The 56475-nt window shown below is 70.6% G+C and carries 50 protein-coding genes and 1 pseudogene (1 of these 51 cut by a window edge); 25 read left to right on the top strand and 26 right to left on the bottom strand.

Going from position 1 to position 56475, the window contains the following annotated elements; all coding sequences use genetic code 11:
• Positions 1-126 precede the first annotated feature (126 nt).
• Positions 127-216: pseudogene (locus ACIBK4_RS12960) on the top strand (universal stress protein); the annotation flags it as partial.
• Between the two features lie 3 nt (positions 217-219).
• Here ACIBK4_RS12960 and ACIBK4_RS12955 read toward each other — a convergent pair.
• Positions 220-1005, bottom strand: coding sequence for a TIM barrel protein (locus ACIBK4_RS12955; RefSeq protein ID WP_398994696.1), 786 nt, complete (start codon positions 1003-1005; stop codon positions 220-222).
• A gap of 172 nt (positions 1006-1177) precedes the next feature.
• Between ACIBK4_RS12955 and ACIBK4_RS12950 the strand changes: the two genes are divergently transcribed.
• Entirely contained in the window at positions 1178-2215 is a 1038-nt protein-coding gene (locus tag ACIBK4_RS12950; RefSeq protein ID WP_398994695.1) for a LacI family DNA-binding transcriptional regulator, read from the top strand.
• Between the two features lie 6 nt (positions 2216-2221).
• Here the strand turns inward: ACIBK4_RS12950 and ACIBK4_RS12945 are convergent, their stop codons facing one another.
• The 3 genes from ACIBK4_RS12945 to ACIBK4_RS12935 form a co-directional block, all read right to left on the bottom strand.
• Entirely contained in the window at positions 2222-3457 is a 1236-nt protein-coding gene (locus tag ACIBK4_RS12945; protein ID WP_398994694.1) for a DUF4032 domain-containing protein, read from the bottom strand.
• A 9-nt stretch (positions 3458-3466) separates the two neighbouring features.
• A complete protein-coding gene (locus ACIBK4_RS12940) occupies positions 3467-4216 on the bottom strand; it encodes an MBL fold metallo-hydrolase (RefSeq protein ID WP_398994693.1) in 750 nt (249 codons plus the stop codon).
• A 141-nt stretch (positions 4217-4357) separates the two neighbouring features.
• Entirely contained in the window at positions 4358-4987 is a 630-nt protein-coding gene (locus ACIBK4_RS12935; RefSeq protein ID WP_398994692.1) for an alpha-ketoglutarate-dependent dioxygenase AlkB, read from the bottom strand.
• 129 nt (positions 4988-5116) lie between these two features.
• On the opposite strand from ACIBK4_RS12935, the gene ACIBK4_RS12930 reads away from it, so the two are divergent.
• The gene (locus tag ACIBK4_RS12930; protein WP_398994691.1) at positions 5117-5743 is read left to right on the top strand and encodes a TetR/AcrR family transcriptional regulator; all 627 of its coding nucleotides are present in this window, start codon (positions 5117-5119) and stop codon (positions 5741-5743) included.
• Between the two features lie 46 nt (positions 5744-5789).
• The gene (locus ACIBK4_RS12925; RefSeq protein ID WP_398995047.1) at positions 5790-7463 is read left to right on the top strand and encodes an FAD-binding dehydrogenase; all 1674 of its coding nucleotides are present in this window, start codon (positions 5790-5792) and stop codon (positions 7461-7463) included.
• Positions 7464-7494: 31 nt separating this feature from the next.
• On the opposite strand, the gene ACIBK4_RS12920 is transcribed toward ACIBK4_RS12925, so the two are convergent.
• The 5 genes from ACIBK4_RS12920 to ACIBK4_RS12900 all read right to left on the bottom strand — a co-directional run bounded on the left by ACIBK4_RS12920 (position 7495) and on the right by ACIBK4_RS12900 (position 11821).
• Positions 7495-7845, bottom strand: coding sequence for a DUF488 domain-containing protein (locus ACIBK4_RS12920; protein ID WP_398994690.1), 351 nt, complete (start codon positions 7843-7845; stop codon positions 7495-7497).
• Positions 7846-8017: 172 nt separating this feature from the next.
• Positions 8018-8701, bottom strand: a complete 684-nt coding sequence (locus ACIBK4_RS12915; protein WP_398994689.1) for a hypothetical protein — start codon at positions 8699-8701, stop codon at positions 8018-8020.
• A 37-nt stretch (positions 8702-8738) separates the two neighbouring features.
• Positions 8739-10676 carry an SMI1/KNR4 family protein gene (locus tag ACIBK4_RS12910; RefSeq protein ID WP_398994688.1) on the bottom strand — a complete coding sequence of 646 codons (1938 nt, stop codon included), beginning with the start codon at positions 10674-10676 and terminating at the stop codon, positions 8739-8741.
• A gap of 189 nt (positions 10677-10865) precedes the next feature.
• Entirely contained in the window at positions 10866-11264 is a 399-nt protein-coding gene (locus ACIBK4_RS12905; RefSeq protein WP_398994687.1) for a VOC family protein, read from the bottom strand.
• Positions 11261-11821, bottom strand: coding sequence for a TetR/AcrR family transcriptional regulator (locus ACIBK4_RS12900; protein WP_398994686.1), 561 nt, complete (start codon positions 11819-11821; stop codon positions 11261-11263). Before ACIBK4_RS12900 ends, ACIBK4_RS12905 begins: the two co-directional genes overlap by 4 nt.
• A gap of 148 nt (positions 11822-11969) precedes the next feature.
• On the opposite strand from ACIBK4_RS12900, the gene ACIBK4_RS12895 reads away from it, so the two are divergent.
• The 3 genes from ACIBK4_RS12895 to ACIBK4_RS12885 are packed head-to-tail and all read left to right on the top strand — an operon-like array spanning position 11970 to position 15453.
• Positions 11970-13511 carry an FAD-dependent monooxygenase gene (locus ACIBK4_RS12895; protein WP_398994685.1) on the top strand — a complete coding sequence of 514 codons (1542 nt, stop codon included), beginning with the start codon at positions 11970-11972 and terminating at the stop codon, positions 13509-13511.
• Positions 13512-13544: 33 nt separating this feature from the next.
• On the top strand, positions 13545-14198 hold the full coding sequence (locus tag ACIBK4_RS12890) for a CatB-related O-acetyltransferase (RefSeq protein ID WP_398994684.1): 654 nt from the start codon (positions 13545-13547) through the stop codon (positions 14196-14198).
• A 16-nt stretch (positions 14199-14214) separates the two neighbouring features.
• A complete protein-coding gene (locus ACIBK4_RS12885; protein WP_398994683.1) occupies positions 14215-15453 on the top strand; it encodes an erythromycin esterase family protein in 1239 nt (412 codons plus the stop codon).
• A 50-nt stretch (positions 15454-15503) separates the two neighbouring features.
• Here the strand turns inward: ACIBK4_RS12885 and ACIBK4_RS12880 are convergent, their stop codons facing one another.
• On the bottom strand, positions 15504-16196 hold the full coding sequence (locus ACIBK4_RS12880; RefSeq protein ID WP_398994682.1) for a TetR/AcrR family transcriptional regulator: 693 nt from the start codon (positions 16194-16196) through the stop codon (positions 15504-15506).
• A gap of 53 nt (positions 16197-16249) precedes the next feature.
• On the opposite strand from ACIBK4_RS12880, the gene ACIBK4_RS12875 reads away from it, so the two are divergent.
• Positions 16250-17383, top strand: a complete 1134-nt coding sequence (locus tag ACIBK4_RS12875; RefSeq protein ID WP_398994681.1) for an FAD-dependent oxidoreductase — start codon at positions 16250-16252, stop codon at positions 17381-17383.
• Positions 17384-17395: 12 nt separating this feature from the next.
• Here the strand turns inward: ACIBK4_RS12875 and ACIBK4_RS12870 are convergent, their stop codons facing one another.
• A complete protein-coding gene (locus ACIBK4_RS12870) occupies positions 17396-18259 on the bottom strand; it encodes a LysR family transcriptional regulator (protein ID WP_398994680.1) in 864 nt (287 codons plus the stop codon).
• 93 nt (positions 18260-18352) lie between these two features.
• On the opposite strand from ACIBK4_RS12870, the gene ACIBK4_RS12865 reads away from it, so the two are divergent.
• Together ACIBK4_RS12865 and ACIBK4_RS12860 are read left to right on the top strand one after the other, a co-directional pair.
• The gene (locus tag ACIBK4_RS12865; RefSeq protein WP_398994679.1) at positions 18353-19090 is read left to right on the top strand and encodes an SDR family oxidoreductase; all 738 of its coding nucleotides are present in this window, start codon (positions 18353-18355) and stop codon (positions 19088-19090) included.
• 33 nt (positions 19091-19123) lie between these two features.
• Positions 19124-19432, top strand: coding sequence for a thioredoxin family protein (locus ACIBK4_RS12860; RefSeq protein ID WP_398994678.1), 309 nt, complete (start codon positions 19124-19126; stop codon positions 19430-19432).
• A gap of 164 nt (positions 19433-19596) precedes the next feature.
• Here ACIBK4_RS12860 and ACIBK4_RS12855 read toward each other — a convergent pair whose 3' ends face one another.
• A complete protein-coding gene (locus ACIBK4_RS12855; protein ID WP_398994677.1) occupies positions 19597-19842 on the bottom strand; it encodes a hypothetical protein in 246 nt (81 codons plus the stop codon).
• Between the two features lie 429 nt (positions 19843-20271).
• Between ACIBK4_RS12855 and ACIBK4_RS12850 the strand changes: the two genes are divergently transcribed.
• From ACIBK4_RS12850 to ACIBK4_RS12835, 4 genes are read left to right on the top strand one after another with little or no spacing between them, the layout of a single operon-like run.
• A complete protein-coding gene (locus ACIBK4_RS12850) occupies positions 20272-21696 on the top strand; it encodes a M1 family metallopeptidase (RefSeq protein ID WP_398994676.1) in 1425 nt (474 codons plus the stop codon).
• A 41-nt stretch (positions 21697-21737) separates the two neighbouring features.
• Complete coding sequence (locus ACIBK4_RS12845) at positions 21738-22484, top strand: L,D-transpeptidase family protein (protein ID WP_398994675.1); 747 nt, start codon at positions 21738-21740, stop codon at positions 22482-22484.
• A gap of 18 nt (positions 22485-22502) precedes the next feature.
• Positions 22503-23198 carry a response regulator gene (locus ACIBK4_RS12840; protein WP_398994674.1) on the top strand — a complete coding sequence of 232 codons (696 nt, stop codon included), beginning with the start codon at positions 22503-22505 and terminating at the stop codon, positions 23196-23198.
• Entirely contained in the window at positions 23195-25021 is a 1827-nt protein-coding gene (locus tag ACIBK4_RS12835) for a sensor histidine kinase (protein WP_398994673.1), read from the top strand. Before ACIBK4_RS12840 ends, ACIBK4_RS12835 begins: the two co-directional genes overlap by 4 nt.
• A 364-nt stretch (positions 25022-25385) precedes the next feature.
• Here ACIBK4_RS12835 and ACIBK4_RS12830 read toward each other — a convergent pair whose 3' ends face one another.
• On the bottom strand, positions 25386-26606 hold the full coding sequence (locus ACIBK4_RS12830; RefSeq protein WP_398994672.1) for a saccharopine dehydrogenase family protein: 1221 nt from the start codon (positions 26604-26606) through the stop codon (positions 25386-25388).
• 136 nt (positions 26607-26742) lie between these two features.
• Between ACIBK4_RS12830 and ACIBK4_RS12825 the strand changes: the two genes are divergently transcribed.
• Positions 26743-27450: a TetR/AcrR family transcriptional regulator gene (locus ACIBK4_RS12825; RefSeq protein ID WP_398994671.1), complete on the top strand. Its 708-nt coding sequence runs from the start codon at positions 26743-26745 to the stop codon at positions 27448-27450.
• Positions 27451-27558: 108 nt separating this feature from the next.
• Here ACIBK4_RS12825 and ACIBK4_RS12820 read toward each other — a convergent pair whose 3' ends face one another.
• Positions 27559-28470 (bottom strand): LysR family transcriptional regulator ArgP, encoded by a 912-nt coding sequence (locus ACIBK4_RS12820; protein ID WP_398995046.1) that lies wholly within the window; start codon positions 28468-28470, stop codon positions 27559-27561.
• Between the two features lie 69 nt (positions 28471-28539).
• Here ACIBK4_RS12820 and ACIBK4_RS12815 point away from each other — a divergent pair, with 69 nt between their 5' ends.
• Positions 28540-29151 carry a LysE/ArgO family amino acid transporter gene (locus ACIBK4_RS12815; protein WP_398994670.1) on the top strand — a complete coding sequence of 204 codons (612 nt, stop codon included), beginning with the start codon at positions 28540-28542 and terminating at the stop codon, positions 29149-29151.
• 80 nt (positions 29152-29231) lie between these two features.
• Entirely contained in the window at positions 29232-30542 is a 1311-nt protein-coding gene (locus tag ACIBK4_RS12810; protein WP_398994669.1) for an MFS transporter, read from the top strand.
• Between the two features lie 6 nt (positions 30543-30548).
• Here ACIBK4_RS12810 and ACIBK4_RS12805 read toward each other — a convergent pair whose 3' ends face one another.
• The 4 genes from ACIBK4_RS12805 to ACIBK4_RS12790 all read right to left on the bottom strand — a co-directional run bounded on the left by ACIBK4_RS12805 (position 30549) and on the right by ACIBK4_RS12790 (position 35134).
• Positions 30549-30998, bottom strand: coding sequence for a cyclic nucleotide-binding domain-containing protein (locus ACIBK4_RS12805; RefSeq protein ID WP_366430684.1), 450 nt, complete (start codon positions 30996-30998; stop codon positions 30549-30551).
• A 248-nt stretch (positions 30999-31246) separates the two neighbouring features.
• Entirely contained in the window at positions 31247-31426 is a 180-nt protein-coding gene (locus ACIBK4_RS12800; RefSeq protein ID WP_398994668.1) for a hypothetical protein, read from the bottom strand.
• 28 nt (positions 31427-31454) lie between these two features.
• Positions 31455-33710, bottom strand: a complete 2256-nt coding sequence (locus tag ACIBK4_RS12795) for an FUSC family protein (protein WP_398994667.1) — start codon at positions 33708-33710, stop codon at positions 31455-31457.
• A gap of 47 nt (positions 33711-33757) precedes the next feature.
• Positions 33758-35134, bottom strand: a complete 1377-nt coding sequence (locus ACIBK4_RS12790) for an NAD(P)/FAD-dependent oxidoreductase (protein ID WP_398994666.1) — start codon at positions 35132-35134, stop codon at positions 33758-33760.
• A gap of 249 nt (positions 35135-35383) precedes the next feature.
• Here ACIBK4_RS12790 and ACIBK4_RS12785 point away from each other — a divergent pair, with 249 nt between their 5' ends.
• The gene (locus ACIBK4_RS12785; protein ID WP_398994665.1) at positions 35384-36208 is read left to right on the top strand and encodes a methyltransferase domain-containing protein; all 825 of its coding nucleotides are present in this window, start codon (positions 35384-35386) and stop codon (positions 36206-36208) included.
• A 16-nt stretch (positions 36209-36224) separates the two neighbouring features.
• Here the strand turns inward: ACIBK4_RS12785 and ACIBK4_RS12780 are convergent, their stop codons facing one another.
• On the bottom strand, positions 36225-38129 hold the full coding sequence (locus ACIBK4_RS12780; protein ID WP_398994664.1) for an AMP-dependent synthetase/ligase: 1905 nt from the start codon (positions 38127-38129) through the stop codon (positions 36225-36227).
• 167 nt (positions 38130-38296) lie between these two features.
• On the opposite strand from ACIBK4_RS12780, the gene ACIBK4_RS12775 reads away from it, so the two are divergent.
• Positions 38297-39682, top strand: a complete 1386-nt coding sequence (locus ACIBK4_RS12775; protein ID WP_398994663.1) for an aminotransferase class V-fold PLP-dependent enzyme — start codon at positions 38297-38299, stop codon at positions 39680-39682.
• A gap of 16 nt (positions 39683-39698) precedes the next feature.
• Here ACIBK4_RS12775 and ACIBK4_RS12770 read toward each other — a convergent pair whose 3' ends face one another.
• The 6 genes from ACIBK4_RS12770 to ACIBK4_RS12745 all read right to left on the bottom strand — a co-directional run bounded on the left by ACIBK4_RS12770 (position 39699) and on the right by ACIBK4_RS12745 (position 49757).
• Positions 39699-41372, bottom strand: a complete 1674-nt coding sequence (locus ACIBK4_RS12770; RefSeq protein WP_398994662.1) for an ATP-binding cassette domain-containing protein — start codon at positions 41370-41372, stop codon at positions 39699-39701.
• Positions 41373-41384: 12 nt separating this feature from the next.
• Entirely contained in the window at positions 41385-44273 is a 2889-nt protein-coding gene (gene glgB, locus ACIBK4_RS12765) for a 1,4-alpha-glucan branching enzyme (RefSeq protein WP_398994661.1), read from the bottom strand.
• A gap of 5 nt (positions 44274-44278) precedes the next feature.
• Positions 44279-45646 (bottom strand): maltokinase, encoded by a 1368-nt coding sequence (locus tag ACIBK4_RS12760; RefSeq protein WP_398994660.1) that lies wholly within the window; start codon positions 45644-45646, stop codon positions 44279-44281.
• Positions 45647-45674: 28 nt separating this feature from the next.
• A complete protein-coding gene (gene treS, locus ACIBK4_RS12755) occupies positions 45675-47393 on the bottom strand; it encodes a maltose alpha-D-glucosyltransferase (RefSeq protein ID WP_398994659.1) in 1719 nt (572 codons plus the stop codon).
• On the bottom strand, positions 47390-49381 hold the full coding sequence (locus ACIBK4_RS12750) for an alpha-1,4-glucan--maltose-1-phosphate maltosyltransferase (RefSeq protein WP_398994658.1): 1992 nt from the start codon (positions 49379-49381) through the stop codon (positions 47390-47392). The genes treS and ACIBK4_RS12750 overlap by 4 nt, the downstream gene beginning before the upstream one ends.
• 73 nt (positions 49382-49454) lie before the next feature.
• A complete protein-coding gene (locus tag ACIBK4_RS12745; RefSeq protein ID WP_398994657.1) occupies positions 49455-49757 on the bottom strand; it encodes a DUF5133 domain-containing protein in 303 nt (100 codons plus the stop codon).
• A 300-nt stretch (positions 49758-50057) separates the two neighbouring features.
• Here ACIBK4_RS12745 and ACIBK4_RS12740 point away from each other — a divergent pair, with 300 nt between their 5' ends.
• Both ACIBK4_RS12740 and glgX read left to right on the top strand, forming a co-directional pair.
• Positions 50058-50561, top strand: coding sequence for a pep a2 (locus ACIBK4_RS12740; RefSeq protein ID WP_398994656.1), 504 nt, complete (start codon positions 50058-50060; stop codon positions 50559-50561).
• On the top strand, positions 50558-52723 hold the full coding sequence (gene glgX, locus ACIBK4_RS12735; protein WP_398994655.1) for a glycogen debranching protein GlgX: 2166 nt from the start codon (positions 50558-50560) through the stop codon (positions 52721-52723). The genes ACIBK4_RS12740 and glgX overlap by 4 nt, the downstream gene beginning before the upstream one ends.
• On the opposite strand, the gene ACIBK4_RS12730 is transcribed toward glgX, so the two are convergent.
• Positions 52701-53504 (bottom strand): VOC family protein, encoded by an 804-nt coding sequence (locus ACIBK4_RS12730; RefSeq protein WP_366430698.1) that lies wholly within the window; start codon positions 53502-53504, stop codon positions 52701-52703. The genes glgX and ACIBK4_RS12730 overlap by 23 nt on opposite strands.
• 143 nt (positions 53505-53647) lie before the next feature.
• Here ACIBK4_RS12730 and ACIBK4_RS12725 point away from each other — a divergent pair, with 143 nt between their 5' ends.
• The 4 genes from ACIBK4_RS12725 to ACIBK4_RS12710 form a co-directional block, all read left to right on the top strand.
• On the top strand, positions 53648-54103 hold the full coding sequence (locus ACIBK4_RS12725) for a MarR family winged helix-turn-helix transcriptional regulator (protein ID WP_398994654.1): 456 nt from the start codon (positions 53648-53650) through the stop codon (positions 54101-54103).
• Positions 54100-54960, top strand: coding sequence for an ABC transporter ATP-binding protein (locus tag ACIBK4_RS12720; RefSeq protein WP_398994653.1), 861 nt, complete (start codon positions 54100-54102; stop codon positions 54958-54960). The genes ACIBK4_RS12725 and ACIBK4_RS12720 overlap by 4 nt, the downstream gene beginning before the upstream one ends.
• Complete coding sequence (locus ACIBK4_RS12715; RefSeq protein WP_398994652.1) at positions 54920-55780, top strand: ABC transporter permease; 861 nt, start codon at positions 54920-54922, stop codon at positions 55778-55780. The genes ACIBK4_RS12720 and ACIBK4_RS12715 overlap by 41 nt, the downstream gene beginning before the upstream one ends.
• A 189-nt stretch (positions 55781-55969) precedes the next feature.
• A protein-coding gene (locus ACIBK4_RS12710; protein WP_398994651.1) for a hypothetical protein crosses the window boundary here: on the top strand, positions 55970-56475 show its 5' portion. 13 nt of this gene lie beyond the right edge of the window; the window shows 506 of its 519 coding nt (coding positions 1-506); it begins with the start codon at positions 55970-55972; its stop codon lies beyond the right edge, outside the window.

Raw genomic sequence — 56475 nt, 5'->3', positions numbered from 1 at the left:
GGGCCGCGCGCCCCGTTTGGGCCGGGGGGGGCCCCGGGGGGGGGGGGCCGGGGGGGGCGGGGGGGGCGGGCGCGGGGGGGGGGGGCCGGGTGGGGGGGGGGGGGGGGGCGCCCCCCCGGTCGGGGGGGGGGCCCGCGGATCGGCTCGGTCGCGCACGGGGTGCTGCACCACGCGGAGTGCCCGGTGGCCGTGGTGCCCTCGCCGGAGACCTCCTGAGGGTCAGACCGTGAACGCGGTACGGAAGCGGTCCAGGGCGCGCTCGCTGTCGCCGTCCGAGGCCCAGGCCTCCATCGCGACCGTGCCGTCGTAGCCGATGTCGGCCAACGCACGGGCGATCGCCGGGTAGTTGATCTCGCCGGTGCCCGGCTCCTGGCGGCCGGGGACGTCCGCCACCTGGATCTCGCCGATCAAGTCCAACTCGTGGGCTCGGCGGACGAGTTCGATGAGGTTCCCCTCGCCGATCTGCGCGTGGTAGAGGTCCAGGTTCATGCGCAGGCCGGGGCGGTTCACCGCCTTGACCAGGGCCAGGGTGTCGGCCGCCGTCGCGAACGGCACGCCCGGGTGGTCGACCGCCGCGTTGAGGTTCTCCAGCGTGAAGGTGACCCCGGCGCTGTCGCCCAACTCGGCGAGGCGGGTGAGGGTGCGGTGGGCGGCGATCCACATCGGGCCCGTGGGCTCGCCGGTCACCGGGACCACCGGCAGACCCTCGGAGTCCAGGCCGGTGCCGTGCAAGTTCAGCCGGGGGCAGCCCAGTTGATCGGCGGCCTTCACCGACTCCTCGGCGGTGCGCAGAAGTTCGGCGGCGCCCGACTCGTCCGTGAGGCTGCCCCGGATGTAGCCCGTCATCGACGAGAACTCGGCCGGGGTCCGCGTCAGCGCGTCCAGATCGTGCCGGGTCCAGTCCCAGATCTCGACCTGGAAACCGGCTTCGTGGATACGCCGGGCCCGCTCGTGGATCGGCAGATCCCGGAAGACCATCTCGGCACAGACCGCCAACGTGTACATCACTGCTCGCCCTCTTCTAGAACGTTCTAGATGGCAGTAGTACGCCACTACCGGATTCCCGTGTCAAGGCTTCACCGGGCATGTTTCTAGAACGTTGCAGTACCTTCGGACCAGCACCTTTGGAGCGACTACCATCCCGGAACGGAACGACCCCTCGACCGGAAGGACAACCGTGCCGACCACCCCCGCGGTCCCCGACGGAAAGCGGCCCACCCTGGCCCATGTCGCGGCCCGGGCGGGCGTCTCCGTCGCGCTGGTCTCCATCGTGATGCGCGGGGCGTACGGCGCGAGCGCGACCACCCGCGAGCGGGTGCTCAAGGCCGCCGAGGAGATCGGCTACCGGCCCGACACCCGGGCCCGGGTCCTGCGCAGCAACCGCTCACGCCTCCTCGGTGTGCAGTTCGGGCTGCGCCACCCCTTCCACACCGACCTTGTGGAGCGCATCTACGCCGCCGCCGAGCCCGTCGGCTACCAGGTCGCCCTGAGCGCGGTCGCCCCCTCGCGCGGTGAGCGGCAGGCCGTGGAGGCGCTGCTCGCCGACCGGTGCGAGGCCCTCGTCCTGCTCGGCCCCGAGGTCCCGGCCGCCCGCCTCGCGCAGCTCGCGACCCAGGTCCCGGTCGTCTCGGTGGCTCGGCGACTGCGGCCCGCCCCGCCCGCCGTGGACGTCGTCCGCACCGCCGACGACGAGGGCGCCCGGCAGGCCGTGGACCACCTGGTCGCGCTCGGCCACCGGACCATCGCCCACATCGACGGCGGCAAGGCGCCCGGCGCCGCCGACCGCCGCCGCGGCTACCGCACCGCGATGCACCGCCACGGCCTCGACGACCAGGTCCACGTGCTGCCCGGCGGTCCCACCGAGGAGGACGGCGCGCGGGGCGCCCGCACTCTGCTCGGCGAACCCCCAACTGCCCGGCCCAGTGCGGTACTTGCCTTCAACGACCGGTGCGCGACAGGCGTCCTCGACACCCTCCTGCGCGCCGGTGTGTCCGTCCCCGGCGAGATCTCCGTGGTCGGCTTCGACGACACCAGCCTGGCCCGGCTCGCCCACATCGACCTCACCACCGTCGCCCAGGACGTCCCGCGCCTCGCGGAACTCGCCGTCGGCCGCGCCATCGCCCGCCTGGACGGGGAGGCCGTAGCGGAGGGAGAGAGCGTGGTTCCGCCGCACCTTGTCGTCCGGGGCACGACGGCCCCGCCTGCCGCGGGCTGACCTGGGTCACTCCGGGGTGGTCGGTGCCAGCGTCTCGCGTACCTTCGGCAGGATGTTCTTGAGGTAGTCGTCGACCGCTGTGTCCAGGCCGATGTCGTGCTGGGCGTGCTCGGACATGTACCAACGGTGTTCGAGCAGCTCGTGGTAGATCTCGGCCGGGTCCATGGCGCCCCGCAGTTCGAGCGGTACGGCCCGCACGGTCGGCCTGAACGCGTCCCGCACCCACCGGTGCGCGAGCACCTCGGGACGGGCGGCGAGGGGATCGCCCGGGGCGTAGTCGTCCTGGGTGGCCATCCAGGACTCCAGGTCGTTGAGCAGCCGCCGGGCCTGGTTCTCCTCGGCGTCCAGGCCGGTCAGGCGCAGGAGTTGACGCTGATGGTGGCCCGCGTCGACGACCTTGGGCACGAACGTGACCGTATCGCCGTTCGAGGAGTGCTCGATCTGCATCTCGGCGACGTCGAAGCCGAGTTCGTTCAGCCGCCGGATCCGGCGTTCGATGAAGTGGTGCTTGCCCGCCGGGTACACCGAGACGCGTGTCAGCTCCTCCCACAGGCTCTGGTAGCGGGCGCAGATCTCCATGCCGAACTCGATCGGGTCGACGGACGGGTGCAGCGCCCCGGACGCCTCCAGGTCGAGCAGCTCCCCGCTGATGTTCACGCGGGCGAGGTCGAGGTCGTACTCCCGCTGCCCGTTGCTGAGTTGGGGGTGCAGGTCGCCGGTCTCCGCGTCCACCAGATACGCGGCGTAGGCGCCCGCGTCCCGCCGGAACAGCGTGTTCGAGAGCGAGCAGTCGCCCCACGCGAACCCGGCCAGGTGCAGCCGTACCAGCAGCACGGCCAGCGCGTCCATCAGGCGGTGCATGGTGGCCGGGCGCAGGGTCGTCTCGAACATCGAGCGGTACGGCATCGAGCCGCCCAAGTGCCGGGTGATCAGCACCGGTTCGAGGGGCTCGCCGTCGGCGTCGGCGCGTCCGGTGACCACGGCGAGGGGGTCGACCGCGGGGATGCCGAGCCGGTCCAGGTCGCGCAGCAGCTCGTACTCGCGCAGCGCGGGGCGTTCCGCCAGCTCCTTGACGGCTATGACCTCGCTGCCGGCGCGGGCGTAGCGCACGACGTGGCGGGAGATGCCGCGGGGCAGCGGGACCAGGTACTCGTCGGGCCACTCCTCCAGCGGAACGTCCCAGGGCAGTTCCAGCAGGAGGACCGGATGCTCCGGGTTCGTCGCGTTGATCTGCAGTGCCATGGGGTGACTTTAGATCGCGTGCTCGCGGGCGCGCCCGGCCGCCTCACGGACCGGACCGGTGTGCACGGGTCCGTGGCCGGGCAGCAGGGTGTCGGCGTCGAGCGCTTCGAGGATGTCCAGCGAGGCCACGGCACGGTCGCGCTCGTGGTGGAACATGTCGGGGAGCAGCTGCGGACCCTTGATGCGTGAGGTGGGGTGGCCGCTCACCAGGGCGTCCCCGGAGATCACGATCCCGCGCTCCGGGAGATGGAAGACACAGTGCCCGCTCGTGTGGCCCGGGGTGTGCACGGGGACGGGTCGGCCGGGCAGGTCGAGGGGGCCGTCCGAGTTCGGGAACGCCTCGGCCCCGGCGACCGGATGCTGCTCGGTGCCTCCGACGCGGATCGTGTGCACCATCCACGGCAGCACTCCGGGACGCCAGACGTTCTTCAGCACATCGCCGACGGTCACCTGTTGCAGGAACTCCCGGCGGGCGTGCGGGACTTCGGCCTCGTGCAGCAGGACGGGCGTGCCGTACGTGCTGTGCAGGTACTCCGCCGAACCGAGGTGGTCGTTGTGCGCGTGGGTGATCAGCACCGCCGTGACCGACTTCGGCGAACTCCCCACCTGCTCAAGCGAGTCGAGCACCAGCTCGCGGTCCCCGGGGTAACCGGTGTCCACCAGCGTGACCGCGTCGCCGTCCGTGAGGATCACCCAGTTGGTGTTGCTGCCGTGCACCAGGTAGGTGCCGTCCGCGACTTGGCGTACTTCTGCCCGCATGATCGTCCCTCGTGAGGTGGTGCCCCGTACGAGGACAGCCAACCAGACGCGCATGACCTCGGCGTGCGCGGGGGAAGCCGCCTCCGGCGCCGTCCGCCGGGGGCGGCCCCCGCGCGCATCCGAAGCGGCCGCCTCTCCGCCTCAGTGCACGCCGTGCGGGCGGAACTGCACGCTGATGCGCGGTCCCGCGGCGCGAGTGGTCTTGGGGACGCAGTGCTCCCAGGTCCGCTGACAGGAGCCGCCCATCACGATCAGATCGCCGTGCCCGAGCGGCCGCCGTACCGACTCACCGCCGCGTACGGGCCGCAGCAGCAGGTCGCGGGGCGCGCCCACGGAGAGGATCGCCACCATCGTGTCCTCACGGGCACCCCGCCCGATCCGGTCGCCGTGCCAGGCGACGCTGTCCCGGCCGTCGCGGTAGTAGCAGAGCCCGGACGTGGCGAAGGGTTCGCCCAACTCCCTTGTGTAGTACGCCGACAGGGCATCCCTCGCCTCGGCCAGTACCGGGTGGGGGAGTGCGTCCTCCGCGCCGTAATAGGCGAGCAGTCGCGGTACGGCCACGACCTGGTCGTACATCTGACGGCGCTCCGCGCGCCACGGCACCTCGGTGGCCAGCTCCTCGAACAGGGCGTCGGCGCCGGTGAGCCACCCCGGCAGCACGTCGATCCAGGCGCCGAGCCCCAGTGGCGTACGGCGGATCCCGTGGAGGGGGCCGAGGCGGAGCTGGTCGGTCTGGTCGAAGAGGGAGCCCTGGAGGTGGTGCGCGGTCATGGAACCAGCGTACTCCTTATTCGAATGTCTGTTCCCATGCGGGAGTCGGCCTCTTGAGGTCTGCCCCTTTGGATACATCGATGTATCGGATACATTCACGTATCGAACGAAGGATGCGGAGGTCCGGACATGGCGGTGGAGGCGACGGCCAAGCGTGTGACCAGGCGCCGGGTCCGCACGCGCGCCAATCTGCTGGACGCCGCGTTCGCCGTGTTCGCGGCGAAGGGGTTCGGGCGGGTCTCCATCGAGGAGGTCTGCGAGGCGGCCGGTTACAGCCGGGGCGCGTTCTATTCGAACTTCGGCAGCCTGGACGAGCTGTTCTTCGCGCTCTACCGGGACCGGGCCGAGCTGATCGCCGACCAGGTGGCCGGCGCGTTCGCGCTCGACGGGGCCGACCTCGACGTGCCGGCCGCCGTGGACCGCGTCACCGACGTGCTGCTCCTCGACCAGGACTGGCTGCTGGTCAAGACCGACTTCCTGGTGCACGCGGCCCGGGACCCGGCCGTCGCCCAGACCCTGCTGGACCACCGGGCACGGCTGCGCGACGCGATCGCCGACCGGCTCACCCGGGCCCGCGGACACACCCAACTCCCCGCCGTACTGGGCGACATCGACGGCGCCGCCCACGCGGTGATCGCCGCGTACGACGGAGTCACCACCCAACTGCTGCTCGACAAGGACGCCGAGCGGGCGCGCTCCTGGCTCAAGCAGCTGCTCACCGCGCTGCTGACCGACGGCAGCAACTCCCCTGAATGACAACCCACTTGTGAATGACCACCCACTTGAGAAGGGCAACGTCGCCATGGATGCGGACGTCATCGTCGTCGGAGCCGGTCTGGCCGGTCTGGTCGCGGCCCACGAGCTGACCAGCCGGGGACGCCGGGTCGCGCTCGTCGACCAGGAGAACGCCAACAACCTTGGCGGGCAGGCCTTTTGGTCCTTCGGCGGACTGTTCCTCGTCGACTCGCCGGAACAGCGCCGCCTCGGCATCAAGGACTCCTTCGACCTGGCCTGGAACGACTGGCAGGGCAGCGCCGGCTTCGACCGTGTCGACGACGAGGACTCCTGGGCGGTGCGCTGGGCGCGCGCCTACGTCGAGTTCGCCGCCGGCGAGAAGCGCCCCTGGCTGGAGAGCCACGGCATCAAGCTGCTGCCCACCGTCGGCTGGGCGGAACGCGGCGACCTGCGCGCCCACGGCCACGGCAACTCCGTCCCGCGCTTCCACGTCAGCTGGGGCACCGGCACCGGAGTCGTCGAACCCTTCGTGGACTACGCCAGGCAGGCCGCCCGCGACGGGCTGCTCACCTTCTACTACCGCCATCAGGTCGACGCGTTGGTGGTCGAGGACGGCGAGGCGCGCGGCGTCCGCGGCACGGTCCTTGCCGAGGACAACGCGGCCCGGGGCGTCTCTTCCAGCCGCGAGGCGATCGGCGACTTCGAACTCACCGCCCAGGCCGTCGTCGTCACCACCGGCGGCATCGGCGCCAACCACGACATCGTCCGCCAGTACTGGCCCGAGCGCCTCGGTACCCCGCCCGCCGAGATGGTCACCGGCGTCCCGGCCTACGTCGACGGCCGGATGCTCGACATCAGCGCGGAGGCGGGCGTACGTCTCGTCAACCGCGACCGCATGTGGCACTACACCGAGGGCCTGCAGAACTGGGACCCGGTCTGGCCCGGCCACGGCATCCGCATCCTGCCCGGCCCGTCCTCCCTGTGGTTCGACGCCCTCGGCCGCCGCCTGCCCGACCCGTGCCTGCCGGGCTACGACACCCTCAACACCCTCAAGTACCTGCGCACGACAGAGGACTTGGCGGAGCACGACCACTCCTGGTTCATCCTCACCCAGAAGATCATCGAGAAGGAGTTCGCGCTGTCGGGCTCCGAGCAGAACCCGGACATCACCGCCAAGGACAAGAAGGCGGTGCTGCGCGACCGGCTCCTCGGCAAGGGTGCCCCGGGCCCGGTGGACGCCTTCCTGCGCAAGGGCGCGGACTTCGTGACCGCGGGCAACCTGGAGCAACTGGTCGAGAAGATGAACCAGTTGACCGACAAGCCGCTCCTCGACGCGGCCGTCGTCCGGCGCCAGATCGAGGCCCGCGACCTCCAGATGGCCAACCCCTACAGCAAGGACTCCCAGGTCCAGGGCATCCGCAACGCCCGCCGCTACATCGGCGACCGCCTCGGCCGCGTCGCCACCCCGCACCGCATCCTGGACCCGGCGGCCGGCCCGCTGATCGGCGTCAAGCTGCACGTCCTGACCCGCAAGACCCTCGGCGGCATCCAGACGGACCTGGACTCACGGGCGCTGGGCGCGGACGGTCGGGCGATCGGCGGACTGTACGCGGCGGGCGAGGTCGCCGGCTTCGGCGGCGGGGGAGTGCACGGCTACAACGCTCTCGAAGGCACGTTCCTCGGCGGCTGCCTCTTCTCGGGCCGGGCGGCGGGCCGGGCCGCGGCCAAGCAGACGGCCTGACCGAGCGGTAGGTCTGGGGCGGCCCGTCTCCTCACCCCTCCAGGAGGCGGGCCAGCACCGAGGCGTGACTCTGCTCCGCCGACCTGACCGCCGTCACCAGGGTCACCGGTCCCATCCGGACCAAGTTCCGCAAGGTGTGCAGGAGTTGAGCCGCCTCGGGGTCGGCGAGCTCGGCTTCGTAGCGGCTGCTGAACTCCTCGAAGGATCCCTCGTCGGCGTGGTACCAACGGCGCAGTTCGGTCGACGGGGTGATCTCCTTGGGCCACTCGTCGACCCGGGCCGCGTCCTTGGACAGGCCGCGCGGCCACAGCCGGTCGACCAGGACGCGCACACCGTCCTCCGGCTCGGGCGGATCGTAGACACGGCGCACTCGGACGGTCACGGGCGGGGCTCCCTCGGGTGGCGGTGGTGCGGCGAGCCTACGTCCGGGTGGGCACGGGCGGCGGGGCGACGCGGCGCGACTTGACCCGGGCGGGGGGCGTGGCGCTCCTTGCGTGCCGCCGGTCTTCTGGACGTCGTCCACCGAGCTGCCCCGACCTGCGCCGACAATTCCTTCAGAGCTCCGGGAGGTAGGGGCCGAAGTGGTCGGCGACGATCTCCGCGATCGCGGCGGCATCGCGGGAACCGTCGACTTCGAGCACGCGGATGCCGAGCCGGTGGGCATCGCGGACGGCGTCCTCCGCGACGAGGTGATCCCGGGCGAGGCGGTTGGCCTGGGCCCGGGCCGGATCGCTGACGCGGTGCCCGAGCGAGGCGGCGCGGGGAAGTTCGCGGAGCTGGTGCCGGCGGAACTCCGGCGTGGGCACCATGACGACCATCCGGCGCGGTGAGTCGAGGAGGGGCACGACGAGTTCGGGTCGTAGCCCCCAGCCCTCGGCGACGATCGGGTGCCCCGAGACGAGCGCGCGCAGATCGTCCAGGGCCCACTCGAACCGCTCCGGGAAACCGGCCAGGGTCTGGGCGGCCATCTCCTCCGGGGTCGAGTGGATCCACCTGTCGTCCGGGTCGGCTTCGGTGACGGGCTCGCCGAGGCCGACGCGACGGGCGATACGGCGATCGTTGTGGCCCCGGGCGTCGTGGTAGTCGTAGTGATAGGCGGTGATGCCGTACCGGAACGCCAGGAGCCGGGCCACGGTCGACTTCCCGGCCCACTGGCCGCCGCCGATCCACAGCGCGCGGTGCAAGGTGCCGAAGGGGTCCCAGATCCCGCTGTCCGCAAGGGAGTTGTGGCTGGTCATCCGCTGTCCTCCAGGGTCCCTTTGCTGGGTGCTCTCATCAGCTCAAGCGGACCACCGCGTACGTCTCGCCGTGTCTGGGCGGGCGGGTCCAGGAGCGGGTGGTGAATGTCTGCAGCCGACCGTTCACGATGGCATGACGCGGCAGAGACGCACCGAACTCCCCGGCCACCGCCTCCAGCAGCGACCGCTCCGCCACGGCCCTGTCCTCCACGTCGCCGAAGAACTGGCTCGGTTCCAGCGCGGGCGGCAGGTCACCGCTCCGCTGGATCTCTCCTTCCGCGTACGTGAACGCGTACTGCTCGACGCCGTCTTGTGCCACCGAGAGGTGGAAGAACGGTTTCCCGCCCGGTGCCCTCAAGCCGCTCCACACCACCACCGCGCGGGTGCCCGCGCCGGCGGTCGCGGCCGGGGCCGGGGAGACGAAGCGCCGGCGGTCGAACGGAGCCGGGTGGCCGTCGAAGGCGAAGCTCCAGCCGGTGCCGGCCCGGCCGACCGACATGAGAGGCCGGTCGTCGTAGGACGAGAACTCCCTGCGGTTGCGGGTCGATCTGTCGTGGAGCTCCCAGAAGGTCATGGGTTGGTTCAACACGGTGCCGTACCCGTCTCCGTCGGCTTCCCCGCCTTCCCCGCCTTTCGCTTCGTCCGCGAGACGGCCGGGCAACTCCTCCGGCTCCGCGCCTTCCACCAGGACGAACCGGTAGGACGTGCGGTTGTTGCCCCGGTCCGGTTCCGCGAGCCACGCCAGGTCGCCCGGGTCGAGGTCGGCCGTCGGCTCCGGTGCCTCGCCGGTCTGCCCGGCTCTCGGCGTGGACAGCAGCTCGCGGCCCCGCTCCGGGGTCAGAAGTGGCCCGAGCACGGGGTCGGCCAGCCATCCCAGCGGCGCCAAGTGGTCCGGTCCCAGCGGCTCCCACAGCGGAAGAGCGTTCATCAGCGTCCGCCATGCCGAGTCGGAGTCTCCCCAGCGTGCCAACTCCCGTGCCCGCTCGACCGCTTCGCCGAACGGTCCGGTCTCCGTGTACCGGTACGAGCCGTCCCGCACCCGACCCAGCGTCGCGTGAGCCTGTGCCATCAGGTCGTCGTCGGCGCCCCGCAGATGGAACCTCAGCGTGGAGTCGTCCCGGTACGAGTGTTTCGCGTGCTCGGCGACCAGGGGTGGCAGCAGGTCGGGCGTGTACCGAGGGTCCGTCACCAGGTCGTCGAAGTACACGAGGTGGGTCTGTCCGAGCAGTCGACGCAGCTGGTCACCGAGCCCGGCGGACCGCGGTCTGCCATACCCCTTGGCCTCGTCCAGCGCCTTCGCGGCCTGTTCCCAGCCGCCGCGCAGCGCCTCCAGCCGGGCCTCCTCCACCTGGGCGTCCAGCGTTCGGGTCGTGTCGTTGACGAACTCCGGCTCCTCGTCGCTCCGGTGCGCCTGAAGGCTGTGGAACTCCCGGTACACGTCTCGCATGAACGCGGTGAAGTCGGCGTGCCGTGCGGGCGGTTCGGCCAGCCAGCTCGACCAGGTGTACACGGCCCACTCGCCGTCCTCGTCCACGTCCTCGGGATCAAGGAGGACGCGCGTGACGTCGGACTCCACGTCGAGTTGCAGCGCGCGCCGCCAGAGGTCCGCCTCCCGCCGCTGCTCGGGCTCTGCCGTCTCGTCCAGGTACGTCTCGAACGTGTCCGCGAGCCCGGACGCGTTGTTGTGCCAGCGCGCGTCCTCGGTGCCCGCCAGCAGATGCACGAACCCGCCCGCGTGCCGCCACCCGTCGCTGACCTTGAGGAACTCCCGGTACGACGGGGGCATCCGGCGGCCGAGCCGCTCCTCCATGCCGGCGATCCGCTCCTCCGACGCGGCCGGGAACCCCAGCCAGCGCGCCCCTCGCGCGGCCTCGTCACGCTCGCTCAGCGTCCTGCCCTCTGCCAGCGAATCCGCCCACTCCCCGCTCCACTTGAGCAGGAAGGACCGCCAGTCGAATGCCGTGGAATCCGTCATACGCCCGATGCTGCCAGCCACCACTGACAGTGCTCCGGTGCTCCCGTGACGGAGGGCGGGGGGCGGAGGGCGGGGTGCGGGGTGCGGGGTGCGGGGTGCGGAGCGAGGGGAGACGGAAACAGGGAGCGGGTGCTTAGAAGTCGCCTGTTCGCTTTCTCCGACCGGTGGTCCGACCCAGCCGTCCGCGCCCTACCCCCGCCGTACCGCCAAAGTCCGCATGACGTCGAACTCGTTGCCCTCGGGGTCGGCCATGACCACCCAGCTTCGGTCCGGACCCTGGCCCACATCCGTCGTGGTGGCGCCGAGGCCGAGCAGTCTGGTCACCTCGTCCTCGGTGCTGGCGTCGACCGGGCTGACGTCGAGGTGGAGCCGGTTCTTGACGGTCTTGCCCTCGGGGACCTGGATGAACATCAGGGTGGGTGGCATCTGGCGGGCCCGGACCTCATCGGCGGTCGGCACCCAGGAGGCGATCTCGACCTTGCCCTCGCTCCGGTCGATCACCTTGAAGTCCAGGACCGCGCACCAGAAGGCCGCGAGCCTCTCCGGGTCACGGCAGTCGACGACCAACTCGGTGAACCTGCTTGTCATGAATCTCCTGTTTGGGTCGGGCTTGCTGAGGGTTTCCCCATGCCGGTGAAGAGGGCCTGGAGGACACGGTCGGCGTACGCATGGGTCAGGGGTTCCTGGGTGATCAGGAACTGGAAGTAGAGCGGGCCGGAGAGAATCGCCATGGCCAGGCTCAGGTCGAAGTCGGGCGCCAACTGCCCTTGTTCCTGTGCCTTCTTCAGCCGGGCGACGGTCAACTCGGCCTGCGGGGCGATGAAACGCTCGTTCAGCGCGGCGGCGACCCGTGGGTCGTACTGGGCCTCGCCGACCAGGGCCTGGTACAGCGGGCCGAAGGGCGGGTTGGCCAGGAGGTCGATGGCCGTGTGGATCTGGGTGCGCAGATCCGCAACGATGTCGCCCGTGTCGGGGTACTCCAGATCGGACTCGTGGAGTGAGAGCAGGGAGTCAAGGAACAGAGCGCCCTTGGACGGCCATCTGCGGTAGATGGTGTGCTTGCCCGCGCCGGCCCGGGCCGCGATCGCCTCGATGCTGAGCCTGGAGTAGCCGATCTCCTGGCCCAGTTCCAGAGTGGTCCGCATGATGGCTTCGGTCCGGTCGGCGCCACGCGGGTGGTCCGTTATGCGGCCACCCTATCGACACGGCACGTGCCGTTCTTGACGAATGGCGATGCGTGAACTCTCCTTTACGGCGCGGCAGGTCAACGGCCGCACCGACGGGGGAGGTTGCATGGACGCCGACGTGATCGTCGTGGGAGCCGGTCCCACCGGCCTGATGCTGGCCTGCGAACTGCGCCTGGCCGGGGTGCGCCCGCTGGTGCTGGAGCGTCAGCCGCGACGCCGGGACACCCCGAAGGCCGGTGGCCTCGGCGGGCGAATCCTGGAACTGCTGCGCCACCGGGGCCTGTTGGAGCGATGCGAGGCCGCCTGCACCGGGCCCGTCCCGGCGCCCCGGTTCCCGTTCGGTGGCGTCCACCTCGATCTGACCCGGCTCGACGATCCTCCGTTGCACGCGCTGTCGCTTCCGCAGCAGCGGCTCGAAGAGGTGCTCGACGAACGCGCCGGTGAACTCGGTGTCGAGATCCGCCGCGGGCACCAGGTGGCCGGGGTCGTGCAGGACGAGGAGTCGGTGAGCGCGCAGGTGCTCGGACCGGATGGACCGTACCGAGTGACCGCCTGCTATCTGGCGGGCTGCGACGGCGCCCGCAGCCGGGTCCGCGACGGGGCGGGCATCGCCTTTCCCGGCACCGTCTACCCCGAGGTCAACCGGCTGGCCCAGGTCACCCTTCCCGACTCGGTGACCGTGCTCGGCAACGGGGATCTCGACGTCGCCGGCCACGGTACGATCCGCGGGGGTTTCACCCGAACGGACCGTGGTCTCCTGGGAGTTGGGGCATCGCCCGACTCACCTGTGGTCTCCCTCTTCACCACCGAGGACGAGACCGTCGAGTACGACGACGACATCCCGATGTCCCTGACCGAATTCCAGGACAGCCTCCGTCGCGTCCTCGGCGCGGATCTCCCCGTGGGCGAGGCGGTCCGGCTGTCGCGGTTCACCTTCAAGGCTCGGCACGCCGAGCACTACCGAAAAGGGCGGATCCTGCTGGCCGGTGACGCGGCGCACCTGTTCCCGGCGACCGGCGTGGCCATCAACGCCGGCATGCTCGACGCGGTCAACCTGGCCTGGAAACTGGCCGCCGACGTCCACGGCCGGGCCCCCGACGGCCTGTTGGACAGCTACCACGACGAACGGCACCTCGCCGGCGAGCGCACCATGCTGCACACCCGGGCCCAAGTGGCGCTCCGGCGCGGCACCGACCCGGCCGCCGAGGCACTCCGCGAGGTCTTCCAGGAGCTGCTCGCCGACGAGCAGCCGCAGCGCCGCCTGGGGACGCTCATCGCGGGCTCCGACATCCGTTACCCGATGCCCGGATCATCCGGCCACCACCCGCTGGCCGGAGCGTTCGTCCCCGACCTCACCCTGCACGGCGACGGGGGAGTGACCGGCGTCGGTGAACTTCTGCACACCGCACGGCCCGTCCTCCTGGACCTCGCCGACCGCGAGGACCTCCGCCGGGCGGCCGCGGGCTGGCACTCCCGCGTCGACATCCACACCGCCAAGACCGACGACCGCCCCGCCGACGCCCTCCTCATCCGCCCCGACGCACACATCGCCTGGGCCGCGGCCGTCGACGAGTCCCGCGACGACGCCGTGCCGGCGCTGCGCGAGGCACTCACCCACTGGTTCGGCGCCCCCGACAACCGCGCCTGACCCTCCCGCCCTTCGGAAAGGAACCGCTCACCGATGCCGCCCGTTCCCGCCGACCCGACCCTGCTGCATCCGATGCCGGACCAGCCCCGGGTCGTGCTCCTCAAGCCTCTGGTGACCTCACCGCTGATCGAGGTCGGGGAGTTCACGTACTACGACGATCCCGACGACCCGACGGCCTTCGAGACCCGCAACGTCCTCTACCACTACGGGCCCGAGAAGCTCGTCATCGGGAAGTTCTGCGCGCTGGGGGAGGGCGTGCGGTTCATTATGAACGGCGCCAACCACCGGATGGACGGCCCCTCGACGTTCCCCTTCCCGATCATGGGCGGTTCCTGGGCCGACCACTTCGACCTCATCACCGGTCTGCCCGGACGGGGCGACACAACGGTGGGCAACGACGTGTGGTTCGGGTACGGGACCATGGTGATGCCCGGCGTCCGCATCGGTCACGGGGCGATCATCGCCTCCGGCTCCGTCGTCGTCGACGACGTCCCCGACTACGGCATCGTCGGCGGGAACCCCGCGCGGCTGCTGCGCCGCCGGTACAGCGACGCCGACATCGAGCGCCTTCTCGCGCTGGCCTGGTGGGACTGGCCGCTGCCGCACCTCACCGACCATCTCCGTACGGTCATGTCGGGCACCGTCGACGACCTGGAGGCCGTAGCACCCGGTCCCTCCCCGCGCTGAGAATCGAGCCGCCCGCATGCCCCGTTCGACCCCCGGCACCCCGTTCACCGAGTGGCTCCGCGAACACGCAGTCCCGCTCGCCCACCTCGACCCCGAGGCACCGCTCGACGACCTGGCACCGCTGCGTGACCTCATCGGTGACGCCCGTGTCGTCGCGATCGGTGAACACTCCCATTTCATCGAGGAGTTCGCGCTTCTGCGCCGACGCCTGCTGCGGTTCCTGGTCGAGCGCTGCGGCTTCACCGTCCTGGCCTTCGAGTACGGCTTCAGCGAAGGCGTCCCGCTGGACGCCTGGGCCCGGGGAGAGGGAACCGAGGAGGACCTCGCGACCCATCTCGCCACGGCGATACCCGTGGGCCTCACCGAACCCCTGCAATGGGTGCGCCGACACAACCGCACCGCCGTCTCATCACCGGTGCGCTTCGCCGGGGTCGACATCCCGGCGGCGGGCGGGTCCCTGCTGCCCGCCCTGGCTCCGGTCACCGACTACCTGCGCCGCGTCGACCCCGAGACCGTACCGGCGGTCGAGACGGCGATGAAGATCGCCGCATCGTTCGCCGGAGGCTCCGCGGCCGTGGCCGCACCCGCCTGGGCGCGCCTGCCCGCCGCCGAACAGGACGCCCTCACCGCGACCTTCGCGCGCCAGCTCGTCCGGTTCCGCGCACTCGAACCGCTCTACGCCACCCAGGGCGACCGGCACGACTACGACCTCGCCCTGCACCGCCTCGAAGGCGCCTGCCACGGCGACTACACCTTCCGCGCGATGGCCGGCCTGTTCGCGGGGGACGGTCTCACCGCCGACACCTCGGCGCGGGACGCCTACATGGCCAGGTCGGTCCTCTGGCACCTGGAACATCTCGATCCCGGCGCCCGTGTCGTCCTGGTCGCCCACAACGCCCACATCCAGACCACGCCCATCTCCTTCGACGGGCAGCTCACAGGGCTCCCCATGGGACAGCACCTGCAACGTGCGCTCGGCGACGACTACTTCGCCCTCGGGCTGACCAGCGTCACCGGCGTCACGGCAGACATGCGGCGCGACGAGAAGGCACCCTTCGGTTTCACCCTCGACGACATGGTGTTGGAAGCGCCCGAACTCGGAAGCGTCGAAGCCTCCTTCGCCGACGCCGGTTCCGGACTCGGCATCGCCGATCTCCGCAGGCACGCACGGAGGCGTCCGACGGCCCCGACCGCATTCGGCTGCAGGGTACCTACGTGCGTACCCCTGTCGTCGATGCCTTCGACGCCGTACTGAGCACCCCTGCCTCCACCGTCACCAAGGACCTGCGCATCTGAGGCGGGGCGTCACGTCGGTGGCCCGGTGAGTTTGGCGGCCACGGCGTCGAGGACCCAGTCCAGGCCGGTGGCGAAGGAGGTCTCGGCGTCCACGTCCGTGGCGTCGTGCACAGCCTTGGCCAGTGCGGGGAAGCGGCCCGTGGCCAGCATCCTCGTCACATGCGGGCCGTGGGCGCGCTGCCAGTCGTGCTTGGACAGGCCGGTGGCGCGCTCCGCCCGGAGGTTCGCGATCTCGCGCCGGATCGCGCCGGTGACGTAGGCGCCGACCGTTCCCGCGGCGCGCATGACGGTGTCGATGTCGGTGCGGCCGTCGAGGGCGGCCAGCGTGGCCTCGGTCACGGCGAGGCCGTTCGGGCCCAGGGTCGGTCGGCCGCCGAGCAGGTCGGCCAGCCATTCGTGACGCAGCGCGGTCTGCCTGGTCCGGAGGGCGAGGACGCGCAGCGCCTCCCGCCAGTCGTCGGACTGTTCCTCGGGGAGAATCTCGGCCTGGACCTCGTCCACCATGAGGTCGAACAGCTCCTCCTTGGTGGCGATGTATCCGTAGAGCCGCATCGGGCCGGCGTTCAGCCGGGCGGCGACCTTGCGCAACGACACCGCCTCCAGCCCGCCCTCGTCGGCCAGGGCGATGGCGGCGGCGACGATCCGCTCGCGGTCGAGCGGCACGGGTCGAGTCGGCGGCTCCGGCCGGTCCCAGACAGTCATGATCTCACCGTACCGTTGCGATACATCGTCATGAGTCAATACAGTGTATCGACATGAGACATCGCATCGCAGTGGTCGGGGGCGGTCCTGCCGGCCTCACCTTCGCCCGAGTCCTGCACCGACACGGTCACCCCGTCACCGTCCTCGAACGCGAGCCCGGCCCCGACGCCCGGCCTCCGGGCGGCACGCTGGACCTGCACGAAGGGATGGGCCAGCTCGCGCTGGAAAAGGCGGGGCTGCTGGCGGAGTTCCAGGAGCTGTCCCGTCCCGAGGGGCAGGCCATGCGCATCCTGGACACGGACGGGACCGTCCTGCGCGACTGGCGGCCCCGTCCGGACGAGCGGGCCAACCCCGAGATCGACCGCGGGCACCTCCGTGACCTGCTGCTCGGCCCTCTCGACGTCCAGTGGGGGCGGGGCGTGACGCGGGTGGTGCCGGGGAAGGGACGGGACGGCGTACGGGTCGACTTCGCGGACGGGCGACAGGAGACGTTCGACCTCGTGATCGGCGCGGACGGCGCCTGGTCCCGGACCCGCCCGGCGGTCTCGCCGGCGACGCCGCACTACACCGGCGTCACCTCGGTCGAGACCTCCCTCGACGACGTCGACACCCGCCACCCCGACCTCGCCCGGCTGATCGGCGACGGTTCCGTGGCCGTGTACGGCGTGAACCGAGGTCTCGTCGCCCAGCGCAACAGCGGCGGTCACGTCAAGGTGGGCGCCAAGTTCCGCGCGCCGCTGGACTGGCACACGGATCTGGATCTGGATCTGGCCGACGTGGAGGCCGTGCGATCGGGCCTGCTGACCCTGTTCGACGGCTGGGCAGCTCCCGTTCTCGACCTCCTCTGCCGGGGCACGGCTTTCGTTCACCGCCCCCTCTACGTCCTCCCCGTGTCCCACACCTGGGTCCACGTCACCGGGGTGACGCTGCTGGGCGACGCCGCCCATCTGATGCCCCCGTTGGGCGCGGGCGCGAACCTCGCGATGCTGGAAGGCGCCGAACTCGCCGAGTCCCTCGCTGCCGCCTCCGGTCCTGATGAACTGGACGACGCCGTCCGCGCCTTCGAGGAGCGGATGTGGGCCCGGGCGGGCAAGTGGGCGCGGATCACGGCCGACGGCCTGGAACGACTGGTGAGCCCGGACCCCACCGAAGCCCTCGCCGTCTTCGACGAGGTTCAGCCGGCCTGAGCCGGGCGCGAGTCAGAGCCGGGTGGCCGTGCGGATCAGTCCCGCGAGGGCGAGGGAACGGCTGTGGGCCGGCCAGGCGATGTGGGTGACGACAGGGGGTGCGTCGGTCAGGGGGACGGCGGTGTGCCCGGCCCACAGCCAGGAGCGGGCGGAGTCGGGGAAAATGGCCATGGTGCGTCCCAGGGCGATCAGTTGGGCCAGCTGGGTCTGGTCGTGGATCTCGGGACCTGGGCCGGGCGGGTACGTGCCGTGGTCGGGCCAGCGGGCGAGCGGAAGATCGGGGAGGTCGGCGACGTCGGCCAGCGACAGGGCCGTGCGCAGGGCGAGGGCGTGCCCGGCGGGCAGGACGGCGATCTGTCCCTCGGTCATCAGAGCCTCGGTGTCGAACCCGGCGAGGGAGTTGTACGGCGCGTGCATGAGCGCCACATCGGCACGGCCGTCGCGCAGCAACTCCGGCTGCTCGCACATCCCGCACGGCAGCACCTCGATCTCGGCGGCGCCGGGCTCGGACGCGTAGGCGTCGAGAAGCTTCCGCAGCAGTTCGTGGGACGCGGCGGCCTTCACCGCCAGCACCAGGCGGTCGCGGGGACCGCCCGGACGGTCGGCGCCACCGGCGCGACGGGTACGGCGGGCGGCGGCGGTGCTCGCGTCGAGGGCGGCGCGGCCCTCGTGCAGCAGAACCTCTCCGGCGGCGGTCAGGGCGACCCCGCGACGGTCGCGTTCCAACAGGCGGACGCCGAGGCGCCGTTCGAGCTGCTGGATCGCCCGGGACAACGGCGGCTGGGCCATGCCCAGGCGCTCGGCGGCGCGGCCGAAATGCAGTTCCTCGGCTACGGCCAGGAAGTACCTCAACTCGCGGGTCTCCAAGGTGTCCACGGCCCCACCCTAGTCCGGTGATACCCACCGGGTATGACAGGGCACCGTATCGGTGTTGGCCGCACCGCTCGTCCGCGCGTGACCATCAACGGCATGAGCGAAACGAAGATCGCGCTGGTGACCGGCGCGAACAAGGGAATCGGGTACGAGATCGCGGCCGGGCTGGGTGCCCTCGGGTACCGCGTGGGTGTGGGAGCCCGAGAGGAGAGCCGGCGCGAGAGCGCCGTGGAGAAGCTGCGCGCCGCCGGGGTTGACGCGTTCGGGGTGCCGCTGGAGGTGACCGGCGACCGGAGCGTCACCGCTGCCGCGGAACTCGTCGAACGGCGGGCCGGGCGTCTGGACGTCCTGGTCAACAACGCCGGAATCTCGGGGGAGATGGGGCCGGGATGGATCCAGGACCCGACCACGCTCGACCTCGACCTGGTCCGCACGGTCGTGGAGACCAACGTCATCGGTGTCATCCGGGTGACCAACGCGATGCTGCCGCTGCTGCGGCGCTCGACATCGCCCCGCATCGTCAACATCTCCAGCGCCGTGGGCTCCTTGACCCGGCAGGCGGACCCGGGCATCGACATCGGTCCCGTCATGGCGGCCTACGCGCCGTCGAAGTCGTTCCTCAACGCCGTCACCGTGCAGTACGCCCGGCAGTTGGCCGACACGAACATCCTGATCAACGCCGCCTGCCCGGGCCTCGTCGCGACCGACTTCACCGGCTTCCACGGACCCCGCACCCCCGAGCAGGGCGCGGCCACCGCGATCCGGCTCGCCACACTGCCCGACGACGGCCCGACCGGCGCGTTCTTCGAGGACGACGGCGTCGTGCCCTGGTAGCTCCCGGCGCGCCAGCTCCGTGACGCGAGCGCGGTGACTCCCATCGCCGACCAGGCCGAGCTCGACGCGGCGCTGGCCGTCAACCCGCGGGTCGTCGTCATGTTCGAGGCGAGCTGGTGCGGTCCGTGCAAGCAAATCGCCCCGAAGTACGCGCAGTTCGCTGCGGCATACGGCGCCATCCAGTTCCTGAGCGTGGACGTGGACGTTGCCGAGGACGTCGCCCTCAAGTACGACATCTCCTCGATGCCGAACTTCGTGACGATCCGGGACGGCAAGGAGATGGACCGCTTCTCCGGTGCGAACCCTGAACGGCTTGAGGAAAAGCTGAAGGCAATGGCCTGACAGTCGGCGAATTGTCGGGTGACGCCCCGTAGTGCGGGGCCGTGATGCGACGGGGGCGACGGGCTGGCTGCCCGCCATGAGCGCCCTGCCCAACAGCACCGGAAAGCCGTAGACCCACCGGCACTGGTCTGCTCTGAGACTCCGAGTCGCCCGGTGTTCGTGGCTCAGGGGTGGGCCGATGCCAGGGCCGTGCGGATCTCGGCGGCGGAGGCGGGAGCGGCCGGCTCGTTCCTGTACTGGTCGTTCTTGGTCACCGAGTACGGCGTGCAGAATGCCGGAGTGCCCACTTGGGAGCGCCGGCTTTCGGTGAGCGGTCCTATGTCCACGGAGTCGAATCCGTGGAGCGAGAGCAGCTTGGCGGCTTGCTTCTTCGCGAAACCCGATCTGCGGGTGGGGTTCGTGTTCGGCATGGACCGGGTCTCCGTGTCCGGCCTCCCGGCCGACTTTGGAGCACCCACACTCTCCTCACTCCCGGCCGGGCCGTCCCGCCCGCGCCGTCTGCTGACCGCCGTGGTTGCCACCGCGCTACCTCAAGCGCTGGAAGGCTACCGCCCGGTTCGTGAACCGCACGGCCCAACTGGCCGCGCCGCAGTAGAAGACGTGGGCCGGATCGCGACTGTACGCAAGGCCTGCCTACGGCGCGGATTCATCGGTCGGAGCGATCCCGGCCGAGGTGGGCGCGCCGTTCGGCTCGGCGTAGGAGCGGGGGCGGTTCGTGTCGGCCCGCGAAAGGCATCCCCCCCGCCCCACAAGTTTGCCTTCACAAGAGGGATTCCGAGGGAGTCGGCGGCCTAGTCTCTGAGGCGGATGATCAACCCCCCTCACCCGTAGGAGCGCATGTGACGCAACTCCGGCAGCAGTCCACAAGACGCACCGCTGTCCTCCGCCGCAGCGCCGTCGTGGCCACCGTCCCCGTCGCCCTCGCGGCCCTGCTCGCGGCCGCCGCACCCGCCGGTGCCACCACGATCGGCTCGGCCGGCGTGGGAGACCCGTACTTCCCGCTCTCCGGGAACGGCGGCTACCACGTCGCCCATTACGGCCTGACGCTCCGGTACGACCCGACGAGCCGCCGGCTCGACGGCACCGCGGTCCTCAGCGCCCGCGCCACCGAGAAGCTCACCCGCTTCGACCTCGACTTCAAGGGCCTCACCATCACCGGCCTCACCGTCGACCACGTCAAGGCGGACTACCGCCGTGACGGACAGGAACTCGTCGTCACCCCGCGCCGGACCCTGCGCAAGGGGCAGCGCTTCCAGGTCACCGTCACCTACAACGGCATCCCCCAGCAGGTCACCGACCCCGACGGCTCGGCCGACGGCTGGATCGCCACCGACGACGGCGCCTTCGTGGCCGGCGAGCCGCAGGGCGCGATGAGCTGGTTCCCGGCGAACAGCCACCCCAAGGACAAGTCGTCGTACGACTTCACGATCACGGTCCCGCAGGGCCGCACCGCGGTCGCCAACGGCGTGCTCCTCGGGCAGCAGACCGCGCACGGGAAGACCACGTTCCGGTGGCACGCGCCCGAGCCGATGGCCGCGTATCTCGCCACCGCGACGGTCGGGAAGTTCAAGGTCGAGCAGTACACCACCCGCGACGGGGTCAAGGTGTACAACGCCGTCGATCCGCGTGAAGTCGCCGCCGCCGAGCCCGTGTTGAAGAAACTGCCCTCCGTCCTGGAGTGGGAGAGCAAACTGTTCGGGCCGTACCCGTTCCGCTCGGCCGGGTCGATCGTCGACCACGCGCCGGACGTCGGGTACGCGCTGGAGACGCAGGGGCGGCCGATCTACGACTCGGCGCCGGACCTCAGCACCCTCGTGCACGAGAACGCCCACCAGTGGTTCGGGGACTCCGTGTCGCTGACCTCCTGGAAGGACATCTGGCTCAACGAGGGCTTCGCGACCTACGCGGAGTGGCTCTACAGCGAGCAGCACGGCGGCAAGACCGCCCAGCAGAGCTTCGACGCGCTGTACGCCCGCAAGGCGACCGACGGCCTGTGGGCGTTCCCGCCCGGCGACCCGGGCAGCGGCGCCAACATCTTCGGCACCCCGGTGTACGCCCGCGGCGCCATGGCCCTGCACGAACTCCGCCTGGCCGTAGGCGACAAGACCTTCTTCGCGATCCTGCGGGCCTGGGCGCGAGCGCACCGCTACGGGCACGGAACCACCGCGCAGTTCGTCAGCCTGGCGGAGCGGAAATCGGGCACACGACTCGATGCCCTCTTCCACACCTGGCTCTACACGAAAGGCAAGCCGGCCCAGCCGTAGGAACTGACGAGTTCCTCACATGTGTCGGTCATCGTCGACTCATGATCACTCGTATTCCCTCGGTCGCACTGGTCGCCGCATCCGTTCTCCTCACGGGATGCGGCGGCGGTGCGCTGGCGGCGACGGACCACGCGTCCGCCCCCACTTCCGCCTCCTCGTCCGCGCCGTCGCCCTCGTCGGAGATATCCGCCGAGGCGGCACCCCGCCAACTCCCGGGCGTGGGGCCCAAGATGCTCGCCCGCATACCGGCCGCCACCGAACAGGTCGTCCTGGTCACCGGGCGGGGCGCGAACTCGCCCCTCTCCACCCTCGCGCTGTACGAGCGCACCGACGACGGCTGGGAACAGACCGTCAGCTGGGCCGCGCACAACGCGCTCAAGGGCTGGTCGGACCACCACATGGCCGGTGATCTGCGCTCGCCGATCGGTGTCTATTCGCTCACCGACGCGGGCGGGCTGCTCAAGGACCCGGGCACCAAGCTGTCGTACGACCACGGGTCGGGCTTCGTCTCGCCCGGCACCGGCTTCGAGGGCGAACCCCTCGCCGGGTCCTTCGACTACGTGATCGCCATCAACTACAACCGGCAGCCCGGCACTTCACCCCTCGACTGGACCCGTCCCCTCGGTTCCTCGCGCGGCGGCGGCATCTGGATCCACGTCGACCACGGCGGTCCCACCCACGGCTGCGTCAGCATCGCCGAGGACCACATGAAGGAACTCCTGCGCACCCTGGACCCGGCCCGGCACCCCGTCGTCGTCATGGGCGACGCCGCCGCCCTCGACCACTGACCGCTTAGGATCCGCCAGGTGTGCGCACATGTGCTGGTCGCCGAGGACGACGAGATGCAGGCCGAGCTGATACGACGCTCCCTGCTGACGGAAGGCCACACCGCGACCGTGGTCCACGACGGGGCCGCCGCCATCACGGCGGCCCGGAAGCTGAGACCCGACCTCGTGGTGCTCGACCTCATGCTGCCGCTGATCGACGGCTTCGGGGTGTGCCGGGCGCTGAGAGAGGACGACATCCCCGTCCTGATGCTCACCGCCCGCTCCACCGAGGACGACGTCCTGCTCGGCCTCGAACTCGGCGCCGACGACTACATGACCAAGCCGTACAGCCCGCGCGAGCTGATGGCCCGCATCCGTACGGTCCTGCGGCGCAGCGGCCGGACCACCGAGGACCGGCAGGAGGACACCGTCGTCCGGGCGGCGGGGCTGTCCGTCGACGCGGTACGGCACGAGGTGCGCTGCGACGGGGTGCCCGTGGACTGCACACCGGCCGAGTTCGAGATCCTCCTCGCGATGACCGCGGAGCCCGAACGGGTCTTCTCCCGGCGGCAGTTGCTCCAGTACACCCGGGGCCTCGACCGGGCGTCCACGGAACGGGCCGTCGACGTCCACATCATGAACCTGCGCAAGAAGATAGAGGCCGACCCGCGCCGCCCGGTCCGGCTGCTGACCGTGTTCGGCGTCGGCTACAAGCTGCGCGGCGGTCGCGCGTGAGGCCCCGGATACCGCTGCGCAAGCGGCTGTTGGTCCGGCTGCTCGTCGCCACCGTGCTGATCGCGCTCTGCTCGGTCGGGGCGACGGCCTGGCTCGCGGTGGAGACCACCACCCGGGCCATCCAGGAGGAACAGGGCCAGGACCTCGCGGACGACATGCGCATCCTCGCGCAGCTCAGCGGCTACGCCGCGACGCACCCCGAATGGACGGGCGTCGCACCCACCGTCCGCGCGCTGTCGAAGAAGATGGGCCGCCGCATAGCCCTCACGACCACCGACCGCACCCTCATCGCCGACTCCGCACCGCACGGCACCTCACTGCCGCCCCGCGCCGCCGCGAACGTCGACCCCCTGCACACCGACACGTACACGGAACCGGGCGCGCAGCTCAGCGGCCTCGACCCCCGGGTCGTCGGACCGTACCGGCTGACCGCGAAGGAGCGGGTCCGGCTGGCTGAGCTGGCCAAGGAGCGTCAGGCGTGCTTCAAACAGAGCGGAATCGACACGACCATCACGGTGACGCCGAGCGGCCGTCCCGTCCTCACCGACGCGGACGGCAACAACGCCAATGACTCCGTGCCCACGCCGTGCGCCGACGGGAGGCTCAACACCCCGACCGCCACCGAGGGCAAGGCGCTGAAGAGCCTGCTCGTGAGCGCCCGGCCCTGCCTGTCGCGGGAAGGCGTGGGCTTCAAGGTCCCGTACTTCGGGGTCGACGTCTTCGACAAGAGCCTCGGCTCCCGCTACACCATCGGCGCGTACAACAAGCTTGGCGACGCGGGCGACATACGCAAGGCGCAGGCCTGCACCGACAACGCCCGCCGCGCCCAACTCGACCCCTATGTCGCACCGGTGGCCGAACTCTTCCTGGGCGGCGGCGACACCACCGCCCCCCGCTTCGACGTCTCCCCGGCGAACAAGGCCAAGGTCGTCGGCGCGGCCGCCGCGGTCCTCGCCCTCACCGTCCTCGTCACGGCCGTAGTGGCGACCCGGCTCGTACGGCCCCTGCGCGCGCTGACCGAAGCGGCCCAGCAACCACCCGAGCTGCACGTCCGGGTGCCGGTGAAGACCCGGGACGAGACCGGCATCCTGGCCGAGGCCTTCAACGACCTCACCGAACGACGGGAACGCATGGAGGCCCAGCGCAAGGCCATGGTCAGCGACATCGCCCATGAACTCCGCAGCCCCCTCACCAACATCCGCGGCTGGCTGGAGGTCACCCGCGACGGCTTCGTCGAACCCGACCCGGCGCTGCTCGGCTCCCTGCACGAGGAGGCGATGGTCCTCCAGCGCGTCATCGACGACCTCCAGGACCTCGCCGCCGCCGACGCCGGCACCCTGCGCCTGCACCGCGAACCCGTGCGCGTCCAGGACCTCGTCGACCAGGTCGTCGCCGCGTACCGCGTCTCCGCCGACACGGCCGGGGTCACCCTCACCGGCAAGACGGACAACTCCCTCTGGCTGGAGGCGGATCCGGTCCGTATGCGTCAGGTCCTCGGCAACCTCGTGTCCAACGCGCTGCGCCACACTCCGGCCGACGGCACCGTCACCGTGACCGCGTGGCGCGACGGCGACGACATCGTCCTGACCGTCGCCGACACCGGCATCGGCATCGCACCCGAGAACCTCCCGCACGTCTTCGAACGCTTCTGGCGCGCCGACCAGTCCCGCAGCCGCCGCACCGGAGGCAGCGGCCTGGGCCTGTCCATCGTCCGCGACCTGGTCGCCGCCCACGACGGCACGGTCGAGGCGACGAGCGAGCCCGGTGCGGGGTCGGTATTCACGCTGCGCCTGCCCAACTCCAGGGCGCCGGAAGGGGATTAGCGGCGGTTCGGCTCACGTTCGCCGGGCGGGGGTTGGCGACGGCTCGACTCGCGCCCACTGAACGAGGGTTGGTAACGGCCTGGCCGGGTCCACTGTATGAAGGTTGGTTGCGGTCGACTCGCGTCCACCGGGCGGGGATTGACGACCGCTCAATCCACGTCCACCGGCAGGGAATTGGCGACCGCCCAACTCCAGGCCACTGGAAGGGGTCTGGAGACCGCCAGACTCAAGTCCGCTGGAAGGGATTTGGTGACCGCCGAACGCGCGTCCACCGACCGGGGATTTAAGCCCATCCAACTCCCGTCTGCCCGAGGGTGATTGACGCCCCCTCAACTCGCCGCCACCTCCGGGCGATCGAGCGTGATCACTGCTCCCGCAGCCCCCACGGCGACCCGTACGCCGTCAGCAGGTCCAGGAACGGCCCGGCCGGGAACGCCTCCGGGCCCAGCACGCCCGAGCCGCTCCACGCGCCCGTGGCGAGCAACTCCAGGGCGATCACCGGGTTGATGGCGGTCTGCCAGACCACCGCCTGGGAGCCGTACTCCGTCATCGACCACTGGTTGTCGACCACGTGATAGAGGTACACCTCGCGCGGCGCCCCGTCCTTCGTGCCACGCACCCACGTGCCGGCACAGGTCTTGCCGTGCATACGGTCGCCCAGGGTCGCGGGGTCGGGCAGACAGGCGGCCACAACATCACGCGGTGACACGGCAGTTGGCCCCGAGGCGCTGGGCACGGTGACCGGCTCGGTGCGGTCAAGTCCCAGCAGGTGCAGGGTCTTCAGGGTCTCGATGAACTCATTGCCCAGCCCGTACTTGAAGGTGACCCGGCGCGCGTCGAGCCAGCGCGGGACGAGCAGCACCTCCTCGTGCTCCACGTTCACGCACTCGACCGGACCGATGCCCTCGGGGAAGTCGAACACCTCGGGCTCACTGAACGGTTCGGTGGTGAACCAGCCCCGGTCGGCCTCGTAGACGACCGGAGGGTTCAGGCACTCCTCGATCGTGGTCCAGATGCTGAAGGAGGGCGCGAAGTCATAGCCGTCGACGGTGAGGTTCGCCCCGTCGCGGATGCCGATCTCCTCGATCTCGTCGAAGAGTTCATCGGCCGCGTACCGCGCGAACACGTCCGAGAGTCCCGGCTCCACCCCCATCCCGACGAGGGCCAGCGCACCCGCCTTCTCCCACTCCTCCGCCTCCGCGAACTGCGCGTCCCCGAGCTTGACCCCGCACTCCTCGTACGGCCGCTCGGGATGCGGCCGGGACAACGACATGGCCATGTCGAGGTAGTTGGCCCCGGCGGCCCGCGCCGCCCGGAACAGGGGCAGGACGAAACGCGGGTCGGTCGCGTTGAGCAGCACATCGCAGTCCTGCGCACGCAGCGCCGCCACGACCGCTTCCTCGTCGCTCGCGTCCAGCCGTTCGGCGCTGAACCGGCCGCCGTCGGCCCCGAGCGCCGCGACCGCGGCCTCCGCACGGGAGAGGTCGTAGTCGGCGACCACCATCGCGTCGAAGAACGGACGCCGGGCCGCGATCCGGGTGACCGCGGTCCCCACACCACCGGCTCCCACGAGCAGTACACGCATGGCAAGAACTCCTTCACTGCCGAACTACAGAGGTCAGCGGGCCCTGCCGGAGATACAACGCCGGTCGCGCGGATAAGGTCAATGGCGTTGGCATAAGACCACGCATGGACACGCAAGGACATGCAAGGAGGCCGTGATGCCGAAACCGGTGGTGTCCGAGGAGAAGCGGCGACGGCGCCGTCCCACCAAGAGCGGCACGGTCCTGTCCGAGCGGCTGATCGTCGACACGGCCCTGCGCATGCTGCGCGAACACGGCAGCGCGGGCCTGACCGCCCGCCGCCTGGGCCTGGCCCTGGACGCCGACCCCAGTACCCTCTACCGCTACTTCAGGGGCATGGACGAGCTGACCCTGGCCATCGGCGACGCCCTCGTCGGCCAGGCGCTGCGGGGCTGGGAGCCGACGGGGGAGTGGCGGGCCGACCTGCGCGCGATCGGCCTGCGCATCCACGCCGCGTACGTCGCCCACCCACAGGCCGCCCAACTGACGGCGAGCCGTGTCACCGGCCGCCCCAACGAACTGGCCGCCGACGAGGCCGTGTTGGACGTCCTGCGCACGGCGGGCTTCCCCCTGGCGGACACCGTGCGGATCTACCACGCCTTCATCGACCAGACCCTGGCCTTCGCCGCCCTCGACGCCGCGTCCCTGGCCCTGCCGAGCGATTCGCTCCGCGCCGACGAGAACATGTGGCGCTCGACGTATGCCCGCCTGCCCCGCACCACCCACCCCCGCATCGCCGAGGCGGCCCCACTCCTGGCGGCCCGCATGGTCGACAGCGCGTATCCGACGGCCCTGGAAATGCTGCTGGACAGCGCATCCGCTCAGCTGAAGGCCGTCCGCCCCTGAACAGCCCGAGCATGTTCCACAGGGCTGGGGGCAGCGCCCCAGAGGGGCGCGGGGAACTGCGCGACCAGCCACGACGCCGCCGCGGACAAACAACGACACACCGCACCCCTACGACGGAGCCGCACGCAACACCTCCCCCGCCACCCCCAAAACCGCCCCCGCCACCGCCGCCAACGCCGGCGAATCCAACTTCCACTGCTGCCAGTACAACGGCACGTCGACCGACCGCGACGGCGCGAAGTCCACCAGCCTCCCGGCACGCAACAGCGGAGCCGCCTGCATCTCCGGCACCATGCCCCACCCCAGCCCCGCGGCCACCGCCTCGACAAACCCCTCCGAGGTCGGCACCAGATGCCGTACCGCACTCGCCGCACCCCGCCCGCGCCGCAGCCGTCGTACGAAGGAGTCCTGGAAGTCGTCCCGTCGGTCGAAGGTCACCACCGGCGCCTCGGCCAGCGCGTCCCGCAGGGAACCGCCACCCAGATACGCCTCCCTGAACTCCGGGCTCGCCACCGGCAGATACCGCATCCGCCCCAGCGCCCGCACCGAGCACCCCGGCACGGCGTCCGGCGACGAAGTCACCGCCGCCATCACCAGCCCCTCGCGCAACAGAGCCGCCGTATGGTCCTCGTCCTCGCGACGGAGTTCGAAGCAGACCCGCATCTCGCGCGGAACACGGGTGAGCGCGCCCAGGAACCAGGTGGCGAGCGAGTCGGCGTTCACCGCGACAGACACCCGGGTCGCCTCACCCGCCCCGCTCATCCCCAACTCGGCACGCGCATCCCGCTCCAGCCGGGCGAGTTGGCGGGCGAACCGAACGACCACCTCGCCGGATTCCGTCGTCCGTACCGGCTTGGTGCGCAGCAACAGGACCCGGCCCGTGCGCTGTTCCAGGGCCTTCACGCGCTGGCTCACCGCCGACGGAGTCACATGCAGCGCGGAGGCCGCCGCGTCGAACGTGCCCTCGTCCACCACCGCGAGCAGCGTCCGTACCTGATCGAGTGGAAGCTCCGAAACCATCACGAGCGCTAATGTTACGTAAGAATCTTTAGCTGTACTCCAGCCATCGGTGTCCCTAGCGTCGAGTCCGTGACCAACGCACTCTCCGCCGCCGCAGCAGGCTTCGGCACCGGCCTCTCCCTCATCGTCGCCATCGGCGCCCAGAACGCCTTCGTTCTCCGCCAGGGCATCCGTCGCGACGCCGTCCTCGCCGTGGTCGGCATCTGCGCCCTGTCCGACGCACTCCTCATCGCCCTCGGCGTCGGCGGCGTCGGCGCGGTCGTGGTCGCCTGGCCGGGCGCGCTGCGGGCGGTCGGCCTGATCGGCGGCGCGTTCCTGCTCGTCTACGGCGTTCTCGCCGCCCGCCGCGTGTTCCGCCCCGCCGCCCTGCACGCCGAGGGCGAGACGACCGGCTCGCGCCGCCGGGCCGTCCTCACCTGCCTGGCGATGACCTGGCTCAACCCGCACGTGTACCTGGACACCGTGTTCCTGCTCGGCTCGATCGCCGCCGCGCGCGGCCCGCTGCGCTGGACCTTCGGACTCGGCGCCGTCTGCGCCAGCGTGTGCTGGTTCACCGCGCTCGGCTTCGGGGCCCGGCTGCTGAGCCGGTACCTCGCCAAGCCCTCGGCCTGGCGGGTGCTGGACGGCCTGGTCGCCGCGACGATGATCGGTCTCGGGGCAACGCTCGCCGCCGGAGCGTGAGATGGCGGATTCGGCAGCCACAGCCGGTGCTGCGATAGTGAACCCTGGTCGATTAGATGTAGCGAGCAACCAGGAAGCCAGTGGACACGAGCGAGAGCACCGACAGCGGCACCGAACCCGAGGCCGGCAAGGACGCGGAACCGGCGGCAGGACCCCGGCGCGGCTGGCGCCGCTGGGCGATGGACACCCGCCCTCTGCAGATCCCCGCCTACCGCCGCCTGTGGTCCTCGACCATCGTCACGGCCGTCGGCAGCCAGCTCACCGCCGTCGCCGTACCCAAGCAGATCTACGACATCACCGGCTCCTCGGCCTGGGTCGGCGCCGCCAGCATGGCGGGCCTGCTGCCGCTGATCGTGTTCGCGCTGTGGGGCGGTGCGATCGCCGACACCATGGACCGCCGCAAACTGCTGCTGATCACCAACAGCGGCATAGCCGTGACCTCGGTCCTGTTCTGGGTCCAGGCCGCCGTCGGGCTCGATTCGGTTGCCGCGCTGATGGTGCTGCTCGCGATGCAGCAGGCGTTCTGGGGCCTCAACGCGCCCGCCCGCAACGCCTCCATCGCCCGCCTGGTCCCCGCCGCGCAGCTGCCCGCCGCCAACGCCCTCGGCTCGACCGTCATGCAGACCGGCCAGGTCGTCGGACCGCTCCTCGCGGGCGTCCTCATCCCGGTCATCGGCCTGCCCGAGCTGTATCTCATCGACGCGCTGGCCCTGTGCGTCACGCTGTGGGCGGTCGTGAAGCTGCCCTCGCTGCCGCCCCTGGAGTCCGCGACCCCGCGCCGCGCGGGCTGGCGCGAGGTCGCCGCCGGCTTCCGCTACATCTCGCTGCACAAGGTGCTGCTGCTGTCCTTCCTCGCCGACATCATCGCGATGGTCTTCGGCATGCCACGCGCCCTGTTCCCCCAACTCGCCGCCCAGACCTACGCGCCCTACGGCGAGGGCCTCGCCCTGGGCATGCTGTTCGCGGCGATCCCGATCGGGGCGGTGGTCGGCGGACTCTTCTCCGGCACGTTCTCGCGGGCGCGGCGGCACGGCTGGATGGTGATCGGCGCGGTCGTCGCCTGGGGCGCGGCCATCACCGGCTTCGGGCTGAGCAGCAACCTCTGGGTCGGTGTGGTCTTCCTCGCCGCCGCCGGGGTCGCCGACATGGTCTCCATGGTGTTCCGCGGGGCGATCCTGCTCTCCGCCGCAACCGACGAGATGCGCGGCCGGATGCAGGGCGTCTTCACCGTCGTGGTCGCGGGCGGCCCGCGCCTGGCCGACGTCCTGCACGGCACGGCCGGTTCCGCCCTCGGCCCGCGTGCGGCGGTCGCCGGCGGCGGCATCCTCGTCATCGTCATCATGCTGACCCTGGCCGCCACGGTCCCGGCCCTGCGCCGCTACCGCATCTGACGCCGCTCAGACGGGCCGGTGCATCGCGTAGTGCTCCATCAGCTTGCTCCGGGTCATCTGCAGCCGGTGCGCGAGGATCTCCGCGACGATCCGCACCAGGGAGAGCCCGAGCAACGGATCCTCCACGCACACGGCGAGAACGGCCGACGCGTCGAACTCGTAGGCCCGCACCGCACTGAACGCCTCCGCGCCGAAGTCCCATTCGTACGGCGGGAACAGCCACGACCAGCCGAGCAGGTCGCCCGCGCCGAGCGTGGCCACGGTGACCCGCTGCTGCGGTGTGACCTGCTGGTCGAGCGAGACGGCGCCGGAGCGGACCACCCAGAAGCGGTCGGCCGTGCCGCCCGCCTCGAAGATCCTGGAGTCCTCGGCGAACGACACCTCCTGCGCGAGCTCCATCAGCCGTTCGCGCTGGGCCTGGGGCAGGGCGGTCAGCAGTTTTATCGCTTTGGTCATGGCACAGGGCTCCTCGCCGGCAGCGGATCCGGAATTCTCCCTACGCCCATTTCAGCCTCTGCCGACGCCCCAAGCACCTCGGGGGACGGAATCGGGCATGAAAAAGCCCTGGCTGGACGGGGGAGACCAGCCAGGGCCGTAAGCGGTGGCGCGGGGGACGGTACGGTCGACCCCGTATCCACGTATGAATGAACCGTAAACCATCAGCGGGCATTTCGTACCCACTTCAACCGGTCGCGTGACCGGTTTCACTTCGTGGCATGCCGACCGGGGGCCACGATCTCGTCCAGCACCCGCAGAACCGCCTCATAGGCCACTTCCCTTACGGCGTCGCCCTGTTGGGACCATGTGTCCACCTCCTGGGCGGCGAAGGCCCGAGCCCGCCGGATGCGTCGCAACAATTCGTCCGAGTCCACGACATCAGTCATGTCCCTCGCCTACCCAGGCACGTGCGGTTCACTTCGCCGGCGTGGCGATCGGCACGCCGAGCGGCCGGGCCAGCCCGACCACGGCCTCGTCGAGGCGCTGCAGATGCCGCAGCACGCGGTCCGTGACGCGGCCGTAGCGCGGGGTCCCCGGCGTCCCGGGCCGCAGCAGGGACGCGATGCTCGGCCCGGTCTCGATCTCGCCGACACCGTCCTCGTCCCCGTCGGAGACGTGCGCGCCGATCACCCCGATGTTGTGCACGATCCGCCGGCCCGCCTCCCGCAGCCGGGGATCCGCCGCTATCGACGGATGCGTGGGCAGCAGCTCGGCCGTCGCCGCCAGATACCGCGCGTGATAGGCGCAGGTCTCCAGCAGCGCGACGACATACCTGGCCGTGTCCCGGCGCGCCCGCAACGGCGTGATCGGATGCGTCAGCGGCTGCGTCGAGGCGCTCAGGTCGGCCAGCGCCTGGTCCAAGTCCCGTGCCTTGTCGAGCAGTTCGGCCGCGGCACCACCGCTGAGCTGGTCGACGGCGGCCTCGGTGACGTCCGTGAGCCGCTCCAGCACGGTGCCGAGCAGTTCGTTCGTACGACGGTCCGTGTGCACCGGCAGCACCAGCGCCGCCGCGACCACCCCGCAGGCCGCGCCGAGCGCCGTCTCCTCGACCCGCAGCACCAGCACCGACGCGCTGTAGGTGTGCAGGAGTGTGTAGAGCAGGCCCAGCATCGCGGTGACGAAGAAGGACATCAGGGTGTAGGAGAGCGGTGCCGTGTAGAACATCGCGAAGATGAACAGCAGCACCAGCGCGAACGCCGTCCAGGTGTGATGCCCGACCAGGCCCGCGAGACCGATACCGGCGATGACACCCAGGACCGTGCCCAGCAGCCGTCGGTAGCCCTTGACCAGGATCTCGCCGGTGGACGAGGTGTTGATGAAGACGATCCAGCAGGTCAGCACCGCCCAGTACCAGCGCTGACTGGACAGGAACTCGCCGCCGATGATGGCCAGCGACGACCCCACGGCGACCTGCACCGCCGCCCGCGTGGTGGGCCGCCGCAGCCCGGTGCGCTCCGCGTCCTCGGACTCGCTCTCCTCGCTGCCCGCGATGGCGAGGTCCTCCGCGTCCAGCTCCTCGCGCGAGCGGGTCGTTGCGGGCGTGTCCTCCGACTCGTCCTGCGGCCCGTCCACCGCGATCCGCAGCCCCAGCACGGCCCGCCCGGCCTCACCGATACCCCGGAACACGTCCTGGACGGCGTCCGGCCCGGGCGGCAGGTTCTCCTCCTCGCGATACCCCAGCAGCCGGTTGCGCACATGGGCCAGCGCCGTGCCCGAGTCGGTGCCCGAGGGCCGTAGGACCAGCAGGCGCAGCGCCTCCAGGTCGCGGCGCAGCGTGTCGGTCGCCTCGTCCCGTACCGGCAGCCGGTCGGCCAGGGGGACCGGCGCGCCCGGCAGATGCAGGGTGAGGGTGTGACCCCGCTCGGCGCTGCGCGCGGTGAGCAGCAGGAGACCGAGCCGCTCGGCGGCGACCTCCGCGTCGGCGATACGGCGTTGCACGAGCCGTGCCACCGTCGCGTCGGAGGTCCCGTCCTCCAGTCGGCCCTGGATCAGCAGCGCCGTCTCGTGCAGCCGCGCGGTGCCCTCGCGTACGTCGGTGAGGGCCTTCTCCATGTCGTCGGGACCCGCGTCGAGCAACGCGATCTGCGCCGTCACCAGCTGGGCGAACCGCGCCCGGAACGCCCGCCGCAGCCGGTCCAGCGTCCCCGCCGGCGTCTCCGGAACCAGCGCGAACCGCACCAGCGCGCTGCACACGAACGCGACGCCGAGCACGCCGTACAGCCGCGGCAGCGCGGAGACGGTCGCGCCGACGAACAGGGACAGGAAGTAGATCTGGAAGCCGATCAGGCCGAGCGCGGTGCCGCGGTCGCCGAAGCGGCGGCTGTAGACCGCGCCGAAGATCAGCAGGACGAAGAAGACGTCACCGGCGACCACCCGCGAGTTCAGCAGCGCGCTCAGCGACACCGAGGCCAGTGCCACCGGCAGCCCCAGCGCGAGCGTCACCGCCTGCTGCCCGCGCTGCTTCTCGCGGATCGCGAACGTCGACACCATCGCCGACATCGCCCCGGCCACCAGATGCGGCACCGAGGCCCCCGCGAGGGAGAGCACGGCCAGCGTGAGCGCGATCGAACACACCGTCCGCAGCCCGGCCGTCAATCGCAGCAGTCCGAGATCGGACGCCGCGACGCGATCCCACACCCGTGCCCACGCCGCCCGTCCCGCTGCCCTCACGCCGCCGTACTCTCCCCAGGTTCACGCCAAGATCCGTAACCCCGATGCTACGGCTCCTGGGTCCCGGACCCTTCGATGCGGTCCCGTACCTGCTCCGGCGAGAGGTACGAGTCGGTGTACTCGAAGTCCTTCAGCGTGGCCGGCTTGCGGGCCTGGAAGCCGGTGCGCACGAAGTCGTCGCCGGCCAGCGCGTTGAGCGTCCAGTTCGTCGCGACCCGGACCTTGGCGACGTTCGTGCGCAGCGCCGACCAGTGGTAGCCGCGGGCCACGACCTGGGCGGGAAAACCGCGCAGTTCGATGCCGAGCGGCTTGGACACCGCGTCCTTGCCGCCGAGGTCCACGACGAGCCCGAGGTCCTTGTGGACGTACGGCTTCAGGGGCTGGTTGCGCAGGGTCGCGATCACGTTCTCGGCGACCACCTTCCCCTGCCGCATCGCGTGCTGCGCGGTCGGCGGGCAGATCGCGCCGTCGCCGCCCTTGGCCTCGTCCGGCACCGCGCCGGCGTCACCGAGCGCGAACACCCCGTCGTGACCGGGCAGGTTCATGTCGGAGGTGACCGCGAGCCGCCCCCGCACCGTCTCCGCGCCCAGCGTCGCGATCAGCGGACTGGCGACCACACCGGCCGTCCAGATCAGCGTGCGGGTCGGCACCACCCGGCCGTCGGTGAACGTGACCTCCTCCGGGCCCGCCTTCGCGATCGAGACGCCGAGGGAGATGTCGATACCGCGCCGGGTCAGGATCTCCTGGGCGCTCTTGCCGAGCTTGTCGCCCAGCTCGGGCATCAGCTTCGGCGCGATGTCGATGAGGTGCCACTTGATCAGACCCGGGTCGATGCGCGGGTAGCGCTTGACGGCGGCATGCGTCAGCTTCTGCAGACAGGCGGCCGTCTCCGTACCGGCGTAACCACCGCCCACGACCACGAACTGGAGCCGCGACGCCTTCTCCGCCGGGTCGTCGCTCGCGTCCGCGAGGTCCAGCTGTGTGATGACGTGGTCGCGGATGTAGGCGGCCTCCGCGAGGGTCTTCATCCCGAAGGCGTGATCCGTCAGCCCCGGGATGTCGAAGGTGCGGGTGATGCTGCCGGGGGAGAGGACGATGTAGTCGTAGGGCTCGTTCACGATCTCGTCGTTGATCGTGCGGATCACACAGACCTTGGCCTTGATGTCCACACCGATCGCGCCGCCCGGGATGATCCGGGTGCGGTACTTCTTGCTGCGGCGCAGCGAGACGGCGATCGACTGCGGGGTCAGGACGCCGGAGGCGACCTGGGGCAGCAGGGGGAGATAGAGCTGGTAGGAGAACGGCGTCACCAGTGTGACGTCGGCTTCCTCCGGGGTCAGTTTCCTCTCCAGGCGGCGAACGCACTCCACTCCTGCGAAGCCTGCGCCAACCACCAGGATCCTCGGTCGTGTCACGGTGTTCATCCCTTCTGCGGCTCCAGGCGGTCTGCCTCGACGCCGTACGCCTGCCCTGGATCGCTGCTTCGCACCACAATCGATCCCACCGTGCCGGGAGCCGTTCCGCCAGCTGAGCGCGGCAGGCAGACGAACGCGTGGAGCACCAGCATGCCCCGCCGACGCCCTCCGTACGCCGCGGACGCGTGAACAAATGGCGTACCTGAATGACCTTTGACCGATCCCGCGACGATCGCCGCGGACCGTAGAGTGCACGCCATGTCGCACACTCAGCCCGAGCCGGGGTCAGGCTTCCGCACCCAGAACATCGACGCCGGCAACGTGACGCGGCTGGTGGCCGCCCTCGACATCCAGGAAGCCAATCCCGGCGTACGACGACTGCGTGCGTGGGCCCACGAGGCACTCGCCCCGGGCAGCGGCGAGCGTGCCCTCGACATCGGGGCCGGTACCGGCTCGACCACGCGTGAACTGGCCGCGGCCGTCGGCTCGAACGGGTCGGCGCTCGGCGTCGAACCCAACCCCGGGCTGCGCGCGATCGCCGAGGAGCGGGCCGCGGAGGCCGGCAGTCCGGCCCGCTTCACGGACGGCGACGCGCTGTCCCTGCCGGTGCCCGACGCCTCCGTGGACGTCGTCTGGTGCGAACGGGTGCTCCAGCACCTCGCGGAACCCGACAAGGCCGTCGCCGAGATCGCCCGTGTCCTGCGGCCCGGCGGACGTGTGGCCCTCCTCGACACCGACTGGGCGACCACGATCCTGCACCCGGGCGACCCCGAGATCACGGCCGCGTTCACTGCCGGCGCCCTCACGAGCGCCGCCAACCCCTACTCTGGACGCCGGCTCGTCGGCCAGCTCAGCGCCGCCGGACTCGTCGTCGACGACCGTGGCTCCCAGGCGCTGCTCCAGGACCACCGGTCGGTCGCCTGGCCGCTGATCCGCATGCTCGGCGAGTCCGCGGTCCGCCGGGGCGCCCTGACCGAGGCCCAGCGCGACCGCGCCTACACCGACCTCTCCGAGGCCGCCGAGCGCGGCGCACTGCACATGTCGGTGACGATGTTCGCGGTCGTCGCCCACCGCCCGGGGTGAGCCCCGGCCGGTGACGTCAGCGGAACACGTTGTCCGCGTCGTCCCAGCCCGCGAGTTGTTCCTCCGCCGACTGCTGCGGGGCACGCGCGCGTGCCTGGTACATCGCGTCGATCTCGAAGGCGTAGTGCCGCACGATCGCGTCCCTGCGCAGCTTCATCGACGGCGTCAGCAGGCCGCCCGCGACGTCGAACGGATGGGGGAGCACCCGGAAGACCCGGATCGACTCGGCGCGCCCCACCGGGCTGTTGGCCGCCGCCACGGCCCGGGTGATCTCCTCCCGCAGCGCGTTCTCCTCCCGCGCCTCCCGGCCCCGCGCGTCGCTCTGCAGGGCCAGCCCGGCCCGCCAGTGCGCCACGAACTCCGGGTCCAGGGTGAGCAGCGCCCCCACACAGGGACGGTCGTCGCCGACGACCACCGCCTGATGGATCAGGGGATGCATCCGCAGCCGGTTCTCCAGGGCGGCCGGCGCGACGCTCTTGCCGCTGCTGGTGATGATGATGTCCTTCTTGCGGCCGGTGATCGTCAGATAGCCCTCGGTGTCCAGCCGCCCGATGTCCCCGGTGGCCAGCCAGCCCGCGTGCATCGCGGCCCGGGTCGCCCGCTCGTCGTTGATGTAGCCCTGGAACACCGACGGGCCGTGCACCAGGATCTCGCCGTCCTCCGCGACCCGGATCTCCGTGCCCGGCAGCGCCTGCCCCACCGTGCCGATCTTCTCCCGGCCCAGCGGCTGCATCGTGATCCCGCCGGCGGTCTCCGTGAGGCCGTAGCCGTCGTGCACGTGGATGCCGATACCCGAGTAGAACAGGGACAGTTCACGGTTCAGGGGTGAGCCGCCCGACGTGGCGCGGACCACCCGGCCGCCGAGCGCCGCGCGCAGCTTGCGGTACACCGTCCGCTCGAACACGGCGTGCTGGAGCCGCAGATCGAAGGCGGGACCCGAGCCCCGCCCCAGTCTCTGTCTCTCCTCGGCCGCGGCGAACTCCCGCGCGGTCGACGCGGCCCGCTCGAACAGGACGCCGCGGCCCGACTGTTGGGCCGTACGGAGAAAGTTCTTGTAGATCTTCTCGAAGATCGACGGCACCGCGTACAGATAGGTCGGCCGGAACGAGCGCAGTCCGGACACCAGCGCCGCCTCGGTCATCTCCGGCTCGTGCGCCATCACCCAGCCGCCGCGCATGCACATGGCCTGGATCATCAGCCCGTACACGTGCGAGAACGGCAGGAAGGCCAGCACGGACGGCTGTTCACCCGGGGGCGCCGCCGTGTGCGACCAGCCCGAGAGCAGTGTGTCGACGGGGCTCGCCAGACTGCGGTGGCTCAGCGCGCAGCCCATGGGGCGGCCCGAGGTGCCCGAGGTGTAGGCGATGACCGCGGTCGAGTCCGGCATGACGATCCGGCGCAGCGAGTCCACCGTGGTCTGCGGTATGTACGTGCCCCGCTCCACGAGTTGGGCCAGCGCCCCGGAGTCCAGCTGCCAGACGTGCCGCAGCAGCGGCAGCGCGGCACACACCGTGCCGACGGTCATGATGCCCTGCTCGTCCTCCACGACCACGGCCACACAGCCGGCGTCCCGCAGCATCCACTCGACCTGCTCCCGCGAGGACGTCGGATGCACCGGCACGACCTCGGCGCCGACCGCCCACAGGGCGTGGCTGAGCACGGTCCACTCGTAACGGGTGCGGGCCATGATCGCGACCCGGCTGCCGGGCGAGATCCCGGAGGCGATCAACCCCTTTGCCACATCGACGACTTCGTCCCGCAGCTCTACGGCCGTCACCTCCTCCCACACCGTGGACGTGGGGTCGGGGCGCCGTGCGACGAGCGGAAGGGTGGGCTGGAGGACAGCGGTCTCGAAGATGCTGTCCGCAAGGCCGCCGGTCAGGGTGGAGGTGGGGGGTGGAGCGACGGCGAAGTCGCGCATGCGCTGCTCCTGGGTTGTACGGGGCGTGACTCTGCCGATCATTGCTGTTATCGACGGTGCTCGAATGTAGCCCAGGTGTGAGCGTTTGGTGAGGGGAACCGGGAAGTGCCCTTGTGGAGTTTGATGGTTGGGCGGAACCGATCTGACAAAGCGGGGGGTACGAGGACATGAGCGCGGTGGATCTCGGCGAGTTGAGGGCCCACGACTTCGGCTATCTGGACGCCGAAGGACACACCTATCTCGACTACACGGGCGCCGGACTCGCCCCAAGCTCCCTGGTCCGGGCCAGCGCCGAGCGGATCACCGGAAGCGTCTTCGGCAACCCGCACTCGGAGAGCCCCGCCTCCCGCGCCTCGGGCGACCTCCTGGCCGGTGCCCGGGCCGCCGTACTGCGCCACTTCCACGCCGACCCGGCCGAGTACACGGTGGTGTTCACCGCGAACGCCACGGCCGCACTCCGCCTGGTCGGCGAGTCGTACCCGTTCGCCCCCGGCAGCCGGCTCGTGATGCTCCTCGACAACCACAACTCCGTGAACGGATTACGGGAGTACGCGCGAGCGGGCGGCGCGAGAACCGAGTATGTCCCGGTCCACGGCCAGGAGTTGGCGATCGACGAGGACCGCCTGCACACCGCCCTCACGGCCCGCAGGCGCCGCCGCGGACTCCTCGCCTATCCGGCACAGAGCAACTTCACCGGCGTACGGCACTCCCTGGACTGGATCGCGACGGCCCAGGAACACGGCTACGACGTCCTGTTGGACGCCGCCGCGTTCGTGCCGACCAACCCCCTCGACCTCTCCCGGTACCACCCGGACTTCACCGTGGTCAGCTGGTACAAGGTGTTCGGCTACCCCACCGGCATAGGCAGCCTCGTCGTCCGCCGCGAGGCTTTGGCCCGACTCCGCCGCCCCTGGTTCTCCGGCGGCACCATCTACGCCGCCAGCGCCCAGGCACAGTGGCACGTCCTCGCCGACGGCGAGGCGGCCTTCGAGGACGGCACCGTCAACTTCCTCTCCATACCCGACATCACGGCCGGCCTGGACTGGATCGACACCATCGGCATGGACCACGTCCACGACCACGTGACCCGCCTGACCGCTCAACTCCTCGCGGGCATAGCCGAGTTGCGCCACACCGACGGCACCCCGATGACAAGGGTCTACGGTCCCACCAGTGCCGGTCCGACGCGCGGCGGCACCGTCGCCCTCAACCTCCTCGACGCGGCCGGCCGGGTCATCGACGAACGGATCGTCTCCCAGGACAGCGCCGACCACCGCATCTCCCTCCGCTACGGCTGCTTCTGCAACCCCGGCGCGGGGGAGGCGGCGTTCGCATTGCCCCTGCGCAGCCTGCGCTCGGCGGCCCGCAAACCGTTGGGCTCCCTGGAGGAGTACCTGACCCTGCTGGGGCTGCCGTCGGCCGGCGCGGTCAGGGTCTCGGTGGGCGTCTCCTCACAGCCCAGGGACGTGGACCGGTTCCTGGAGTTCGTCGCGAACACGTACCGCGACCGCGTCCCGACGGCGGCCGGCCTCGCGGACCGGGCGGGCTGCTGAATGCCGGAGTGGCGCCTCACCGCCCGGCACGCGCCGCAGCCACCCCCTGACGGCACTTGCGCACCAGTACCGCCCACGTAGCCGCCAGGAACAGCACGGCGAACCCCGCCAGGATCAGCCAGCCGCGCCCCGCCGGGTGCCCGAACGAGTCGCCGTACGAGCGCAACAGGGGTGGTCCGGCTGGGGAGTTGCCGTCGCGCCACAAGTCCTCCAGGCCGATCGCGCCGCCCAGTGCCTCGAAGGCCCAGCGGTTGGTCATCGCCCAGCTGATCGCCTGCCCGGCCGCTGCCATGCGCGGGACCGGTACGAAGGCGCCCGAGAACAGCACCTGGGGGAAGCAGAGCAGCGGCAGCATCAGGGTCGCCTGGCCGGGGTCCGTGACCGCGGCCGACGTGAGCAGCCCGAGGGCGAGCGCGGCGGCCGAGGCCAGCACGCTGGTGAGGAACAGCGAGGTGTACGTGTCCCAACCCGCCGCCGGCAACCGGTCCAGCGCGCGCAGCACCGCCAGCAACAGCGCGTCCGCCGCCGCCAGTACGGGTAGGACGGTGGTCAACTTCGAGGCGACGTACGGTCCGATCCGCACCCCGGCCAGCCACTCACGGCGCAGCACGGCCAACTCCGTGCAGATCTGCAGCAGTCCGTACGTCAGCCCGAAGAAGAACGCCCCGAACGCGATCCAGAACATGATCATCGCCGTGGACCCCGGATCGGGCGCCGCCGGATCGAACGCGCCCGCCCGGAACAGCACCGCGAACATCGCCACGATCATCACCGGCGACCCCACGAACACGGCGACCGACAGCCGGTTGTGCACCAACAGCGCCGTCGTACGACGCGTCAGCAACGCCCACTGGCGTACGGCGCCGACCCGGGGCGGACGGTGCGCGACCGGCGCCGGGACCCGTTCCGCACGCGGTACTTGGGCGGTCCGCTCGGCGCGCTTCCCGTCCGCCACCGCCGCGTACACGTCCTCCGCCGTCTCCGCCCCGAACGCCCCGAGCAACGCGTCCGGCGCTCCCACGAACGCGACCGCCCCGCCCGGCGACAGGAACACGACCTGATCGCAGCGCGGCAGATCGGCCAGAACGTGGGTGGTGAGAACGACGGTCGTCCCGTACTCGGCCAGACCGCGCAAGGTCGCCAACAGCGCGGCCCCGGTGACCGGATCGAGCCCGGACGTGGGCTCGTCGAGGAAGAGCACCCGGGGCCGGGTCAGCAACTCGGCGGCGATACAAGCCCGTTTGCGTTCCCCGCCGCTCAACGCCCGCACCGGTGTATCCGCGCGCTGCGCGAGCCCGAGGACGTCGAGCACCTCCGTCACCCGCGCCGACACCGTCTCGCCCGGCATCCGCAACCGCCCCGCGTACTCCAGGGTGCGCCGCAACGGCAGCTCACGGTGGATCACGTCCTCCTGCGGCACGAACCCGAACTCCGGTCCGGGCGGCCCCGGTTGGGCACCGTCGTGCAGGACGTCCCCCGAAGTCGGAGCCTGGAGCCCCGCGAGGGTCTGCAACAGCACGGTCTTGCCCGCCCCGCTGCTGCCCGCGATGACCGTGAGCCGCCCGGCCCCGACCTCGAACGACACGTCGTCCAACACCCGCCCGGCGCCCCGCACTTCCTGCGTGACGCCTCGCAACTCCAGGTGCAGGCCGGTTACTTGGGTGGTGTCAGAAGGGATCGGCGTAGGCATACGAGCAGGATGTCACCCCGGTGTCAGCCACACCGTCGCCAACGGCGGAAGCGTGAGCCGGATATGACCGTCCTCCGGTTTGACCGGATCGCGGTTGACGACGTCACTTCCGCCGTAGGCCGCGCTGTCGGTGTTGAGGATCTCCCGCCAGGCGGGGATCTCCTCCGGGACGCCGAGACGGTAGTCGTGGCGGACAACGGGGGAGAAGTTGCTGACGGCGAGCAGCGGGGCGCCCTGCGCGTCGAACCGCAGGAACGCGAAGACGTTGTCCTCGGCCGCGTCGCCCATCACCCAGCGGAAGCCGCCGGGGTCGGTGTCGCGCTGCCAGAGGGCGGGGGTGTGGCGGTAGACCGTGTTGAGATCGCGGACGAGGTCCTGGACGCCACGGTGATCGGGCGCGGCGTCGTAGGCCGGGTCCAGGAGCCACCAGTCGGGGCCGTGGGATTCGGACCACTCCGCGCCCTGGGCGAACTCCTGGCCCATGAAGAGGAGTTGCTTGCCGGGGTGGGCCCACATGAATCCCAGATACGCGCGGTGGTTGGCGCGCTGCTGCCACCAGTCGCCGGGCATCTTCGAGACCAACGACCGCTTCCCGTGGACGACTTCGTCGTGGGAGATGGGGAGGACGTAGTTCTCGCTGTAGGCGTACACCATCGAGAACGTCATCTCGTTGTGGTGGAACTTGCGGTGTACTGGCTCGTGCGACATGTAGTCCAGCGAGTCGTGCATCCAGCCCATGTTCCACTTGAACCCGAAGCCGAGACCGCCGGTGTCGGTCGGCCGGGTCACCCCGTCCCAGGCGGTCGACTCCTCGGCGATCGTCACGACACCGGGCACCCTGCGGTACACCGTCGCGTTCATCTCCTGGAGGAAGGCCATCGCGTCCAGGTCCTCACGCCCGCCATGGACGTTGGGGGTCCACTGGCCCGAGTCGCGTGAGTAGTCGAGATAGAGCATCGAGGCGACCGCGTCCACGCGCAGGCCGTCGATGTGGAACTCCTCGCACCAGTAAACGGCGTTCGCCACAAGGAAGTTGCGCACCTCGGTCCGGCCGAGGTCGAACTCGTACGTTCCCCAGTCCGGATGCTCGGCCCGCCGCTCGTCCCCGGGTTCGTACAGCGGCTCCCCGTCGAACCGGGCCAACGCCCAGTCGTCCTTGGGGAAGTGCGCCGGCACCCAGTCCATGATCACGCCGATACCGGCCTGGTGGAACGCGTCGACCAGGAACTTGAAGTCGTCCGGGGTGCCCATGCGGGAGGTCGGCGCGTAGAAGCCGGTGACCTGGTAACCCCAGGAACCGCCGAAGGGGTGCTCGGCCACCGGCATGAACTCGACGTGGGTGAAGCCCAGTTCGTTGACGTAGGCAGGGAGCTCGACGGCCAGCTGACGGTACGTCAAGCCGGGTCGCCAGGAGGCGAGATGGACCTCGTAGACCGAGAAGGGCGCCTCGTGGACCGGGGTTTGGGTCCGGCGCGCGAGCCAGTCCTCGTCGCCCCATTCGTAGTGCGAGGCGGTGACGATGGACGCCGTGGCGGGTGGCACTTCGGTACGGCGGGCCATCGGGTCGGCCTTGAGGAAGCGGTCGCCGTTCCGGGAGGTGATCTCGAACTTGTAGCGCGCGTCCTCGCCCACCCCCGGCAGGAACAGCTCCCACACACCCGACGAACCGAGCGACCGCATCGGGAACGCGGTCCCGTCCCAGGAGCTGAACTCCCCGGCAACACGCACCCCTTGGGCGTTCGGCGCCCACACGGTGAACCGGGTACCGGCCACCCCGCCGTGCGTCATCGGCTCCGCGCCGAGCGCCTTCCACAACTCCTCGTGCCGCCCCTCTTTGATGAGGTGCAGGTCGAGTTCACCGAGGGCGGGGAGGAAACGGTACGGGTCATGGACCTCGTGCTCGCCGCCCTCCGCGTAGGACACCAGCAGCGTGTAGGCCGGGAGCGCGTCGAGCGGAAGCACGGCGGAAAAGAGGCCGCCGCCCTCAGAGGTGAGTGGGCTGCGCGTCCCGTCGATCACGACACTCACGGCCCGGGCATACGGACGCAGCGCCCGGAAGACGATCCCGCCCGGCACCTGATGCGCGCCGAGCAGCCCGTGCGGATCGTGGTGGGCACCGGAGAGGAGACGGTCGCGGTCGACCGGGTCCAGCGGGGCGGATGCCGGGGGGCCGCCCGCGTCCAGGGGAACCGGAACGGTCGTGGGTGAGGCGGCTGCGGGCGTGGAGGTGGTGCCGGGCAGTCCCTCGTGCGGTCGGCCGACGATCGAGGGCGAGCTGCTCGTCTCCGGCGCTTCGGTCATGGTCGGGCCGGCGGTCTCTGGTGGGCCGGGTACGGCAGGGTGGGAGGCGTTCGGTGTGGCGGATCCGGTCGGCTGGCCCGTCTGCGGGTCGGTGGTTGTGGGCGAGCCGTTCGTCTCCGGTCCCTCGGTCGCGGTCCGGTCGGCGGTCGCCGGTGCGGTGGGTATGGCCGGGCCGCGGGCGTCCGGTGCGGCGGGTCGTCTCGGGACACCCGTTTCCGGGCCGGGGGCCGTGGGTGAGCCGCCTGTCTCCGCCGTCTCCGCGACGGGCTGATCGCCGGTCTCCGATGCGCCGGGCACGCTCGGTTCGCCGGCCCCTGGTGTGACGGACCCGGTCGGCTCGACTCTTTCTGGGCCGGTGGCCGTGGGCGAGTTGTCTGTCTCCGGGGCTTCCACGACGGTCCGGTCTCCGGTCTCCGATGCGCCAGGCACGCTCAGGTCGCCGGCCTCTGGTGTGGCGGGGGCGGTCGGCTCGACTGCCTCCGGGCCGGTGGTCGTGGGTGAGCCGCCCGTCTCCGGAGCTTCCGCGACGGGCCGGTCCCCGGTCTCGCCGGACGTGGGCGGACCGCCCGCCTCCTGAGGTGAAGTGTCGTGCAGGGCCACGGAGTTCAGCCTCCTCGGACGGCGAGACGCTCGATCGCCGCCATGGGTACGGGAAGCCAGTCCGGACGGTGTCTGGCCTCGTACAGCACTTCATACACGGCGCGGTCCGTCTCGTACGCGCGCAGCAGGGCGTGCTTGGTGCGGGGATCCCAGCCGGCCCGGGCCGCGTAGCCCGCGCAGAACGCCTCCCGGCAACGGCGGGCCCACTCGGGGCGCCAGGGCCGACGCTGCCGGGCCGCGTAGTCGAAGGACCGCAGCATGCCCGCGATGTCCCGCACCGGGGACTGCGCGCTCCGCCGTTCCGCCAGCGGCTTGGACGGCTCGCCCTCGAAGTCGATGACGAACCAGTCGCGGCCGGCCCGCAGCACCTGACCGAGATGGAGATCGCCGTGGATGCGCTGGGCGGGCGGCCCGGCGTCACGGCCGACGAGCGCCCCGAATGCGGTCCGCAGCCCCGGCACGAACGGCCGTAGTGCCGGAACGGAGTGTGCGGCCGACTCCAGGCGCTCGGTCATCGCCGCCGCCGTACGGTCGTTCTCGGCGGGGGCGCGTCCGTCGGACGGGAAGGCCGCGGCCAGCGCGAGATGGACGTCGGCGGTGGCCTGCCCCAACTCATGGGCCTCGGTGGTGAATTCATCACCGGTGGCGAGGGCACGCAGCGCGAGCGCCCAGCCGTCGGAGGCGTCCGGCAGGAACGGCTGGAGCACACCGAGTGTCGCGGCGCGCGGCTCCGCCGTCCGGAACCACGCCACCGGCGCGGGGACGCGTTTGCAGCCCTGCGCTGCCAGCGCCCCCGGCAGTTCCAGGTCCGGATTGACGCCGGGCTGGATGCGTCGGAACACCTTCAGGATGAACCGATCGCCGTACACCAGCGAGGAGTTGGACTGCTCGGCGCCCAGCAGCCGAGGTGTGAGTCCGGCGGGCACGGGAGCCGACGGGTCCGCCTCGAAGTGCAGGGGGCCCGTCGTACCGGGATGCCGCAGCCGCTCCAGAAGCAGTTCCGCCGATCGCGGATCCTGGAGCGCGTCGTAGACCGCGAGACCGGCCAACTGCCCTTCCTGAACACGCCCGATGAAGGCCCGGGCCAGCCGCGGCGAGACGTGTTCCCTTACGCCGAGCAGGAGTTGATAGCAGTCGCCGGGCGGGGGAGTGCCGCCCGGCGAGGGCACCGGCGTATGAAAGGCGTGGACCAGCAAGTGAAGGCAGCCCGGGAAGAGTTCGGTCGTGGACAGCACGTCGAGGTCGGCCACCGGCCGGTCCTTGCCGGCGAACCAGCGCTGCCCGGGCAGCCATTCGCGCAGCAGCCCGGCGAGCGTGGCCGGAGGCCGGTCGACGCCGGGGCTGCTCAGTCGGAGAGGTGCGGTCTTCGGCATGGTGACGCGTCCTTTCGCGGGCCCATCCTCAAAGTCGTCGGCCGGTGCGGGGAGCGGCTCGCGGGAGCCGGAACCAGTAGAAGCCGTGCCCCGCGAGCGTCAGCAGATACGGCAGTTCACCGATCGCCGGGAACCGCACCCCGCCGATCAGCTCCACGGGATGCCGTCCTGCGAACTCCCGCAGATCGAGCATCGTGGGCTGCGCGAACCGCGAGAAGTTGTGCACGCACAGCACGAGATCGTCCTCGTACTCCCGCAGGAACGCGATCACCGCCGGGTTCGTCGACTGGAGTTCGGTGTACGAGCCGAGGCCGAACGCCGGGTTCTGCTTGCGGATCTCGATCATGCGGCGGGTCCAGTGCAGCAGCGAGGAGGGCGACGACATCGACGCCTCGACGTTGGTGACTTGATAGCCGTAGACGGGGTCCATGATGGTCGGCAGGAAGAGCCGCCCCGGGTCGCAGGAGGAGAAGCCCGCGTTCCGGTCGGGCGTCCACTGCATCGGGGTGCGGACGGCGTCGCGGTCGCCGAGCCAGATGTTGTCGCCCATGCCGATCTCGTCGCCGTAGTAGAGGATCGGCGAGCCGGGGAGCGAGAGCAGCAGGGCCGTGAAGAGTTCGATCTGGTTGCGGTCGTTGTCCAGCAAGGTCGCGAGACGCCTGCGGATGCCGATGTTGGCGCGCATGCGGGGGTCCTTGGCGTACTCGGCCCACATGTAGTCGCGTTCCTCGTCGGTGACCATTTCCAGGGTCAACTCGTCGTGGTTGCGCAGGAAGATGCCCCACTGACAACCCGAGGGAATCGCGGGGGTCTTGGCGAGAATTTCCGAGACGGGGTAGCGGGACTCCCGGCGTACGGCCATGAAGATCCGTGGCATGACGGGGAAGTGGAACGCCATGTGGCACTCGTCGCCGCCGGCCTGGTAGTCGCCGAAGTAGTCGACGACGTCCTCGGGCCACTGGTTCGCTTCCGCCAGCAGCACGGTGTCCGGATACATCGCGTCGATCTCACGGCGGACCCGCTTCAGGAAGTCGTGACTGGCGGGCAGGTTCTCGCAGTTGGTGCCTTCGGCGGCATAGAGATACGGCACGGCGTCGAGGCGGAAGCCGTCGATTCCGAGGTCCAGCCAGAAGCGGAGGGCGGCCAGGATCTCTTCCTGCACGGCCGGGTTCTCGTAGTTGAGGTCCGGCTGGTGGGAGAAGAAGCGGTGCCAGAAGTACTGCTTGCGGACGGGGTCGAAGGTCCAGTTCGACGCCTCGGTGTCGACGAAGATGATGCGGGCGTCGGGGTACTGCTTGTCGTCGTCGGCCCACATGTAGTAGTCGCCGTACGGACCGTCGGGGTCCTTGCGCGACTCCTGGAACCACGGGTGCTGGTCGCTGGTGTGGTTCATGACGAAGTCGATGATGACGCGCATGCCCCGCTGGTGTGCGGAGTCGACGAACTCCACGAAGTCCGCCAGATCGCCGAACTCGGGGAGTACGGCGGTGTAGTCCGAGACGTCGTAACCGCCGTCGCGCAGCGGTGACTTGAAGAACGGTGGGAGCCAGAGGCAGTCGACGCCGAGCCACTGGAGGTAGTCGAGTTTGGCGGTGATGCCCTTGAGGTCACCGATGCCGTCGCCGTTGCTGTCCTGGAAGGAGCGGACCAGGACCTCGTAGAAGACGGCGCGTTTGAACCACTCGGGGTCCCGGTCCTTGGCGGGAGTGTCCTCGAAGGTGTCGTGGACCGGTTCGTTGACTGTCATGAAGCTCTTGACCCTCCGCTCTGAGTGGACCGCCGGACGTGGAGCACGTGCGCGGGAGCCCGACCGGGTTCGAGACGCACATAGTTGGTCCTGCCCCACTGATAGGACTCACCCGTCAGTTCGTCGTACACCGACATGGATTCGTTTGATTCCAGGCCGAGTTGCGGCATGTCCAACGAGACCGTGGCCTCCTGGGTGTGGTGCGGATCAAGGTTGACGACCACCAGAACCGTGTCCATACCCGTCGTCTTGCTGTACGCGATCAGCGCGTCGTTGTCCGTCCGGTGGAAGCGGAGATTCCTGAGCCGGCGCAGCGACGGATGGCGACGCCGGATCGCGTTGAGCTTCCCCAACAAGGGCGCGATGCTACGTCCTTCCCGCTCGGCGAACTCCCAGTCGCGGGGCCGGAGTTGGTACTTTTCCGAGTCGAGATACTCCTCGCTGCCCGGCCGTAGCGGGGTGTTCTCGCACAGTTCGTAGCCGCTGTAGACGCCCCAGGTGGGGGCGAGGGTCGCGGCGAGTACCGCCCGCAGCTCGAAAGCCGGTCGGCCGCCGTCCTGGAGGAACTCGTGGAGGATGTCCGGGGTGTTCACGAACAGGTTCGGCCGCATGTAGGCGGCAGCCTCGCCTGCCAACTCGCTGAGATATTCGGTGAGTTCCTGCTTGGTGTTGCGCCAGGTGAAGTAGGTGTACGACTGCTGGAAGCCGATCTGGGCGAGCGTGTGCATCATCGCCGGACGTGTGAACGCCTCGGCCAGGAAGATCACGTCCGGGTCGGTGCCGTTGATGTCGGCGATCACCCGCTCCCAGAACACGACCGGCTTGGTGTGCGGGTTGTCCACGCGGAAGATCCGCACCCCGTGGTCCATCCAGTGCCGTAGTACCCGTGTCGTCTCGGCGATCAGGCCGTCCATGTCGCGGTCGAAGGCGATCGGGTAGATGTCCTGGTACTTCTTCGGCGGGTTCTCCGCGTACGCGATCGTCCCGTCGGGACGGTGGTGGAACCACTCCGGGTGCTTCTCCACCCACGGGTGGTCCGGCGAGCACTGGAGCGCGAAGTCCAGCGCGATCTCCATCCCCAGCTCGGCGGCCCGCGCGACGAACGCGTCGAAGTCCTCCAACGTTCCGAGCTGCGGGTGGATCGCGTCGTGACCACCTTCCGGCGAGCCGATCGCCCACGGGACGCCGACATCCTCCCGCCCCGCCGACAGGGTGTTGTTCGGCCCCTTACGGAAGGTGCTCCCGATCGGATGGATCGGCGGCAGATACACCACGTCGAAACCCATCGCCGCGATGCCATCGAGTCGCCGCGCTGCCGTACGGAACGTGCCGTGCGGGATCTCGACCGTGCCCTCGGAGCGGGGGAAGAACTCGTACCACGCGCCGTAGAGGGCCCGCTCCCGCTCGACGAGCAGCGGCCGGGGCTCGGAAACCGTCACCAAGTCCCGCAACGGATGGCGCTCCAGCACCCCGTCCACATCCGGAGTCAACGCGGCCACGAACCGCGTCCCCACCGGCAGCGTGTCGTCGCGCAGGGTCTCCGCGGCGGCCAGCATCGTGACGCGGGCCGGTCCCTCGGGCACTCCGGCGGCGGCGCGGGCGTACAGCTCCGCGCCCTCCTCCAGCATCAGGCCGATGTCGATGCCGGCCGGGATCTTGATGCGGGCGGCCCGGCGCCAGGTCGCGACGGGGTCGCCCCAGGCCTCCACGGCGTAGGACCAACGGCCTGTCGTGGTCGGGGTGACCTCGGCGCCCCAGCGGTCGCTGCCGGGGGCGAGTTCGCGCATCGGGGTCCAGGGGCCGGGGCGGCCGTCCGGGTCGTAGAGCACGACGTTGGCGCCGATCGTGTCGTGACCCTCGCGGAAGACGGTGGCGGTGACCTGGAACGGTTCGCCGACCACCGCCTTCGCCGGGCGCGCGCCGCTGTCCACGGACGGGCGTACGTCACGTACCGGAATGCGGCCGATGGCTGCCGGGGTCGCGTTCATGGGTCTCACCTCCGTCGTGCCGGAGGCCGGGCTGTTCGCCCGGCCGTGGGTGCGAGCTGCGCCGGAAGGGGGACTACCTTCCCGCCGGGGACCGCCGGTCGACGGCGACATGCGGCCCGCCGTGCACGACGGTCGTCGTACGGGGGCGGGCGTTCTGCTCCTGCTGGTACGTGCCCGGGGCGCCGCGCAGATAGCGCTCGGCGGACTGCGCGGCCTCGCGCGCGCAGCGTTCGCCCATCAGCACGCACAAGGTGTAGCCCGAGTCCTCGAAGGTGGCCCGTACCGTCCGGTCGCCCGGCGATGCGAGCATCACGCGTTCCCACGCCCGATAGCGCCGCAGTTGGCGGGCGACTTCGGCCTTGGCGGGTAGCAGCATGGCGCTGTTCACCTTTCGCCTCGGCGGACCGCGGTTCCCGACCGTCGGGTGGCGGCCGTACCCGGAGCGTCATGGCTCCGTCACGGCAGTCGAGGCTTTCACTCATGGTGCACAGGTGATGACCAAGCGTCTTGTTGGTTCTTCAACTACCTCACTCGTCGCTCGTGTTGCACGAATGGCCTAGCGCTCGCACAGTGGAGCTGACTCAGAAGCGATCAGTGCTCACGCTTCGTGTTCGGGGCCGGGCCCCGCAGGGGGCAGAGGCGGAGCGAGAGTTCCGCCGGTGAGGAGCCAACGAAGATGAAGACCGCAGTGCCGTGCTACTACCACCTCGATGTGGACGTCAGTCAGGAACGGGTCGGGCAGGTGAGGCGCATTCTCGCCGCCCATCTCCGGCTGTGGGACCTGGAGATCCTCGTGGAGCCCGTCTGTCGCGGCGCCGAGCTGTTGCTGCGGGCCATCGACGAACACGCCACGGACAAGCACACGTCCATAGAGCTGTGGTGGAACGGCCAGCACCTGATCACCGCCATCGGCGACAACGACCGCGATCTGCGCCCGGACCAGGACCTGCGCGCCTGCCTCGCCCGGATCGCCGCGATGAGCGACGGCTGGGGCTGCTGCGCCACCGACACCGGAAGCAAGGTCATCTGGTTCTCGCAGCGCGCCCGCAGCGGCGAACGCGTCCCGCGTGTCCCGAGGACGCCCGCGCCGCGCCTGCGGGAGATGCTCCAACTCCCGCGCGAGGTACCGGTCGCCCTGCCGACCCGCCCGCCGCACGGCGTCCTGGAGGACGCCAAGTGACCGCGCGCCCGTCCCGGAAAAGGGTGCCCGTCTGGAACGGGCACCCTTATCCATTGGGCGCCGCCCACGACGGGACGGGCACCAACTTCGCCCTGTTCAGCGAGGTCGCCGAACGCGTCGACCTCGTCCTCGTCGGCGACGACGGCCGCCACCGCGACATCCCGCTCACCGAGGCCGACGGCTTCGTCTGGCACTGCTATCTGCCGGGCGTCGGGCCGGGGCAGCGCTACGGCTACCGGGTGCACGGGCCATGGGCTCCGGCCCTCGGACACCGCTGCAATCCGGCGAAACTGCTCCTCGATCCGTACGCCACGGCGGTGGACGGACAGATCGACAACGACCCCTCGCTGTACGAGCGTTCGGCCGGCCCGGCACCCGGCGACAGCGCCGGACACGGCATGCTCGGCGTGGTCACCGACCCGGCCTTCGACTGGGGCGACGACCGCCCGCCCCGGCGCTCGTACGCCGACACGGTGATCTACGAGGCCCATGTGAAGGGGCTGACCCGCACCCACCCGGAGGTCCCCGAGGAACTCCGGGGGACGTACGCGGGACTCGCGCACCCGGCTGTCGTCGAGCATCTCGTCCAACTCGGGGTGACCGCCGTCGAGTTGATGCCGGTGCACCAGTTCGTGCAGGACGGCGTGCTCCAGGACCGCGGCCTGTCCAACTACTGGGGCTACAACACGATCGGCTTCTTCGCGCCGCACAACGCCTACGCCGCCCACCGCGAACGCGGGCGCCAGGTCACCGAGTTCAAGTCGATGGTCAAAGCGCTGCACGCGGCCGGCCTCGAAGTCATCCTCGACGTCGTCTACAACCACACCGCCGAGGGCAACGAGAAAGGCCCCACCCTCTCCTTCCGGGGCATCGACAACGCCTCCTACTACCGTCTGGTGGACGGCGATTGGGGCCACTACTACGACACGACCGGCACCGGGAACAGCCTGCTCATGCGGCACCCGTACGTCCTCCAGCTGATCATGGACTCGCTGCGCTACTGGGTCACCGAGATGCATGTCGACGGCTTCCGCTTCGACCTCGCGGCCACCCTGGCCCGGCAGTTCCACGAGGTGGACCGGCTGTCGGCGTTCTTCGACCTGATCCAGCAGGACCCGGTGATCAGCCGCGTCAAGCTGATCGCCGAGCCGTGGGACGTCGGCGAGGGCGGCTACCAGGTCGGCAACTTCCCGCCGCTGTGGTCGGAGTGGAACGGCAAGTACCGGGACGCCGTACGGGATTTCTGGCGCGGCGGCGAGCACACGCTCGGCGAGTTCGCGTCCCGGCTCACCGGGTCCTCGGACCTGTACCAGCACAGCCGTAGGCGGCCGCGTGCCAGCGTCAACTTCGTCACGGCGCACGACGGGTTCACCCTGCGCGACCTCGTCTCGTACAACGACAAGCACAACGAGGCCAACGGGGAAGGGAATCGGGACGGTGAGAGCACCAACCGGTCCTGGAACTGCGGGGCCGAGGGGGACACGGACGATCCCGCCGTGCTGGAGCTGCGTGCCCGGCAGCAGCGCAACTTCCTTGCCACGTTGCTCCTTTCGCAGGGCATCCCGATGCTGAGTCACGGCGACGAACTGGGGCGCAGCCAGCGCGGGAACAACAACGCCTACTGCCAGGACAACGAAGTCTCCTGGATCGACTGGGAGTTGAGCGACGAGCAGCGTGAACTCGCAGACTTCACGCGGTATGTGATCGGGCTGCGGGCCGCGCATCCGGTGCTGAGGAGGCGGCGGTTCTTCCGGGGCGAGACCGCCGTGCACGCGGGTCAGCCGCTGCCCGATCTGGTGTGGCTGTTGCCCGACGCGCGCGAGATGGCCGACCTGGACTGGCAGCGATCGGATGCGCATTGCGTGGGCGTGTTCCTCAACGGCGACGCCATCGCCGAACGCGATCCGCACGGCGGGCCCGTCGTTGACGACTCGTTCCTGCTCCTGCTGAACAGCTACTGGGAGCCCGTCGACTTCCGGCTGCCCGACGTCACCTACGGCGAGCGCTGGACGACCCTGATCGACACCGCCGAACCGCAGGGCGGCCCGGACGAGACGGAACACAAGGCCGGCACCGAGATGGCCGTAGAGGCGCGCAGTCTCGTGCTGTTGTCGCGGCCTGCCAGGGAGAACGGGCGGGTCAAGGGGCGTCGCGGGAGGTGACCGTGAAGCGGGCGCCGTCGGGGTCGCGCAGGACGGCCTCGGTGGTGTTCTCGCGCAGGACGCTGCCGCCGTGCGCCTCGGTGACCCGGGCGCAGGACCTGATGTCCGAGACCGCGAAGTGGACCTGCCAGTTGGGGCGGACCGTCGGGTCGGGGGCCGCCTCCAGGGCGCCCGACTCGATGCGGGCCACCACGTTCCCGCCGCTGCGCAGGACGACCTCTTCGCCCTCGTACCGCACGTCACAGCTCTGCGGGTCCGCCGAGGCCCAGTCGAGGACCTCGCCGTAGAAGATCGCCGCGTCGAAGGCGTCGCGGGTGCGCAGCCGGACGAAGGCGGGGGCCGAGCGGCGCCAGGTCTCCCAGCCGCGGACGAGGTCGCCCTCCCAGATGCCGAAGGTCGCGCCGTCCCGGTCGCCGAGCAGGGCCGCGCGGCCGGGCGGGAAGGAGAGCGGTCCCACGGCGACCGTGCCGCCGCGCTCCCGTACCCGGGCGGCGGCCACATCCGCGTCGGGCACGGCGAAGTACGGCGTCCACGCCACCGCGACCTGCCACATGGAGGCCACCGCGGCCAGACCGGCCACCGGGATGTCGTTCGCCGTGGCGATCCGGAACCGGTCGCCGAGGCTGGCCGAGCGCCACTTCCAGCCGAACACGGCCTCGTAGAAGTCCTCGGTCGACTCCACGTCGCGGCTCGTGAGACTCACCCAGCAGGGGGCGCCGAACACCGAACGTGTGGAGACGGCGTCCGGCTCACCGGGGGACGTATTCCTGTCGTGGTTCATGGCAGTCGCGTTCCGATCTCGTGGACCGGCGGCCACCGGTCACCTCCCAGTGTCCAACCGGAAGCGGTACCACTGCCTCCCGAGCCCGGGTCTTGACCATCCTTTTGGGTTAGTTACCTCTGCTAAAGAGGTAATCTCCGAGAGTGGAGACGGAGAACTTCCCGGAAGAGCTGGCCGACGCGCTCGTCGGGGTCCAGCGGCTGATCCGCAGGCGACTGCGGAGCGAGATGACCATGCCGCGGCTGCGCGGTGCCGAGGTGGAGTTGCTGCGCCTGGTCGAGGTCCGGCCCGGCATCGGCATCTCGGAGGCGGCCAAGGAGCTGTTCCTGGCGAGCAACTCGGTGTCGACGCTCGTCAACCAGCTCGCCCGGGACGGCTTCCTGATCCGCGAGACCGACCCCGCCGACCGGCGTGCCGCCCGCCTCCAGCTCACCGAGACGGCCAAGACCCGGCTCAGCGACTGGCACGAACGGCGCGCGGCGCTTGTCCGCGGCCAGGTGGACCGTCTCGACCAGAAGGACCGGGACGCGCTGCGCGCGGCGATCCCGGCCCTGCACGCACTGGCCGTCAATCTGCACGAGGAGGCCGAGGACTCATGACGCCGGACACCGCCAACGAGCGGTCCGCAGCGGTCAGTTGCACCCGGCTCGCCTATTCCTTCGGCGAGACCACCGCGGTGGACGGGCTCGACCTGTCCGTGGGGGAGGGCGAGGTCTTCGGCCTGCTCGGCCCCAACGGCGCCGGGAAGACCACGGCGATCCGCTGTATCACCACCCTCCTGCCGGTCCCGGCCGGCATGGTCCACGTCTTCGGCCACGACACGGCCAAGGAACAGATGTCGGTGCGCCGCATGCTCGGCTACGTCCCGCAGCAGCTGTCCGCCGACAGCGGGCTCACCGGACGCGAGAACGTCGCTCTCTTCGCCCGCGTCTTCGACGTCCCGCGCAAGGAGCGCGCCGCACGTGTCGCCCAGGCGCTCCGCGCGGTCGACCTCACCGACGCCGCCGACCGGCTCGCCAACACCTACTCCGGCGGCATGGTCCGCCGCCTGGAACTCGCGCAGGCCCTGGTCAGCGCGCCCCGCCTGCTCATCCTCGACGAGCCCACGATCGGCCTCGACCCGATCGCGCGCACCAGCGTGTGGGAGCACATCAACGCCGTGCGCGAGGCCACCGGCATGACCGTCCTGGTCACCACGCACTACATGGACGAGGCCGACCAGTACTGCGACCGCGTCGGCCTGATGCACCGCGGCCGCATCCGCGCCCTGGGCACCCCGGAGCAGCTCCGCGAGGGCCTCGGCGAACGCCGGCGTGCCGACGGAGCGCCCGCCACCGATCCGCTGCCCACCCTCGAAGACGTCTTCCGGGACATCGCCGGCAGCGGTCTCGAAGACCAGTCAGGAGGTTTCCGCGATGTCCGAAGCACCCGCCGCACCGCGAACCGCGTCGGCTGACCCCGCCGCCGAGAACGACCTGAACCTTCTCCTGACCCCGCCCCAACCCCGGGCCGGATGGCGCCTGTTGCCCGCCCGTGTCATCGCGATGTGCGCGGTCGAACTCCAGAAACTCCGCCACGACCGCACCGAGTTGTACACCCGCGCCGTCCAACCGGCCCTGTGGCTCCTGATCTTCGGCCAGACCTTCACCCGCATCAAGGCGATCCCCACCGGCGGCATCCCGTACATCGACTACCTGGCCCCGGGCATCATCGCCCAGTCCGCGATGTTCATCGCCATCTTCTACGGCATCCAGATCATCTGGGAGCGCGACGCGGGCATCCTCAACAAGCTCCTCGTCACCCCCACCCCGCGCTCGGCACTGATCACCGGCAAGGCTTTCGCGGCCGGGGTGAAGTCGCTGATCCAGGCCGTCGTCGTGGTCGTCATCGCCGCGATCCTCGGGGTCGCGCTGACCTGGAACCCGCTGAAGCTGATCGGCGTCGGGGCGATCGTCATCCTCGGCTCGGCCTTCTTCTCGTGCCTGTCGATGACCATCGCCGGCATCGTGCTCAGCAGGGACCGGCTGATGGGTTTCGGCCAGGCGATCACCATGCCGCTGTTCTTCGGTTCCAACGCCCTCTACCCGGTGGCGATCATGCCGGGTTGGCTGCAGGCGGTGAGCAAGGTGAACCCGCTGAGCTACGAAGTGGACGCCCTGCGCGGGCTGCTGCTCGGCACCCCGTCCCATGTGGGCACCGACTTCGCCGTGTTGCTGGTGGCCGCCGCACTGGGCATCGCCGCCGCTTCCTCCCTGCTCGGACGGCTCGCCCGCTGATCTTGGACGGGACGTGATGTGCGGCACGCTCCCGACCGGGATTCGATGGCCGGAAAGCGGATTCTCGCTGCGCACGGCTTGATCAGTGATCAAGCGGGCGAAAACGCTGGCCACAGCGCATTCTGCTCATTTGACAGTGCGCTGAGCACACAGATAGGAAGCAGCTCTCTGAGGTCGAGAGGGTGCACTGTGTACGAGCCCAACGTGGTCGGGGACTGGCAGGAGTACGACGAACATGCCGGTCTGCGTGTCCGCGTCCACAGCCTGGCCGCCGCCGAGCCGCCACGCGGACGCGACGACGCGGCCGAAGGGCTGACCTACTTCACGCTCCGTGTCACCGTCGAGAACCGCGGCGCGCGGCACTACGGCATCCACCTGGAGGACGGCCAGATCGACGTCAGGGTCGGCCCGGACGGCGAGAGCGCCTTCATCGACTGGCGCAGCTCGCAGTTCATCGAGGGCTTCGACGTCTATCCGCTGCGCCGCGCCACCGCCGTCGTGTACGCGGCCGGTCCCGAGGCCTCCCTGAAGCAGGTGGACGTACAGGTCCAGCTGCGGGTGGAGGATGAGTGGACCGAACGGCGCCTGTGGGCGGGCGGCATCGGTCTGTGCGAGGCGGCCGTCGCCGCCGGTGGTGCGGGGCGGGACGGCCTGGCCCACCAGGTGAGCAACTTCCTCCGGGACCAGGCGGAGCC

This window comes from Streptomyces sp. NPDC050528 (genome assembly GCF_044457795.1).
Classification (GTDB): domain Bacteria; phylum Actinomycetota; class Actinomycetes; order Streptomycetales; family Streptomycetaceae; genus Streptomyces.
This window is presented reverse-complemented; position numbering and strand designations above follow the sequence as displayed.

What these genes read in the sequence shown, in the direction of transcription:
- ACIBK4_RS12955 (WP_398994696.1), bottom strand. Translation starts at nt 1,005, where the DNA reads ATGTACACGTTGGCGGTCTGTGCCGAGATGGTCTTCCGGGATCTGCCG.
- ACIBK4_RS12945 (WP_398994694.1), bottom strand. Translation starts at nt 3,457, where the DNA reads ATGGCACTGCAGATCAACGCGACGAACCCGGAGCATCCGGTCCTCCTG.
- ACIBK4_RS12940 (WP_398994693.1), bottom strand. Translation starts at nt 4,216, where the DNA reads ATGCGGGCAGAAGTACGCCAAGTCGCGGACGGCACCTACCTGGTGCAC.
- ACIBK4_RS12935 (WP_398994692.1), bottom strand. Translation starts at nt 4,987, where the DNA reads ATGACCGCGCACCACCTCCAGGGCTCCCTCTTCGACCAGACCGACCAG.
- ACIBK4_RS12930 (WP_398994691.1), top strand. Translation starts at nt 5,117, where the DNA reads ATGGCGGTGGAGGCGACGGCCAAGCGTGTGACCAGGCGCCGGGTCCGC.
- ACIBK4_RS12925 (WP_398995047.1), top strand. Translation starts at nt 5,790, where the DNA reads ATGGATGCGGACGTCATCGTCGTCGGAGCCGGTCTGGCCGGTCTGGTC.
- ACIBK4_RS12915 (WP_398994689.1), bottom strand. Translation starts at nt 8,701, where the DNA reads ATGACCAGCCACAACTCCCTTGCGGACAGCGGGATCTGGGACCCCTTC.
- ACIBK4_RS12910 (WP_398994688.1), bottom strand. Translation starts at nt 10,676, where the DNA reads ATGACGGATTCCACGGCATTCGACTGGCGGTCCTTCCTGCTCAAGTGG.
- ACIBK4_RS12905 (WP_398994687.1), bottom strand. Translation starts at nt 11,264, where the DNA reads ATGACAAGCAGGTTCACCGAGTTGGTCGTCGACTGCCGTGACCCGGAG.
- ACIBK4_RS12900 (WP_398994686.1), bottom strand. Translation starts at nt 11,821, where the DNA reads ATGCGGACCACTCTGGAACTGGGCCAGGAGATCGGCTACTCCAGGCTC.
- ACIBK4_RS12895 (WP_398994685.1), top strand. Translation starts at nt 11,970, where the DNA reads ATGGACGCCGACGTGATCGTCGTGGGAGCCGGTCCCACCGGCCTGATG.
- ACIBK4_RS12890 (WP_398994684.1), top strand. Translation starts at nt 13,545, where the DNA reads ATGCCGCCCGTTCCCGCCGACCCGACCCTGCTGCATCCGATGCCGGAC.
- ACIBK4_RS12885 (WP_398994683.1), top strand. Translation starts at nt 14,215, where the DNA reads ATGCCCCGTTCGACCCCCGGCACCCCGTTCACCGAGTGGCTCCGCGAA.
- ACIBK4_RS12880 (WP_398994682.1), bottom strand. Translation starts at nt 16,196, where the DNA reads ATGACTGTCTGGGACCGGCCGGAGCCGCCGACTCGACCCGTGCCGCTC.
- ACIBK4_RS12875 (WP_398994681.1), top strand. Translation starts at nt 16,250, where the DNA reads ATGAGACATCGCATCGCAGTGGTCGGGGGCGGTCCTGCCGGCCTCACC.
- ACIBK4_RS12865 (WP_398994679.1), top strand. Translation starts at nt 18,353, where the DNA reads ATGAGCGAAACGAAGATCGCGCTGGTGACCGGCGCGAACAAGGGAATC.
- ACIBK4_RS12855 (WP_398994677.1), bottom strand. Translation starts at nt 19,842, where the DNA reads ATGCCGAACACGAACCCCACCCGCAGATCGGGTTTCGCGAAGAAGCAA.
- ACIBK4_RS12845 (WP_398994675.1), top strand. Translation starts at nt 21,738, where the DNA reads ATGATCACTCGTATTCCCTCGGTCGCACTGGTCGCCGCATCCGTTCTC.
- ACIBK4_RS12830 (WP_398994672.1), bottom strand. Translation starts at nt 26,606, where the DNA reads ATGCGTGTACTGCTCGTGGGAGCCGGTGGTGTGGGGACCGCGGTCACC.
- ACIBK4_RS12825 (WP_398994671.1), top strand. Translation starts at nt 26,743, where the DNA reads ATGCCGAAACCGGTGGTGTCCGAGGAGAAGCGGCGACGGCGCCGTCCC.
- ACIBK4_RS12820 (WP_398995046.1), bottom strand. Translation starts at nt 28,470, where the DNA reads ATGGTTTCGGAGCTTCCACTCGATCAGGTACGGACGCTGCTCGCGGTG.
- ACIBK4_RS12805 (WP_366430684.1), bottom strand. Translation starts at nt 30,998, where the DNA reads ATGACCAAAGCGATAAAACTGCTGACCGCCCTGCCCCAGGCCCAGCGC.
- ACIBK4_RS12800 (WP_398994668.1), bottom strand. Translation starts at nt 31,426, where the DNA reads ATGACTGATGTCGTGGACTCGGACGAATTGTTGCGACGCATCCGGCGG.
- ACIBK4_RS12790 (WP_398994666.1), bottom strand. Translation starts at nt 35,134, where the DNA reads ATGAACACCGTGACACGACCGAGGATCCTGGTGGTTGGCGCAGGCTTC.
- ACIBK4_RS12785 (WP_398994665.1), top strand. Translation starts at nt 35,384, where the DNA reads ATGTCGCACACTCAGCCCGAGCCGGGGTCAGGCTTCCGCACCCAGAAC.
- ACIBK4_RS12780 (WP_398994664.1), bottom strand. Translation starts at nt 38,129, where the DNA reads ATGCGCGACTTCGCCGTCGCTCCACCCCCCACCTCCACCCTGACCGGC.
- ACIBK4_RS12775 (WP_398994663.1), top strand. Translation starts at nt 38,297, where the DNA reads ATGAGCGCGGTGGATCTCGGCGAGTTGAGGGCCCACGACTTCGGCTAT.
- ACIBK4_RS12770 (WP_398994662.1), bottom strand. Translation starts at nt 41,372, where the DNA reads ATGCCTACGCCGATCCCTTCTGACACCACCCAAGTAACCGGCCTGCAC.
- ACIBK4_RS12760 (WP_398994660.1), bottom strand. Translation starts at nt 45,646, where the DNA reads ATGCCGAAGACCGCACCTCTCCGACTGAGCAGCCCCGGCGTCGACCGG.
- treS (WP_398994659.1), bottom strand. Translation starts at nt 47,393, where the DNA reads ATGACAGTCAACGAACCGGTCCACGACACCTTCGAGGACACTCCCGCC.
- ACIBK4_RS12750 (WP_398994658.1), bottom strand. Translation starts at nt 49,381, where the DNA reads ATGAACGCGACCCCGGCAGCCATCGGCCGCATTCCGGTACGTGACGTA.
- ACIBK4_RS12745 (WP_398994657.1), bottom strand. Translation starts at nt 49,757, where the DNA reads ATGCTGCTACCCGCCAAGGCCGAAGTCGCCCGCCAACTGCGGCGCTAT.
- ACIBK4_RS12740 (WP_398994656.1), top strand. Translation starts at nt 50,058, where the DNA reads ATGAAGACCGCAGTGCCGTGCTACTACCACCTCGATGTGGACGTCAGT.
- ACIBK4_RS12730 (WP_366430698.1), bottom strand. Translation starts at nt 53,504, where the DNA reads ATGAACCACGACAGGAATACGTCCCCCGGTGAGCCGGACGCCGTCTCC.
- ACIBK4_RS12720 (WP_398994653.1), top strand. Translation starts at nt 54,100, where the DNA reads ATGACGCCGGACACCGCCAACGAGCGGTCCGCAGCGGTCAGTTGCACC.
- ACIBK4_RS12715 (WP_398994652.1), top strand. Translation starts at nt 54,920, where the DNA reads ATGTCCGAAGCACCCGCCGCACCGCGAACCGCGTCGGCTGACCCCGCC.